The sequence below is a fragment of the Saccharothrix sp. NPDC042600 genome (assembly GCF_040647305.1).
In the GTDB taxonomy this organism is placed as follows: Bacteria; Actinomycetota; Actinomycetes; order Mycobacteriales; family Pseudonocardiaceae; genus Actinosynnema; species Actinosynnema mutabilis.
Window position 1 is genome coordinate 1 of the sequence record NZ_JBEZBW010000006.1, and the last position, 56,700, is coordinate 56,700.

55 protein-coding genes (1 of these 55 only partly in view) are annotated in these 56,700 nt (G+C 72.6%); 25 read left to right on the plus strand and 30 right to left on the minus strand.

Annotation, left to right across the window (positions count from 1 at the left end; translation table 11 throughout):
• Positions 1-289 precede the first annotated feature (289 nt).
• From AB0A74_RS06575 to AB0A74_RS06585, 3 genes are read left to right on the plus strand one after another with little or no spacing between them, the layout of a single operon-like run.
• On the plus strand, positions 290-1,216 hold the full coding sequence (locus AB0A74_RS06575) for an ABC transporter ATP-binding protein (RefSeq protein ID WP_358247867.1): 927 nt from the start codon (positions 290-292) through the stop codon (positions 1,214-1,216).
• 53 nt (positions 1,217-1,269) lie between these two features.
• Positions 1,270-1,989, plus strand: a complete 720-nt coding sequence (locus tag AB0A74_RS06580; RefSeq protein ID WP_358248029.1) for an ABC transporter permease — start codon at positions 1,270-1,272, stop codon at positions 1,987-1,989.
• A gap of 44 nt (positions 1,990-2,033) precedes the next feature.
• Positions 2,034-2,990: a COX15/CtaA family protein gene (locus AB0A74_RS06585; RefSeq protein ID WP_358247868.1), complete on the plus strand. Its 957-nt coding sequence runs from the start codon at positions 2,034-2,036 to the stop codon at positions 2,988-2,990.
• Here AB0A74_RS06585 and AB0A74_RS06590 read toward each other — a convergent pair.
• From AB0A74_RS06590 to AB0A74_RS06605, 4 genes are read right to left on the minus strand one after another with little or no spacing between them, the layout of a single operon-like run.
• The gene (locus AB0A74_RS06590) at positions 2,927-3,391 is read right to left on the minus strand and encodes an ArsR family transcriptional regulator (protein WP_343935215.1); all 465 of its coding nucleotides are present in this window, start codon (positions 3,389-3,391) and stop codon (positions 2,927-2,929) included. The genes AB0A74_RS06585 and AB0A74_RS06590 overlap by 64 nt on opposite strands.
• Positions 3,392-3,437: 46 nt before the next feature.
• The gene (locus AB0A74_RS06595) at positions 3,438-3,956 is read right to left on the minus strand and encodes a DUF742 domain-containing protein (RefSeq protein WP_358247869.1); all 519 of its coding nucleotides are present in this window, start codon (positions 3,954-3,956) and stop codon (positions 3,438-3,440) included.
• Positions 3,957-3,963: 7 nt separating this feature from the next.
• The gene (locus AB0A74_RS06600; RefSeq protein WP_309116704.1) at positions 3,964-4,407 is read right to left on the minus strand and encodes a roadblock/LC7 domain-containing protein; all 444 of its coding nucleotides are present in this window, start codon (positions 4,405-4,407) and stop codon (positions 3,964-3,966) included.
• Entirely contained in the window at positions 4,404-6,899 is a 2,496-nt protein-coding gene (locus AB0A74_RS06605; protein ID WP_358247870.1) for a nitrate- and nitrite sensing domain-containing protein, read from the minus strand. Before AB0A74_RS06605 ends, AB0A74_RS06600 begins: the two co-directional genes overlap by 4 nt.
• A 348-nt stretch (positions 6,900-7,247) precedes the next feature.
• Here AB0A74_RS06605 and AB0A74_RS06610 point away from each other — a divergent pair, with 348 nt between their 5' ends.
• The 3 genes from AB0A74_RS06610 to AB0A74_RS06620 all read left to right on the plus strand — a co-directional run bounded on the left by AB0A74_RS06610 (position 7,248) and on the right by AB0A74_RS06620 (position 9,982).
• A complete protein-coding gene (locus tag AB0A74_RS06610) occupies positions 7,248-7,658 on the plus strand; it encodes a DUF485 domain-containing protein (protein WP_358247871.1) in 411 nt (136 codons plus the stop codon).
• A complete protein-coding gene (locus AB0A74_RS06615; protein ID WP_358247872.1) occupies positions 7,655-9,232 on the plus strand; it encodes a cation acetate symporter in 1,578 nt (525 codons plus the stop codon). The genes AB0A74_RS06610 and AB0A74_RS06615 overlap by 4 nt, the downstream gene beginning before the upstream one ends.
• Before the next feature lie 165 nt (positions 9,233-9,397).
• Positions 9,398-9,982 carry a hypothetical protein gene (locus AB0A74_RS06620; protein ID WP_358247873.1) on the plus strand — a complete coding sequence of 195 codons (585 nt, stop codon included), beginning with the start codon at positions 9,398-9,400 and terminating at the stop codon, positions 9,980-9,982.
• A gap of 26 nt (positions 9,983-10,008) precedes the next feature.
• Here the strand turns inward: AB0A74_RS06620 and AB0A74_RS06625 are convergent, their stop codons facing one another.
• The gene (locus tag AB0A74_RS06625; protein ID WP_358248030.1) at positions 10,009-10,866 is read right to left on the minus strand and encodes a hypothetical protein; all 858 of its coding nucleotides are present in this window, start codon (positions 10,864-10,866) and stop codon (positions 10,009-10,011) included.
• Between the two features lie 59 nt (positions 10,867-10,925).
• A complete protein-coding gene (locus AB0A74_RS06630; protein ID WP_358247874.1) occupies positions 10,926-11,222 on the minus strand; it encodes a hypothetical protein in 297 nt (98 codons plus the stop codon).
• 37 nt (positions 11,223-11,259) lie between these two features.
• Between AB0A74_RS06630 and AB0A74_RS06635 the strand changes: the two genes are divergently transcribed.
• Together AB0A74_RS06635 and AB0A74_RS06640 are read left to right on the plus strand one after the other, a co-directional pair.
• Complete coding sequence (locus tag AB0A74_RS06635) at positions 11,260-12,882, plus strand: DUF885 domain-containing protein (RefSeq protein WP_358247875.1); 1,623 nt, start codon at positions 11,260-11,262, stop codon at positions 12,880-12,882.
• 69 nt (positions 12,883-12,951) lie between these two features.
• Positions 12,952-13,923, plus strand: coding sequence for a quinone oxidoreductase (locus AB0A74_RS06640; RefSeq protein ID WP_358247876.1), 972 nt, complete (start codon positions 12,952-12,954; stop codon positions 13,921-13,923).
• Positions 13,924-14,014: 91 nt separating this feature from the next.
• Here AB0A74_RS06640 and AB0A74_RS06645 read toward each other — a convergent pair whose 3' ends face one another.
• Positions 14,015-14,596 carry an FKBP-type peptidyl-prolyl cis-trans isomerase gene (locus tag AB0A74_RS06645; protein WP_358247877.1) on the minus strand — a complete coding sequence of 194 codons (582 nt, stop codon included), beginning with the start codon at positions 14,594-14,596 and terminating at the stop codon, positions 14,015-14,017.
• A 225-nt stretch (positions 14,597-14,821) separates the two neighbouring features.
• Here AB0A74_RS06645 and AB0A74_RS06650 point away from each other — a divergent pair, with 225 nt between their 5' ends.
• From AB0A74_RS06650 to AB0A74_RS06665, 4 genes are all read left to right on the plus strand, one after another.
• Complete coding sequence (locus tag AB0A74_RS06650) at positions 14,822-15,829, plus strand: hypothetical protein (protein WP_358247878.1); 1,008 nt, start codon at positions 14,822-14,824, stop codon at positions 15,827-15,829.
• A gap of 64 nt (positions 15,830-15,893) precedes the next feature.
• Positions 15,894-16,529, plus strand: coding sequence for a hypothetical protein (locus AB0A74_RS06655; protein WP_358248031.1), 636 nt, complete (start codon positions 15,894-15,896; stop codon positions 16,527-16,529).
• 49 nt (positions 16,530-16,578) lie between these two features.
• Entirely contained in the window at positions 16,579-17,217 is a 639-nt protein-coding gene (locus AB0A74_RS06660; protein WP_358247879.1) for an HD family phosphohydrolase, read from the plus strand.
• A 171-nt stretch (positions 17,218-17,388) separates the two neighbouring features.
• Positions 17,389-17,931 (plus strand): sigma-70 family RNA polymerase sigma factor, encoded by a 543-nt coding sequence (locus AB0A74_RS06665; protein WP_358248032.1) that lies wholly within the window; start codon positions 17,389-17,391, stop codon positions 17,929-17,931.
• Between the two features lie 243 nt (positions 17,932-18,174).
• Here the strand turns inward: AB0A74_RS06665 and AB0A74_RS06670 are convergent, their stop codons facing one another.
• Complete coding sequence (locus AB0A74_RS06670; protein ID WP_309116692.1) at positions 18,175-19,098, minus strand: heme o synthase; 924 nt, start codon at positions 19,096-19,098, stop codon at positions 18,175-18,177.
• 263 nt (positions 19,099-19,361) lie between these two features.
• Between AB0A74_RS06670 and tkt the strand changes: the two genes are divergently transcribed.
• The 7 genes from tkt (at position 19,362) to AB0A74_RS06705 (ending at position 29,166) form a co-directional block, all read left to right on the plus strand.
• Positions 19,362-21,455, plus strand: coding sequence for a transketolase (gene tkt / locus AB0A74_RS06675; RefSeq protein WP_358247880.1), 2,094 nt, complete (start codon positions 19,362-19,364; stop codon positions 21,453-21,455).
• A gap of 21 nt (positions 21,456-21,476) precedes the next feature.
• Entirely contained in the window at positions 21,477-22,589 is a 1,113-nt protein-coding gene (gene tal, locus AB0A74_RS06680; protein ID WP_358247881.1) for a transaldolase, read from the plus strand.
• A 1-nt stretch (position 22,590) separates the two neighbouring features.
• A complete protein-coding gene (locus AB0A74_RS06685) occupies positions 22,591-24,207 on the plus strand; it encodes a glucose-6-phosphate isomerase (protein ID WP_358247882.1) in 1,617 nt (538 codons plus the stop codon).
• Entirely contained in the window at positions 24,204-25,745 is a 1,542-nt protein-coding gene (zwf, locus tag AB0A74_RS06690; RefSeq protein WP_358247883.1) for a glucose-6-phosphate dehydrogenase, read from the plus strand. Before AB0A74_RS06685 ends, zwf begins: the two co-directional genes overlap by 4 nt.
• Positions 25,742-26,938 (plus strand): glucose-6-phosphate dehydrogenase assembly protein OpcA, encoded by a 1,197-nt coding sequence (gene opcA, locus AB0A74_RS06695; protein WP_358247884.1) that lies wholly within the window; start codon positions 25,742-25,744, stop codon positions 26,936-26,938. Before zwf ends, opcA begins: the two co-directional genes overlap by 4 nt.
• On the plus strand, positions 26,935-27,714 hold the full coding sequence (gene pgl, locus AB0A74_RS06700; protein WP_358247885.1) for a 6-phosphogluconolactonase: 780 nt from the start codon (positions 26,935-26,937) through the stop codon (positions 27,712-27,714). The genes opcA and pgl overlap by 4 nt, the downstream gene beginning before the upstream one ends.
• Positions 27,715-27,897: 183 nt before the next feature.
• On the plus strand, positions 27,898-29,166 hold the full coding sequence (locus tag AB0A74_RS06705; protein WP_358247886.1) for a histidine kinase: 1,269 nt from the start codon (positions 27,898-27,900) through the stop codon (positions 29,164-29,166).
• An 84-nt stretch (positions 29,167-29,250) separates the two neighbouring features.
• On the opposite strand, the gene AB0A74_RS06710 is transcribed toward AB0A74_RS06705, so the two are convergent.
• Both AB0A74_RS06710 and AB0A74_RS06715 read right to left on the minus strand, forming a co-directional pair.
• The gene (locus tag AB0A74_RS06710; RefSeq protein ID WP_358247887.1) at positions 29,251-30,864 is read right to left on the minus strand and encodes a serine/threonine-protein kinase; all 1,614 of its coding nucleotides are present in this window, start codon (positions 30,862-30,864) and stop codon (positions 29,251-29,253) included.
• A complete protein-coding gene (locus AB0A74_RS06715; RefSeq protein ID WP_358247888.1) occupies positions 30,861-31,649 on the minus strand; it encodes a hypothetical protein in 789 nt (262 codons plus the stop codon). The genes AB0A74_RS06710 and AB0A74_RS06715 overlap by 4 nt, the downstream gene beginning before the upstream one ends.
• A gap of 95 nt (positions 31,650-31,744) precedes the next feature.
• On the opposite strand from AB0A74_RS06715, the gene AB0A74_RS06720 reads away from it, so the two are divergent.
• Positions 31,745-32,623, plus strand: coding sequence for a hypothetical protein (locus tag AB0A74_RS06720; protein WP_358247889.1), 879 nt, complete (start codon positions 31,745-31,747; stop codon positions 32,621-32,623).
• Positions 32,624-32,893: 270 nt separating this feature from the next.
• On the opposite strand, the gene AB0A74_RS06725 is transcribed toward AB0A74_RS06720, so the two are convergent.
• The 12 genes from AB0A74_RS06725 to AB0A74_RS06780 form a co-directional block, all read right to left on the minus strand.
• A complete protein-coding gene (locus AB0A74_RS06725) occupies positions 32,894-33,238 on the minus strand; it encodes an RNA polymerase-binding protein RbpA (RefSeq protein ID WP_121227993.1) in 345 nt (114 codons plus the stop codon).
• 38 nt (positions 33,239-33,276) lie between these two features.
• Entirely contained in the window at positions 33,277-33,510 is a 234-nt protein-coding gene (gene secG / locus AB0A74_RS06730) for a preprotein translocase subunit SecG (RefSeq protein WP_358247890.1), read from the minus strand.
• A gap of 90 nt (positions 33,511-33,600) precedes the next feature.
• On the minus strand, positions 33,601-34,389 hold the full coding sequence (tpiA, locus tag AB0A74_RS06735; RefSeq protein ID WP_358247891.1) for a triose-phosphate isomerase: 789 nt from the start codon (positions 34,387-34,389) through the stop codon (positions 33,601-33,603).
• Positions 34,389-35,552, minus strand: coding sequence for a phosphoglycerate kinase (locus AB0A74_RS06740; RefSeq protein WP_358247892.1), 1,164 nt, complete (start codon positions 35,550-35,552; stop codon positions 34,389-34,391). Before AB0A74_RS06740 ends, tpiA begins: the two co-directional genes overlap by 1 nt.
• 16 nt (positions 35,553-35,568) lie before the next feature.
• Complete coding sequence (gene gap / locus AB0A74_RS06745; RefSeq protein ID WP_309118027.1) at positions 35,569-36,573, minus strand: type I glyceraldehyde-3-phosphate dehydrogenase; 1,005 nt, start codon at positions 36,571-36,573, stop codon at positions 35,569-35,571.
• Between the two features lie 580 nt (positions 36,574-37,153).
• Positions 37,154-38,140: a DNA-binding protein WhiA gene (whiA, locus tag AB0A74_RS06750; RefSeq protein WP_121227983.1), complete on the minus strand. Its 987-nt coding sequence runs from the start codon at positions 38,138-38,140 to the stop codon at positions 37,154-37,156.
• Entirely contained in the window at positions 38,131-39,156 is a 1,026-nt protein-coding gene (yvcK, locus tag AB0A74_RS06755; protein ID WP_358247893.1) for a uridine diphosphate-N-acetylglucosamine-binding protein YvcK, read from the minus strand. The genes whiA and yvcK overlap by 10 nt, the downstream gene beginning before the upstream one ends.
• 2 nt (positions 39,157-39,158) lie before the next feature.
• Positions 39,159-40,046 carry an RNase adapter RapZ gene (rapZ, locus tag AB0A74_RS06760; protein WP_343935184.1) on the minus strand — a complete coding sequence of 296 codons (888 nt, stop codon included), beginning with the start codon at positions 40,044-40,046 and terminating at the stop codon, positions 39,159-39,161.
• Entirely contained in the window at positions 40,043-41,980 is a 1,938-nt protein-coding gene (gene uvrC, locus AB0A74_RS06765) for an excinuclease ABC subunit UvrC (protein WP_358247894.1), read from the minus strand. Before uvrC ends, rapZ begins: the two co-directional genes overlap by 4 nt.
• 272 nt (positions 41,981-42,252) lie before the next feature.
• Positions 42,253-42,750: a Rieske (2Fe-2S) protein gene (locus AB0A74_RS06770; RefSeq protein WP_358247895.1), complete on the minus strand. Its 498-nt coding sequence runs from the start codon at positions 42,748-42,750 to the stop codon at positions 42,253-42,255.
• Between the two features lie 102 nt (positions 42,751-42,852).
• Positions 42,853-43,245 carry a Rieske (2Fe-2S) protein gene (locus tag AB0A74_RS06775; RefSeq protein WP_358247896.1) on the minus strand — a complete coding sequence of 131 codons (393 nt, stop codon included), beginning with the start codon at positions 43,243-43,245 and terminating at the stop codon, positions 42,853-42,855.
• 24 nt (positions 43,246-43,269) lie between these two features.
• Positions 43,270-43,758: a hypothetical protein gene (locus AB0A74_RS06780; RefSeq protein ID WP_358247897.1), complete on the minus strand. Its 489-nt coding sequence runs from the start codon at positions 43,756-43,758 to the stop codon at positions 43,270-43,272.
• 340 nt (positions 43,759-44,098) lie between these two features.
• Here AB0A74_RS06780 and AB0A74_RS06785 point away from each other — a divergent pair, with 340 nt between their 5' ends.
• The 4 genes from AB0A74_RS06785 (at position 44,099) to AB0A74_RS06800 (ending at position 47,878) form a co-directional block, all read left to right on the plus strand.
• Positions 44,099-45,598 (plus strand): helix-turn-helix transcriptional regulator, encoded by a 1,500-nt coding sequence (locus AB0A74_RS06785; RefSeq protein ID WP_343935177.1) that lies wholly within the window; start codon positions 44,099-44,101, stop codon positions 45,596-45,598.
• On the plus strand, positions 45,598-46,083 hold the full coding sequence (locus tag AB0A74_RS06790; protein WP_358247898.1) for a hypothetical protein: 486 nt from the start codon (positions 45,598-45,600) through the stop codon (positions 46,081-46,083). Before AB0A74_RS06785 ends, AB0A74_RS06790 begins: the two co-directional genes overlap by 1 nt.
• Positions 46,084-46,121: 38 nt before the next feature.
• On the plus strand, positions 46,122-47,114 hold the full coding sequence (locus AB0A74_RS06795) for a YafY family protein (RefSeq protein WP_358247899.1): 993 nt from the start codon (positions 46,122-46,124) through the stop codon (positions 47,112-47,114).
• Positions 47,115-47,335: 221 nt separating this feature from the next.
• Complete coding sequence (locus tag AB0A74_RS06800) at positions 47,336-47,878, plus strand: hypothetical protein (RefSeq protein WP_358247900.1); 543 nt, start codon at positions 47,336-47,338, stop codon at positions 47,876-47,878.
• A 60-nt stretch (positions 47,879-47,938) separates the two neighbouring features.
• Here AB0A74_RS06800 and AB0A74_RS06805 read toward each other — a convergent pair whose 3' ends face one another.
• The 7 genes from AB0A74_RS06805 to rpe all read right to left on the minus strand — a co-directional run bounded on the left by AB0A74_RS06805 (position 47,939) and on the right by rpe (position 54,191).
• On the minus strand, positions 47,939-49,273 hold the full coding sequence (locus tag AB0A74_RS06805; RefSeq protein ID WP_358247901.1) for a M28 family peptidase: 1,335 nt from the start codon (positions 49,271-49,273) through the stop codon (positions 47,939-47,941).
• A gap of 450 nt (positions 49,274-49,723) precedes the next feature.
• A complete protein-coding gene (locus AB0A74_RS06810; RefSeq protein ID WP_358247902.1) occupies positions 49,724-50,155 on the minus strand; it encodes a PH domain-containing protein in 432 nt (143 codons plus the stop codon).
• A 5-nt stretch (positions 50,156-50,160) separates the two neighbouring features.
• Complete coding sequence (gene ribH / locus AB0A74_RS06815) at positions 50,161-50,640, minus strand: 6,7-dimethyl-8-ribityllumazine synthase (RefSeq protein ID WP_358247903.1); 480 nt, start codon at positions 50,638-50,640, stop codon at positions 50,161-50,163.
• On the minus strand, positions 50,637-51,911 hold the full coding sequence (locus tag AB0A74_RS06820; protein ID WP_358247904.1) for a bifunctional 3,4-dihydroxy-2-butanone-4-phosphate synthase/GTP cyclohydrolase II: 1,275 nt from the start codon (positions 51,909-51,911) through the stop codon (positions 50,637-50,639). Before AB0A74_RS06820 ends, ribH begins: the two co-directional genes overlap by 4 nt.
• Positions 51,908-52,528 carry a riboflavin synthase gene (locus tag AB0A74_RS06825; RefSeq protein WP_358247905.1) on the minus strand — a complete coding sequence of 207 codons (621 nt, stop codon included), beginning with the start codon at positions 52,526-52,528 and terminating at the stop codon, positions 51,908-51,910. The genes AB0A74_RS06820 and AB0A74_RS06825 overlap by 4 nt, the downstream gene beginning before the upstream one ends.
• Positions 52,529-52,539: 11 nt before the next feature.
• The gene (gene ribD, locus AB0A74_RS06830) at positions 52,540-53,517 is read right to left on the minus strand and encodes a bifunctional diaminohydroxyphosphoribosylaminopyrimidine deaminase/5-amino-6-(5-phosphoribosylamino)uracil reductase RibD (protein ID WP_358248033.1); all 978 of its coding nucleotides are present in this window, start codon (positions 53,515-53,517) and stop codon (positions 52,540-52,542) included.
• Positions 53,518-53,540: 23 nt separating this feature from the next.
• Positions 53,541-54,191, minus strand: a complete 651-nt coding sequence (gene rpe, locus AB0A74_RS06835) for a ribulose-phosphate 3-epimerase (protein ID WP_358248034.1) — start codon at positions 54,189-54,191, stop codon at positions 53,541-53,543.
• Between the two features lie 195 nt (positions 54,192-54,386).
• Here rpe and AB0A74_RS06840 point away from each other — a divergent pair, with 195 nt between their 5' ends.
• Entirely contained in the window at positions 54,387-55,022 is a 636-nt protein-coding gene (locus AB0A74_RS06840; RefSeq protein ID WP_358247906.1) for an SDR family NAD(P)-dependent oxidoreductase, read from the plus strand.
• A gap of 15 nt (positions 55,023-55,037) precedes the next feature.
• Here the strand turns inward: AB0A74_RS06840 and AB0A74_RS06845 are convergent, their stop codons facing one another.
• A protein-coding gene (locus tag AB0A74_RS06845; RefSeq protein ID WP_358247907.1) for a LuxR C-terminal-related transcriptional regulator crosses the window boundary here: on the minus strand, positions 55,038-56,700 show its 3' portion. It continues 713 nt past the right edge of the window; only the last 1,663 of its 2,376 coding nucleotides appear in the window; its start codon lies beyond the right edge, outside the window; its stop codon occupies positions 55,038-55,040.

The following is a 56,700-nucleotide window of genomic DNA, read 5'->3' on the forward strand; positions in this document are numbered from 1 at the left end:
GCCGGCCCGGGGTCGGGGGTTGCGGGCAGCCGGCGGTTGGCGGCTGGGGGATGCGGCGACGGGGGCTGTCGGCGGCAGGCTGGCGGCGGGCGGCGGGCGGTGGCGGGCGGCGGCGGGCGGGCGCAGGCGGCGGGTGGTGGCAGGCAGGGGGCGGCGCTCGGGTGGCGGCGGCGGGCGGGAGCGGGCGGCGGGTTTGTGGCGGCCACCCGCGAGTCGTCATCGCTTGGTGGGCGTGGGCGTGGAGACCTGCCTGCTGGTGGGGGTGAGGCAAGCCTTAGGCTTTGCCGTCGTGAGCCCGCACCCCCAGCACCCTGCCGTGGAAGTGTCGGGGCTGGTCAAGCGATACGGCTCCACCGTCGCGGTGAACGGACTCGACCTCACCCTCCCCCGTGGCGAGGTCCTCGCCCTGCTCGGGCCCAACGGCGCGGGCAAGACCAGCACCGTCGAGGTGTGCGAGGGGTTCCGCCGGGCCGACGGCGGCACGGTGCGCGTCCTCGGCCTCGACCCGCGCTCCCCCGCCCTCCGGCCGCGCATCGGCGTCATGCCGCAGGGCGGCGGCGGGTACCCCGGCGTCCGGGCCGACGAGATGCTGCGGCTGGTCGCCGCCTGCGCCGCGGACCCGCTCGACCCCGCCTGGCTGCTCGACGTCCTCGGCCTCACCAGCGCCAAGAGCACCCCGTACAAGCGCCTCTCCGGCGGCCAGCAACAACGCCTCTCCCTCGCCTGCGCCCTCGTCGGCCGACCCGAACTGGTCTTCCTCGACGAACCCACCGCCGGCATGGACCCGCAGGCCCGCCGCCTGGTGTGGGAACTGGTCGCCGCCCTCAAGAACGACGGCGTCAGCGTCCTGCTCACCACCCACCTCATGGACGAGGCCGAGGCGCTCGCCGACCACGTCGTCATCGTCGACCGGGGCCAGGTCGTCGCCGCCGGCACGCCGCGGGAGCTGACCGCGCTGGAAGACCAGCAACTCCGCTTCCGCGCCCGCCCCGGCCTCGACCTCTCGCTGCTCGTCGGCGCGCTGCCCGAGGGCATGAAGGTGCGCGAGGCCAGTCCCGGCGGCTACCTCGTGCAAGGGCGCATCGACCCGCAGGTCGTCTCCACCGTGACCTCGTGGTGCGCGCAACAGGGCGTGCTGGCCGAAGAGCTCACCGTCGCCAAGCGCAGCCTGGAGGACGTCTTCCTCGACCTGACCGGACGGGAGCTGCGGTCGTGAGGTTCGCACCGGGCACGTTCACCCCCAACCCCGGCCGGGGGTCCCTGGGCCGCATGCTGCTCACCCAGGCCCGCACCGAAGCCGTCCTGACCCTGCGCAACGGCGAACAGGTGCTCCTCACCGTGCTCATCCCGGTGGCCCTGCTGATCGCCATGAGCGTGATGTCGGTCATCCCGGTCCCGGAACCCCGCGTCGGCTCGTCCGTCGCCCGCGTCCTCGCGCTCGCGGTCATCTCCTCGGCGTTCACCGGCCAGGCCATCGCCCTGGGCTTCGACCGCCGCTACGGCGTCCTCAAACGACTCGCCGCCACCGCCCTGCCCCGCTGGCTGCTCGTGGGTGGCCGCCTCGCGGCCGGTCTCGCCGTCGTCGTCGTCCAGGTCCTCATCCTCGGCGTCATCGGCGCACTGCTCGGCTGGGACCTGCCCTCCCCCGCCGGCTGGCTGTGGACCGCGGTGCTGCTCCTGCTCGGCACGCTCGCGTTCGGCGCGCTGGGCGTCCTGCTCGGCGGCGCGCTGCGCGCGGAGATCGTCCTGGCCCTGGCCAACATCGTCTGGTTCCTGCTGCTGCTGGTCGGCGGCGTCGCGCTGGGCGTGAGCACCCTCCCGACCTGGCTCGCGACCATCGTGGAACTGCTGCCCTCCGCCGCCCTGGCCGAAGGCCTGCACACCGCCGTCGTGGACAACCAGGCACCCGCCCCGAAGCACGTGCTCGTCCTGGTCGCCTGGGGTGTGGCCGCCGCCGCACTGGCCGCGAGGACGACGAAGCTCACCTGACCCGGCCGCGACTTCTCAGCAAGTGGTACCTACCATCGGTAACCGTGCCTGACTGGGTCGTCGCCTTCCTGCTGAAGTTCCAACGCGCGTTCGCCGTCGCCGTGGTGATGGCGCAGGCAGGCATCGCCGTCACCGGCTCGATCGTGCGCGTCACCGGCTCCGGCCTGGGCTGCCCCACCTGGCCCGAGTGCGTCGCCGGCAGCCTCACCCCGGTCGAGCACCCCGAGGTCGCGCCGCTGCACCAGTGGGTCGAGTTCGGCAACCGCACCCTCACCGGCCTGGTCGGCGTCATCGCCGCCCTGTGCGTCCTGGCCGCCTGGTACTCCAAGCCCCGCCGCCGGCGCGTGGTCGTGCTCGCGGTGGTCCAGCTCGTCGGCGTGGGCGTGCAGGCCGTCGTCGGCGGCATCACCGTGCTGACCGGCCTGCTGTGGTGGACCGTCAGCGTCCACTTCCTGATCTCGATGGTCCTGACCTGGCTGGCCGTCCTGCTGCTGGCCTCGCTCCGGGAGGGCGACGCGCCCGCCCGCCCGCTGATCTCCGCCAACGTCCAGCGGCTCCAGGTCGTCCAGGCCGGTGTGCTCGGCCTGCTGCTGCTCGCGGGCACGTTCGTCACCGCCGCCGGCCCGCACGCCGGCGACGCGTCCACCCCGCGCCTGGACGTCCCGGTCGAGACGCTATCCCAGCTGCACGCCGACCTGCTGTTCCTGTTCCTCGGCATGCTGATCGCCCTGGGCTTCGTCCTGCACGGGCACGCCCGCCGCCCCTACGCGACCCTGGTCGCCACGGTCGTCGCGCAGGGCGCGCTGGGCATGGTCCAGTACTGGACCGGCGTGCCCGAGGTGCTGGTCTCCCTCCACGTCCTGGGCGCCGGCGCGGTCGTCATCGCCACCGCCAACCTGTGGACGGCCACCCGCGAGCGGGCCGGCGTCCCGCCGGTTCAGCGCGAGGACGAGGGCCTGCGCTCCCAGACCGCCGGGAGCTCGGTCGCCAGCCAGGTGTAGAGGTCGTCCACCGCGCGCAGCCGCACCGCCCGCTCCGGGTCGCCGCTCATCAGCCGCATCCCGGCCTCGGTCAACTCGCGCACGCTGGTCAGCGCGTCCAGCTTGCGCGCCACCAGGTCGCCCCACCGCTTCTCGTTGATCCGGTACTGCGCGGCCTGCCGCCCGCGGCGGGTCCGCTTGGTCACCAGGCCCTCGCCGACCAGGAACTTCAGGTTCGTGGAGATCGACCCGCTGGAGGCCTCCAGCTCCTGCGACAGCTCCGCGGCGGTCCGCTCGGTCGGCTGGCACACCAGCAGGTACCCGAGGATGCGCCCGCCGATCAGCGGGATGCCCTCGCGCTCGAAGTGCGCCGCGAACCGCTCGATCCACGCCGACAGCCGAGTCTCACGCCCGACACTCACCAGCCCAACCCCCTGTTTCGGCCGACACTGAAGCCATAGTAGGCAGTCAGAGCCGCCGGAGGCCGGCCAACACGCGCTCCATCAGCCCCAGGTCGGGCTGTTCGCCGTCGGAGGACACCGTGCGGTGCACGTCGATCAGGCCGCGCTCGGCCATGTCGCCCAGCAGCACCTTCGCCACGCCCAGCGGCAGCCGCAGCAGCGCCGCGACCTCCGCCACCGACCGCGGCCGGGCCACCAGCGAGATGACCTCCTGGTACTCGGCCTTCATCGCGCCCGGGTAGTCCCACTCGACCGTCGAGACCAGCGTCTCGATCTCCAGCTGGACCGACGACGTGGTGCGCCCGCCGGTCCACGAGTAGGCGCGGACGATCGACGCCGCCTCCTCGTCGCGCGGGTAGTCGAAGTCCACGTCGTCCTGGAACACCGGGTGCGGGCGCGTGGGCACCTCCGCCTGGTCCGGTTCGGGCCGCGGCGCGGGCTTGCGCCGCCGACCCGCGTCCAGGCTGAAGCCGTTGAGCAGGTCGGCGAACGTCTGCTCGGCGGACGGTTCGGGCTCCTGGCTCATGACCACCTCACGCCGACGGGCGGGCCATCATCCGTTTCACGCCCTGGATCTCGGCGCGCAGTTCCGGGGTGAGCAGCTGCCCGACCTGGTCCACGACGACGGTCATCTCGTAGGCCACCTGGCCGACGTCGGCGTCCGGCGCGGCCAGCACCGCCAGGCACGAGCCGTCCCGGATCGACATCAGCAGCATGATCCCGTACTGCATCTCGATCACCGAGCGCAGCACCGGGCCGCCGTCGAAGCACCGCGCGGCCGACTCGGTCAGGCTCGCCACGCCCGCCGCGATCGCCGAGAGCTGCTCGGCGCGGTCGTCGGGCAGGCCGCTGGACGCGGTGAGCAGCAGGCCGTCCACGGAGATGACCACGGCGTGGGCGACACCGGGCACGCGTTCGGCGAAGTTGCTCACGATCCAGCCGAACTGGTCGATCTGCCGTGACCTCTGCCCGCTCATGTGCTCTCCCGCCCCGTTCGGTTCTCACCGGACTCCCGTACACCTTGCCGGATACCGGTCTGGTAGCTGGCCAAAAATCCCCGTGTCGCGTTCGGATCACGCCGAACGGGTGCACCGGGTTCCGGCGCTTCGGGGCGGTCGGCCACCAGGTTCGTGCGCGGCCTGCGCTTGGGCAGGGCCGTCGAGTTCTCCGCCGCGGGCACCTCGGCCTGCACCGGAACGTCGTTCGTGCGCTGCCGCGCCGGTTCCGCGGGGCCCGGGGGGACGGGCTTGCCGGTGAACCAGGTGGACGGGTTGCGGGCCCCGCCCGGCGCGGCGCCCGTCGGCGGCGGCGTGCTGTTGGCGGCCGGCACGGGCCCCGGTGTCCTGGTGGGCAGCGGAGTCCCGTTCGGCGGAGTGGGAGTGCGGGTGGGCAGCTTCGTGCCGTTGGGCGGAGTGGGAGTGCGCGTGGGCAGCTTCGTCCCGTTGGGCGGCGTCGAGGTCCGCGTCACCGGGCGGGCCGAGGTCACCGCCACGTGGCCGGCGAAGGTCTGCTCCGACGCCGTCACCCGGCGGGGCTCGGGGGCGCTGGCCGCGCGGACCAGCTCGGGCGGCAGCGCGACCACCGCGCGCACGCCCTCGCCCTGCTCGCGCAGCATCACCTGCATGCCGTGCCGGCCGGCCAGCCGCCCGATCACGTACAGCCCGAGCTGGCGCGACACCGGCAGCTCGCCCGCCTCGTCCGCCGCGGCCTGCGCGATCTTGCGGTTGGCCTGCTCCAGGTCCTCCTCGGACATGCCGACGCCCACGTCGAGCACGTCCACGAACACGCCGCCGCCGGCCCGCGCCCGGCCACCGGCGATCACCTGGGTGCGCGGCGGGGAGAAGTTGGTCGCGTTGTCCAGCAGCTCGGCCACCAGCCGCACCAGGTCGCCGGCCGCGTACCCGACGACCTCGACCTGCGGCGTGGCCTGCACGACGACCCGCTGGTACTGCTCGATCTCCGACGCGGCGGCGCGCAGCACGTCGGCCAGCGGCACCGGGCGGGTGAACCGGCGGGCCATGTCGCTGCCGGAGAGCACCATCAGGTTCTCGTTGTTGCGGCGCATCCGGGTGGCGAGGTTGTCCAGCTTGAACAGGTTCGCCAGCTGCTCGGGGTTCTCCTCCTGCCGCTCCAGCTCCTCCATGAGCTTGAGCTGCCGCTCCACCAGGCCCTGGCTGCGCCGCGAGAGGTTGACGAACGCGCTGCGCATCGCGGTGCGCAGGTCGGCCTGCTCGGCGGCGGAGGCGACGGCCTGGCGGTGCACGGCGTCGAACGCGCGCGCCACCTGGCCCAGCTCCTCCCGCGTGTGCACGGGGACGGGCTCGACGGAGGTGTCCGGCGCGGCGTCCTCCTTGAGCTGCGCCACCAGGGTCGGCAGCCGGTGCTCGGCGACGTCCAGCGCCGCCACCCGCAGGGCGCGCAGCGAGCGCAGGAGGTAGTTGCCGACGACGAAGCCGACCGCGGCGGCGGCGAACAGCGAGGCGAGCAGGATCACCGAGGCGAAGCCCGCCCGGTCGCTGGTCTCGTCCTGCAACCGCTCGGCGGCGTCGGCGAGCTGCTTCTCCAGGCCGCGCAGGACGATGCCGATCTGGCGTTGCGCGCCGACCGACCCGTCGTTCCAGGCGTCCACGGCGACCCGGTCCGTGATCGACCGGGGGTCGCTGCGGACCTGTTGCAACAGGCTGTTGCGGGCGTCCACGTCCTGGCCCGCGACGGTGGCGCGGTAGTCGGCCTGCTGCTGCGGCGTGGCGACGGCGTTGAAGTCGGCGAGCTTGTCCTGCTGGCGGGTCCAGGACTGCTCCAGCGCGGTCTTCTCGTTGTCCAGCAACGATCCCCGGCTGATGCCGGCCAGCACGGTGGCGTGCTGCCAGGACATCTGCTCGGCCGCCATCGCGAGGTTGTGCAGCGCGGTGGCCGTGCCGGACAGGGTGGACTCGCCGAAGTCGCCGACCATCGCCTGGTCGAAGTCGAGCAGGGCGCGCAGGACGATGCTGTAGCCGCCGATGCCGCCCGCGAGGTCCACGCCGCCGGTGATCACGCGGTCGCGCAACTGGGGCAGGCCGTCGAGCTGGACGGTGACGTCCCGGAACCGCGCGCCCGCGACCTCGCCGAGCCGGGCGCGTTCCACCAGGTTCTTCACGCCCGCGGCGGCGGTGTCGGTGGCGCGCACGATGTCGCGGAAGCGCGACATGTCCACGCCCTCGCCCTCCGCGCGCTCGGCGGAGAAGGCGCGTTCGGCCTGGACGCTGGTGATCAGCGGGTCGAGGCCGGCGCGCAGCGTGACCAGCCGCTGCATGCCCGCGTACTGGTCGGCCGCCTTGATGTAGCCGCGGATCTGCACCAGCCCCGCGCCGACGGCGACCAGCACCGGCACCGCGAGGACGGCGGCCAGCTTGACCGGCAGCCGCCAATTCCGCCAGTCGGCGACGGCGGACCACCACTGCCGACGCGTGCCGTTTTCGCCTGTCACCACACAAGTCCCGGGGTAAATGAGTAACCGATCGACTACGCAAATCGTCACCGGCACGAGCGGCAGGCGGCGGATGCTGTTGCGGGATAGTAGGTGGTCGATCAGGCCAGGACAACGACCTCGGCGCAGGTCATCCGCCGTTCGGCGCACGGGTCGCGGCGGACGCGACGCGCGACCCGGACGACATCCGGGCCCCGCCGAGGTCGTGAGCTGCGCTAACAGTCCCGTCACCGGCCGTGGCGGCGGGAAGGGCGTTGACTGCGCGCGTCGCGGAGTTACGCTTCTCGCTCGCCGAACCCCGCACCCACGGCGTCCGCGGTGGATCGAGGCGAAATCCCTGGAGGTTTGATGACGAAGGCGATCCTGCCTCCGAGCGAATCGAGACGCGCGCGCGGTTTCGCGACGTTCGACGAAGATCCAGGGGTCCCGCTGCTGGTCGACGAATCGGGCAAGCCGGACTTCGTGGCGTTGCGCGACAGCGAGGATTTCCGCGAGTTGCGACGGCGCGTGACGCGGTTCGTACTCCCCGCGACCCTGGGTTTCCTGGCGTGGTACCTCGGTTACGTCGCGCTTTCGGCTTACGCGCCGGACTTCATGGCGACCGAGGTGTACGGCGTGATCAACATCGGGATCGTGTTCGGCGTGTTGCAGTTCGTCAGCACGATCGCCCTGACCCTGGCCTACGCGCGCTACGCGCGGCGCAAGCTCGACCCGCAGGTGGCCACCGTCCGGGCGCTGACCGGGGAGGGACGGGCGTGACCGGCGGCAACACGGCGATCAACGTCGGCGTCTTCGCCGTCTTCGTGCTGATCACGCTCTGGGTCGTGTACCGGGCGGGCAGCCGCAACACCACCGCGTCGGACTACTACGCGGCGGGGAGCAGCTTCACCGGGCCGCAGAACGGGATCGCGCTGTCGGGCGACTTCCTGTCGGCCGCGTCGTTCCTGGGCATCTCGGGCAGCATCGCGGTCAACGGCTACGACGGGTTCCTGTACTCCATCGGCTGGGTCGTGTCCTGGCTGATGGGCCTGATGATCATCGCGGAGCGGTTGCGCAACACGGGCCGGTTCACCCTCGGGGACGTGCTGGCGTTCCGGATGCGGCAGCGGCCGGTGCGCGCGGCGGCGGCGAACGTGACGCTGGTGATCTCGCTGTTCTACATGATCGCGCAGATGGCGGGCGCGGGCGCGTTGATGGCGCTGCTGCTGGACGTGCACACCAAGGCGGGGCAGGCGGTCGTGATCGCGGTCGTCGGCATCGTCATGGTGCTGTACGTGCTGGTCGGCGGCATGAAGGGCACCACGTGGGTGCAGATCATCAAGGCCGTCCTGCTGATCCTGTGCGTCACGCTGATGACGGTGTTCCTGCTGGGCAAGTTCGGGTTCAGCCTGTCGTCGATCATGGAGACGGCGTCGCGCAACAGCCCGCTCGGCCCGCAGGTGCTCGAACCCGGCGCGCGGTACGGCGGGACCCCGTTGGCGCGCCTGGACTTCATCTCGCTGGCGCTGGCCCTGGTGCTGGGCACCGCGTCCCTGCCGCACGTGCTGATGCGCTTCTACACCGTGCCCAACGCGCGGGAGGCGCGGCGGTCGGTGGTGTGGGCGACGTGGATGATGGCGATCTTCTACCTGTGCACGCTGGTGATCGGCTTCGGCTCGCTGGCGCTGGTCGGCGCGGACACGATCAAGAAGGCCCCGGGCGGCGAGAACTCGGCCGCGCCGCTGCTGGCGTTCGAGATCGGCGGCGCGGTGCTGCTGGGCATCGTGGCGGCGGTGGCGTTCGCGACGATCCTGGCGGTGGTCGCGGGCCTGACGCTGACGGCGTCGGCGTCGTTCGCGCACGACGTGTACGCGAACGTGATCAAGCGCGGGCACGCCGAACCGCGGCAGGAGGTCCGGGTCGCCCGGTTGACGGCGGTCGTGGTCGGGTTGCTGGCGATCGCCGGCGGCATCGCGGCCAACGGGCAGAACGTGGCGTTCCTGGTGGCGCTGGCGTTCGCGCTGGCGGCGTCGGCGAACCTGTCCACGATCATCTACTCGATGTTCTGGAAGCGGTTCAACACCAACGGGACGCTGTGGGCGATCTACGGCGGCCTGGTGTCGTGCGTCGTGCTGATCGCGTTCTCACCGGCGGTGTCGGGCACGAAGACGTCGATCTTCCCGGACGTGGACTTCGCGTTCTTCCCGCTGGGCAACCCGGGTCTGGTGTCGATCCCGTTCTCGTTCCTGTGCGGGTTCCTGGGCACGGTGCTGAGCCGGGAGGAGGCGGACCCGGCGAAGCAGGCGGAGATGGAGGTCCGGGCGTTGACGGGCATCGGCTCGGGACTGCGGTAGCGCCCCCGCGCCCGCTCGTCCGCGGAACCGGTCCGGGACCGCGGTGGTGGCACGCGCTCGGAACCGGTTCGGGCGCCGCGGTGGTGGCACGCGCTGGAACCGGTTCGGGCGTCGCGGTAACGATCGGGCGCCCGGTGCGGATCTTCCCCGTGGGGAGGTCTGCCGATGCCGTTGTTCGGCCGCCGGGGTGTGGAGCCGCCGAAGCCCGTCGACGAGCACGCCGGTCCGCTCGCGGAGTACACCGCGTTGCGGGCCGAGGTGTTGTTCGCGACCGAGATGATGTGGAAGGTCACCGTGTTCCAGGTGACCAGCGCGGGCGCGGTGTTCGGGTTCGCGTTGTCGTCGGCCGGTCGGCTGCCGTTGCTGCTGATCGTGCCGTTCAGCTCCTACATCCTGTGCACGCGCGGCATCTTCTACCGCCGGCTGATCCACCACGCGAAGGTCTACATCCACAAGGAGCTGGACGGGCGCGTGCCCGGCGGGCTGCGGTTCGAGGAGTGGCGGCACCGGCGGTACCGGAGGCGGCAGTTGCTGAGACCGGTGTACGAGAACCCGTTGGTGCTGATGTTCCCGGGCATTTCGGCGCTGTCGCTGGGGACGGTGGCGGTGTGGTTCCTCGCGACCGGGAAGAAGTGGGGCAACACCGCTGTCTGGAGCGGCGCGGTGGCGTGGTCGATCGGGGTGGCGCTGACCCTGCTGTCCGTGGTGCTGCTGTGGTCGGCGCACCGCCAGATCGTCGCCGAGCGCTGACCCGTGCGCCTGCTGATCAGCCGCGTCTAGGACCGCGCGCGAAGGGCGGCGCGGACCGCGGAGGCGAACCGCAGCGGGGCCGTGGCGTCGGTTTGGCGGAAGCCCAGGGACGGCTCGACCAGCTCCAGCTCCAGCAACAAGGGCGCGCCGGACGCGTCGGCCACCAGGTCCACCCGCGCGTACAGGAAGTCGGTCCGGCGCAAGCCCAGGTGCTCCGCCGCCGCGTCCAGGGCGTCCTCGGCGACCCGCTGCTGCGGCCCGGTCGGGTGCGCACCCGACAAGCGCTCCACGATGTAGAGGCCCGACTCGTCGTACTCGGCGTCCTTGGTCAGCATCGCGCCCTTGGTGAAGGCGTGGGAGTACTGGCCGCCGAAGTACACCAGGGCCGTCTCGCCGACCGCGTCCACCGCCGACTGGTAGGGCTGCACCAGCGCCGGACCGCCCAGGCCCTCCAGGTGGGCCGCGGCCGTCTCGACGTCGCCGGCCGCCACGCGCAGCGCGCCCCGCGACCCGGCGCCGACCGTGGGCTTGATCACGAACTCGCCGGCCGGCCAGTCGGAGAAGCCCGGGGAGGCCAGGACCGTCGGCACCACCGGCACGCCCGACCGCTCCAGGTCGAGCATGTAGGACTTGTCGGTGTTCCACGGCACCACCGCCGCCGGGTTCGCCAGCACCGGCACCGAGGCGCACCACGCCAGGAACTCGTCGCGCCGGTCGGTGTAGTCCCACGTCGAGCGCAGGACCACCAGGTCGGCGGTCTCGCCGGAGCCCCAGACCGACCACGCCGCGTCCACGCCGACGTCGGCCAGCGCGCCGACCAGGGCGTCGTCGTCGCCGTCACCGGTGGGCAGGGACGCGCAGCTCGCCAGGAGGACCTTCACCAGCGCAGCCTAAACAGGCGCGTTTCGCTTGCCAAGGCCTCCCGGCAGCGAAGAAACAGCGGTCAGATCGCCCAGGGGGACGCCATCTTGCGGCGGTGCGCCGGGCCGATCTTCGTCGCCGCGGTGGTCTCGCGGTCCCATTCGTGCTGGTCCAGGTCGGCCACGGCCTCGACCAGGGCCTCCGCCGACGCCACGTCGGGCAGCACGACGTCGCCCATCGCGCCGTCGTCGCCGACCAGCACCACGCGGGCGCCGGCCCGGCCGATGTTCTGCACCACCGCGCGGGCGGGCTTGCCGTGCTCCGCCACGAACCGCGTCGCCGTCTTCACCGCCGCGCCGACCTTCTTGTCCTCAGCCACCCGACAAGACTAGAACCTGCGGGTAACTTCCGTGCACGTGACCGAAACCACGACACCACACAGCCTGGTCGGCGAGTTCCTCACCTGGCACTTCGACCGCAACCCCGCGACCGCCGCGATGCTGGGCTCGCTGGAGCACGACCACACGCTCGGCGACTTCAGCGCCACCGCCCTGGCCGAGCAGGAGCGCGAGGCCGGCGGCTGGCTCGACCGGTTCGCCGCCGTGCGCACCGACGACCTGGAGGAGTCGGTCGACCTCGACCTGGTCGTGTCCGTGCTCAGGGGCGTCCGGGCGAAGGCGGAATGGCCTGCGTGGCGACGCGACCCGTCGACCTACACCGCGGCCGTGCTGTACCCGCTGTTCACCGCGTTCCTGCACCGGCTGCGCCCGGAACCGGAGCTGGTGGACAGCGTCGTCGCCCGGCTGGCCGAGGTGCCCGCGCTGCTCGCGCACGCCGAGCGCAACCTCGACCCCGAGCTGGCCGCGCCCAAGATCGTGGAGCGGGCCGCCGCGCAGGCCAAGACCGGCCGCGCGTTCCTCACCGGCACGCTGCCCGCCGAGGTCGGCGACCCCGGCCTGCGGGCGAAGCTGGCCGACGCCGCCGAACCGGCCGCCGCCGCGTTCGACCGGTTCGCCGCGTTCCTGGACGAGTTCGCGACCCGGGCCCGCGGCGACTGGCGGATGGGCGAGGCGCTGTACTCGCGGCTGCTGCTGGAGCACGAGGTCCTGGGCTACGGCGCGGGCGAGCTGCACGAGCGCGGCAAGGCCGCCTACGCCGACCTGGAAGCCGAGATGAAGCGGCTCGCGGGCACCGACGACTGGCACTCGGTGATGGCCGCGCTGCAGGACGACCACCCGCCCACGCCCGAGGCGATGCGCGCCGAGTACGAGGCGGAGACCCTGCGGGCGCGGGCCTTCCTGGTCGAGCGGGGCCTGGTGACGCTGGCCGACGGCGAGGAGTGCCGGGTGGTGCCGTCGCCGACGTTCCAGCGGCCGGTGCTGTCGGTCGCGTCCTACATGTCCCCCGCGCCGCTGACCAACGGCCGCGTCGGGCACTTCTTCGTGCCGTGGCCGCCGGAGGGCTTCACCGCCGAGCAGACCGAGCAGCGGCTGCGCACCAACTCCCGCGCCCAGCTCGCCACGATCGCCGTGCACGAGGCCTACCCCGGCCACCACTGGCACCTGTCGTGGCTGGCCGCGCAGGACCGGCCGGTGCGCAAGGTGTTCCGCACGCCGTACTTCTCCGAGGGCTGGGCGCTGTACGCGGAGAAGCTGCTGCGCGAGCACGGCTACTTCACCGCCGAGCAGGTCGGCGACGAGCGCAAGGCCCGCGCGCAGGAACTGGCGCACGTCGAGGCGCGGCTGTTCCGCGCGGCGCGCATGATCGTGGACACCGCGCTGCACTGCGGGGACATGACCGTCGAGCAGGCGGAGCGGTTCATGACGACCAAGGCGTCGCTCACGCCGGGCACGGCGCAGGGCGAGGTGACGCGGTACTGCGCGTGGCCCACGCAGGCCCCGTCGTACCTGACCGGCGCGTTGGAGATCGAGAAGATCCGCGAGGAGTTCCCCGGCACGCAGCGGGAGTTCCACGACAAGCTCGCCGGGTCCGGCGCGCTGCCGCTGGGCCTCGCGCGGCGCGTCGCTCTCGGCAGGTGAGACGCGGAACAGTCCCGGGCCCGCGCGGGTTGGGTCGGAACAGGCAACGGACAACGGAGGACGGCTGAGATGCCCAAGGCAGTGGTGGTGCGCGCGACCGGCGGACCGGAGGTGCTGGAGTTCGGCGAGGTCGAGGCGCGCACACCGGGTTCCGGGGAGCTGCTGGTGGACGTGGCCGCCGCCGGCGTCAACTACATCGACACCTACCACCGGGAGGGCCGCTACCCGCTGCCCGTGCCGTTCGGCATCGGTCTGGAGGGCGCGGGGCGGGTCGCCGCCGTCGGCCCGGACGTGACCGGTGTCGCGGTGGGCGACCGGGTGGCGTGGGCGCACGCGCAGGGCAGCTACGCCGAACAGGCCGTCGTGCCCGCCGCGGCGGCCGTGCCGGTGCCCGACGGTGTGGCCGACGAGACGGCCGCCGCGCTGATGCTCCAGGGCATGACCGCGCACTACCTGGTCGCGTCCACCTACCCCGTCCAGGAGGGCGACACCGTCCTGGTGCACGCCGCCGCCGGCGGGGTGGGCCTGCTGCTGGTGCAGCTGGCCAAGGCGCGCGGGGCCCGGGTGATCGCCACGGTGTCCACGGAGGCCAAGGAGGCGCTGGCGCGGGAGGCGGGCGCGGACGAGGTCGTCCGGTACGACCGGGTCGAGTTCGCGCCCGCGGTGCGGGAGTTGACCGGCGGCGCGGGCGTGGCGGCGGTGTACGACGGCGTCGGCGCCTCGACGTTCGACGGCAGCCTGGCGAGCCTGAAGCCGCGCGGCTACCTGGTGCTGTTCGGCGCGTCCAGCGGCCCGGTGCCGCCGGTCGACCCGCAGCGGCTCAACCAGGCCGGGTCGGTGTACCTGACCCGGCCGAGCCTGGGCGCGTACACGGCCACCCGGGAGGAGCTGGAGTGGCGGGCGCGGGAGCTGTTCGCGGCCGTGGAGAGCGGCGCCCTGGCGGTCCGGATCGGCGCCCGCTACCCGTTGGCCGACGCGCGGCGGGCGCACGAGGACCTGGAGGGTCGCCGCACCACCGGCAAGCTGCTGCTCCTGCCCTGACCCCGCGGACGGCGCCGGCAGCGCCGGCGGCCCCGACAGCGGAACGCTCCGCGCGCCCGGGTGGCGCGCGGAGCGTCGGCGGGGCCGGGGGTCAGGACTGGACCTTCACCGCGTCCACGACGAAGATCAGGGTCTCGCCGGGGGCGATGGAGCCCTTGCCGTCCGGGTAGCCCTTGTCCGGCGGGACCACCAGGAGGCGACGGCCGCCCTCCTTGAGGCCGATCAGGCCCTCGTTCCAGCCCTGGATGACCCGGGCCTGGCCGATGTTCTCCAGCTCCAGCGGCTTGCCCGCGTCCCAGGACGCCTCGCGGGTCTTGCGGTCGCGGAAGGTCGCCAGGACGTAGTGCACCTCGGCGGCGCCGCCCTGCTTGATCTCGGCGCCGGTGCCCTCGGTGAGGTCCTTGACCAGGAGGCCGTCCTGCGGCTTGCAGCCGGTGGGCACGGTGATCGCGGGCTTCGCGCCCGCCGCGCCGGTCACCTGGTACTGGGCCGGCTCGCACGGCGGGCCGCTGGGCGTGGGCAGCGCCTGCGCCTCGCTGGCGGCGGCGGTCGGGGTGGCCGACGGGGTGTTGGTCTTGGTGGACGGCCGGTCGCTCGCGGTGCACGCGGTCAGCGCCAGTCCGGCGGACAACAGGGGCACGAGAGCCAGGGCCGTACGGCCGACGGTACGCATGGTTGCAGACCTTATGGCGTGGGCTCGTCCGCCGTGCCGCCAGGCCCACCAGCAGGCCCAACGCCGGTCACCGTGCGCTGTTTTCGATCTCCACGCGAAACCGCAATTGTGCACTAATTACCGCTATCGCAGTTCGACACCCCAGCGTACAGTAACTCCGCGCACTTGATCGGATACTGACGGCATTCGGCCTTTCGGGTGCAAGGCCGAAGGAGGTGACCCACCGTGTCCGCGAAGCCGGCCGGCGATCGCGGCAACCTGTTGCAGGAATTGTTCTGGACCAGGACAGGCCTGCTCCTGTTGATCCTCGTGGTGACTTCGGGGACCTGCCTGGCCATTTCCAGCACGATGGACCCGGGCGCGCTCCGCAACTTCGTCCTGTCCGTCGGCACCGGCACGATGATCTCCGCCGTCGTCGGTTTCACGCAGACCCTGGTCACCAGTTCGGCGGCGCAACGCGCGCTGGTCACGCCGGTGGTCGAGGAGAGCCGCAAGGCGCTGCGCGAGCTGACCTTCGAGTACCGGGCGTTGGACCGCGAGTTCTTCCCCACCCACGTGTTCGAGCCCACCGCTCGGCCGGACCCGGTGTTCAACCAGGTGATGATGCAGGACCTGGAGCGCACCCGGCTCTACGGGTTCCGCGGCTTCGCGGGCCGGTACGCGGCCTGCCGGCTGCTGTTGTCCCAGGCGGAGTGCGAGCTCCGCGCCGTCCTGGCCGACCCGCGGGACGACGACGCGATCAGCGGCCGGGCCCGCTACCTGCTGCGCCACGAGGGCGCGGACGGCGACTACGACACCATCGTGGACCGGTTGCGCGAGCAGATCTCGATCGGCCTGGTCGGCCTGTTCTGCGCGCGCAGCCGGTGCTCGCGGATCGACCTGACGATCGTGTCGGACCCGCCGCTGGACCGGCTCGAACTGTTCGACGACAGTGCGTGGCTCACCCTCTACAGCAACACCAGCGCGGGGATAGTCCGGCTCTACCCGCGCACCCTGCGTTTTTCCGAGGGGTCGTTCCTCTACGGCATGGAACGCGCGGAGTTCCTGCGCATCAGCAATTCCAAGGCGGGGCTCCACGTCGTCATCACGCCGGGCACCACGCGCGAGGACTTCCTCGTCCTCTTCGAGAAGATCACCGGCGCCCCGCTGACGGCGGAGGGGTTCCGCGCGCTCGAAGAGAAGTTCCACGCATTCCGCCGGGAATTCTCCACCTCCGCTCAGTTGGGGAGCTGATCAAGTCGTGTTCACCGAGTCTGCCGGGTGCTCCGCCCTCGCGGAGCTGGCCACGATCGTCGCCGTGGCCGACCGTCCCGTCACCGACTCCCCCGTCCTCGGTCCCCGCGTCGTCGGCTCCCCTGTCGCCGACCACTGGGCACGCGTCGAGGTCCGGTTCCGGGAGTGGGCGGGACGGCCGGGCCTGCGGGACAGACTTCGTGCGTATTTGAGTTCGTTGACCCCGCGCGAGGAGATGCGCGTGATCGCCAGGTCGCGCGAGACGACCACGCACTTCGCGTGGTGCCTGCGCGACGAGCCGGCCGAGCCGTTCACGTTCTGGCTGCACGAGTACAAGCCGCAGCAGGACTGGCGCCACGGCTACGCCGATTCCATCCACAACCACCGCTACCACTTCTGCACGGTCCTGCTCGCCGGGTCCTACCTGCACGAACGCTTCGACGCCCGGCTCGCGCCGGACGGCGGGTCGATCGTGGACACCACGTTGCTGCGCAGCACGGAGGCCGTCGAGGGTGACGCCGGGACGATGTTGGCGCACGAGTTCCACCGCATCCCCAAGGCGGCGGACGACACGCTGACGTTCCTGGTCAAGAGCCGCGCGGTCACGCCGTGGAGCCTGTCGTTCGACCCGGACACCCGGACCAGCCACCGGCACGTGCCCGTGGAGTCCAGGTTGGAGGAACTGACGAACACGCTCTAAGGATCACCGGCCCGCCTTACCATCGGCCCACCCGGCACGGGAGGGTCCGATGAGTACGGTCACCGCACGGTCGATCTTCGAGGTCGAGCGCGAGGTGTGGCGCCTGTGCCACGACCTCGCGGCGAAGCTCCAGTTCCACGGTTGGCACCACGTGAGCTTCGTGCGCGACAAAGCGGTCCACTTCGCCCGGCGCAACGGCGCGGACGCGGCGCTGGTCGAGGTGGCCGCTTTGGTGCACGACGTGAACTACATGGTGCGCAAGAATTCGCTGCCGGTGGACGGTCGGGACCTGCGACTGTCCATCCTGGCCCGCGCGGGCGTGTGCCCGGAGGTCGCCGCCCGGGTCGATCTGGTCGTCGAGGAAGCCGAGATGCGGACCCGGCACCGGGACATCTCGCTTGAGGCGCAGGCGCTGTCGGACGCGGACACGCTGTTCAAGGCGCTGCCGGTGACGCCGGTGGTGCTCGCGCCCAAGTACCTGGAGGAGAACGGCATCACGCTGCGCGAGCTGGCGCACAAGATCGTCGGCGAGCAGCAGGCCAAGGCGGACGAGGGGTACTACTTCTACGACCCGGAGGCGGCGGCCACGTACTCCCGCTGGGCGACGGCCAACCTCGAACTCTGGCAGTGCATCGTAGAATCGTTGAACGATCCAACGGTAGACCGACTACTGGCCGCTGTCTCTTAGACGGTCCCCGGCCCGAGTTGCTCCGTTTGCGCACGAAAGTTGGTCTGAATACCCACGTAAGGCCACGGACAGTGGCGCGTCCCACACCCGCGAAGCCGCGGCGCGCGACCGCGGTGGGGGTGGAGGTGCGAGGTGTTCGCCGACGACAGGACGGTCCCGTTACCCGAGACGGTGACCCCCCAGACCGTGGAGGCGGCCCTCGCGGGCGACCGCCGGTCGGTGGAACAACTGCTCAGGGTGGTGCGGCCGGCCGTGCTGCGTTACTGCCGTGCGCGGCTGGGGACGTCGGCGGCGGACGACGTGGCGCAGGAGGTGTGCCTGGCGGTCCTGCAAGCGCTCCCCCGCTACCGCGACCAGGGGCGGCCGTTCCTGGCGTTCGTGTACGGCATCGCGGCCCACAAGGTCGCCGACGCCCACCGCTACAACGCCCGCAACCGCGTGGACCCGGTGGCCGACGTGCCCGACGGTCCGATGCCGGAGGCCGGGCCGGAGGCGTTGGCGCTGCGCGGGGAGCTGTCGGAGGAGATGTCGCGGCTGCTGGCCCTGCTGCCGGCGAAGCAGCGGGAGATCCTGGTGCTGCGCGTGGTGGTGGGGCTGTCGGCGGAGGAGACGGCGGAGGCGGTCGAGTCGACGCCGGGCGCGGTGCGCGTCGCGCAGCACCGGGCGCTGACGCGGTTGCGCAAGGCCGTGGTCGAGCGGATGGCGTGCCTGTGAGCGCGGCGGGCTGACGAAGGTCCGGGTGACGTCCGACCGGTCCCGAGGGGGGACGGCGCGGCACCCGGCCCGGTGCGATGACGCGTCCGGCCGCCGGAGAGCGCCGGCGAGTGGCACGCCGGGCCGCCGGAAAGAGCCGGCGAGTGGCACGCCGGGCCGCTGGAAAGAGCCGGCGAGGTGTTGGGCCGCCGCGGTCCGGCTGCCCCGCTCAACGGCGGGCGGCAGCCGACCGCTCGAACGGGACTAGAACGGCCAGCCCAGGACCGGCAGGCCGATGACCGCGTCCACCGCCAGCCCGCAGAACACGAACATCAGGTACAGGTTCGACATGTGGAAGAACTTCATCGTGTTCGTCGACCCGCCGCGCCGGACCACCCCGTGCAGCCGGTGCGCGAAGACCGCGAACCACACGCCCGACACGGCCGCCACGGCCACGTAGATCCACGACGTCACCGGCGCCAGCAACAGCGTGCACACCACGGTGATCCACGAGTAGATCACGATCTGCCGCGTCACCTGCTGCGCCGTCGCCACCACCGGCAGCATCGGCACGCCCGCCCGCGCGTAGTCCTCCTTGAACTTCATCGCCAGCGCCCACGTGTGCGGCGGGGTCCAGAAGAAGATCACGCCGAACATCACCAGCGCCGGCCACGCGACCGTCCCGGTCACCGACGACCAGCCGATGATCACCGGCATGCAGCCCGCCATGCCGCCCCAGATGATGTTCTGCGACGTCCGCCGCTTGAGCACCAGCGTGTAGACGAAGATGTAGAACAGGATCGTCGCGACGGCGAACACCGCGGAGATCAGGTTCGTCGTCAACCACAGGAAGCCGAACGACACCACGCCCAGCACCACGCCGAAGATCAGCGCGTTGCGCGGCGGGATGGCGTTCTGGGCCAGCGGCCGGGCGCCGGTGCGCTTCATGACCGAGTCGATGTCGGCGTCGACGTAGCAGTTCAGGGCGTTCGCCGAGCCCGCGGCCAGGGTGCCGCCGGCCAGGGTGCACGCGATCAGCCACAGCGGCGGCAGGCCGCGGGCGGCCAGGAGCATCGCCGGGATGGTCGTGATCAGCAGCAGCTCGATGACGCGGGGCTTGGTGAGGGCCACGTACGCCCCGACCACCTGTCGGGGCGACCGCGCCGGAAGCTCGCTGACGGCACTCATCGCACTCCTCGGTCGGGTCGGGGGGATGAGCAGATCGTAACCGCGCGTTGAAAACACAGCCCGTTCGGGTACGTCTGAACGCTGGAGGAGACCCGCTCGTATGCCCTGTGCGTACACCCACATTGCGCAAGTCGCACGGACGCCGCTACCGCCCACTAGGCTGACCGGCGGACGAGGGAAAACCGCGGATAGGGCCTGACGGGATCGATTGAGACCGACCGTCGAAGACACCGCCGCCTACGTGAGACTGGAGCTGGAAGTCCGTGTCCGTCACCGATGACATCACCCGGCTGACCGAGGCCCATCTGCCCGACGACTGGACGGAGCTCGACAAGCGCGCCGTCGACACTGCGCGTGTCCTCGCCGCGGACGCCGTGCAGAAGGTCGGCAACGGCCACCCCGGCACCGCCATGAGCCTCGCGCCGCTGGCCTACACGCTGTTCCAGCGCGTGATGCGGCACGACCCCGCCGACCCGGACTGGGTGGGCCGCGACCGGTTCGTGCTCAGCGCGGGCCACTCCAGCCTCACCCTCTACGTCCAGCTCTTCCTGTCCGGCTACGGGCTGGAGCTGGACGACCTCAAGGCGCTGCGCACGTGGGGCTCGGCGACCCCGGGCCACCCCGAGCACCGCCACACCCCCGGCGTGGAGATCACCACCGGCCCGCTGGGCCAGGGCCTGGCCTCCGCCGTGGGCATGGCGATGGGCGCCCGCCGCGAGCGCGGCCTGTGGGACCCGGAGACCCCGCTGGGCGAGAGCCCGTTCGACCACCACATCTTCGTGATCGCCTCCGACGGCGACATCGAGGAGGGCGTGACCTCCGAGGCGTCCTCGATCGCGGGCACCCAGAAGCTGGGCAACCTCACGGTGATCTACGACGACAACAAGATCTCCATCGAGGACGACACCACCATCGCGCTGTCCGAGGACACCGCGAAGCGCTACGAGGCCTACGGCTGGCACGTCCAGGTCGTCGAGGGCGGCGAGAACGTCTCCGGCATCCTGGAGGCGCTGGAGAAGGCCAAGGCCGAGACCGAGCGGCCCTCCTTCATCCTGCTGCGCACCATCATCGGCTACCCCGCGCCGAACAAGCAGAACACCGGCGCCGCCCACGGCGCGGCCCTGGGCGCCGACGAGGTCAAGGCCGTCAAGGAGATCCTCGGCTTCGACCCCGAGCAGACCTTCGAGGTCGCCGACGAGGTCCTCGCCCACGCCCGCGAGGTCGTCAAGCGCGGCGAGGCCGCCAAGGCCGAGTGGCAGCGGTCGTTCGACGCGTGGGCCGCGGCCAACCCGGAGCGCAAGGCGCTGTTCGACCGCCTGGTCGCCCGCCGGCTGCCCGAGGGCTGGGCCGACGCGCTGCCGTCGTGGGAGCCCGACGCCAAGGGCGTGCCGACCCGCAAGGCCTCCGGTGAGACGCTGACCGCGCTGGCCGGCGTGCTGCCGGAGCTGTGGGGCGGCTCGGCCGACCTCGCCGAGTCCAACCTGACCACGATGAAGGGCTCCGACTCGTTCGGCCCGGAGTCGATCTCCACGGGCATGTGGAAGGCCCACCCGTACGGCCGCACGCTGCACTTCGGCGTCCGCGAGCACGCCATGGGCTCGATCCTCAACGGCATCGCGCTGCACGGCCCGACCCGCCCGTACGGCGGCACGTTCCTGGTGTTCTCCGACTACATGCGCCCGGCGGTCCGCCTGGCCGCGCTGATGAAGTCGCCGGTCACCTACGTGTGGACGCACGACTCCATCGGCCTGGGCGAGGACGGCCCGACCCACCAGCCGATCGAGCACCTGGCCGCCCTGCGCGCCATCCCCGGCCTGACCGTCGTGCGCCCCGGCGACGCGAACGAGACGGCCGCGGCGTGGAAGGCGACCATCGAGCAGACCGAGGGCCCGGTCGGCCTCGCGCTGTCCCGCCAGAACCTGCCGGTGCTGGAGGGCACCAGGGAGAAGGCGCTGGAGGGCGTCAAGCGCGGCGGCTACGTGCTGGCCGGCGACGGCGAGCCGGAGCTGGTGCTCATCGCCACGGGCTCGGAGCTGCAGATCGCGGCCGAGGCGCGGAAGGTGCTGGAGGCCGAGGGCGTTGCCACCCGTGTGGTGTCCATGCCGTCCGTCGAGTGGTTCGACGCGCAGGACGAGGCCTACCGCGAGTCGGTCATCCCGTCGTCGGTGAAGGCGCGCGTGGTCGTCGAGGCCGGCATCGCGCAGCCGTGGTACCGGTTCGCCGGTGACGCGGGCGAGATCGTCTCGATCGAGCACTTCGGCGCCTCCGCCGACTACCAGACGCTGTTCCGGGAGTTCGGCTTCACCACCGAGAACGTCGTCGCGGCGGCCCGCCGGTCGCTGGCCAAGGTCCGCTGAACTTCCGTAAGGGGCGATGAAATGACTGCCAACCCGCTGGCCCGGCTCAGCGAAGCCGGTGTGTCCATCTGGCTGGACGACCTGTCCCGCGAGCGCCTGAACACCGGCAACCTCGCCGACCTGGTCGCCAACCAGCACGTGGTGGGCGTGACCACCAACCCGACGATCTTCGCCGCCGCCCTGTCCAAGGGCACGGCCTACGACGAGCAGGTGCGCGAGCTGGCCGCGCGCGGCGCCGACACCGACGCCGCCGTCCGCGAGATCACCACCACGGACGTGCGCAACGCGTGCGACCTGTTCCGCGACATCTACGAGTCCACCGACGGCGTGGACGGCCGCGTGTCCATCGAGGTGGACCCGCGCCTGGCGCACGACACCGAGGCCACCATCGCCGAGGCGCTGGACCTGGCCAAGGCCGTGGACCGGCCGAACCTGCTGGTCAAGATCCCGGCGACGATCGCGGGCCTGCCCGCGATCACCAAGGTGCTCGCCGAGGGCGTCAGCGTGAACGTGACGCTGATCTTCTCCGTGGAGCGCTACCGCGACGTCATGGAGGCGTTCGTCGCGGGCCTGGAGCAGGCCAAGGCCAACGGCCACGACCTGCGCGGCATCCACTCCGTGGCCTCGTTCTTCGTGTCCCGGGTGGACACCGAGATCGACAAGCGGCTGGACGCGCTGGACACCCCGGCCGCCAAGGAGCTGCGCGGCAAGGCCGCCATCGCCAACGCGGTGCTGGCCTACGCGGCGTTCGAGGAGACCTTCAAGGGCGAGCGCTGGGCGGCGCTGGCCGCCGAGGGCGCCCGCGCCCAGCGTCCACTGTGGGCGTCCACCGGCGTGAAGGACCCGAACTACTCCGACACGCGGTACGTGGACGAGCTGGTCGTGGCCGACACGGTCAACACGATGCCGGAGAAGACCCTGCACGCCGTCGCCGACCACGGCAGGATCACCGGTGACACCGTGACCGGGCGGGCCGCGCGGGCGCAGGAGGTCTTCGACGGGCTGGTCGAGGCCGGCATCGACCTCGACGACGTGTTCGTCGCGCTGGAGACCGAGGGCGTCGACAAGTTCGAGAAGTCCTGGGCGGAGCTGCTGGAGACGGTGACCGGACAACTGAACCAGGCGAAGGGCTGAAATGACCGAGGTGATCTCTGTGGAGATCGTCCGCTCGCCGAACGAAGACCAGGTCGCCACCGTGGTGGGCGACCTGGTCCGCGACCAGGCCGCGAGCAAGCTCACCGCCGGCGACGCCACGCTGTGGGGTCCCGAGGCGGAGTCCGAGGCGTCCATCCGCCTCGCGTGGACCACCCTGCACGAGACGTCGCGGCCGCTGGTCGCCGAGGTCGAGGCGCTGCGCGACGAGCTGCGCGCCGAGGGCGTGGACCGCGTGGTGCTCGCGGGCATGGGCGGCTCGTCGCTCGCGCCCGAGGTCATCACCGGCACCGCCGGCGTGCCGCTGGTCGTGCTGGACACGACCGACCCCGGCCAGGTCGCCGACGCCCTGGAGGGCGACCTGGCCCGCACGGTGCTCGTGGTGTCGTCCAAGTCCGGCGGCACCGTCGAGACCGACAGCCACCGCCGGATCTTCGAGAAGGCCTTCGCCGACGAGGGCATCGACGCCGCGTCGCGGATCGTCGTGGTCACCGACCCGGGCTCGCCGCTGGAGGCCGCCTCCCGCGAGGCCGGGTACCGCCGGGTGTTCCTGGCCGACCCGCACGTGGGCGGCCGGTACTCGGCGCTGACCGCGTTCGGCCTGGTGCCCGCCGGGCTCGCGGGCGCGGACATCGGCGCGCTGCTGGACGAGGCCGCCGCGGCGGCCCCGCTGGTGTCGGCCGACGACGCCGACAACCCGGCGATCGTGCTCGCGGCGACCTTCGCGGTGGCGCACGCGCACGGCGCGGAGAAGATCGTGTTCGCCGACACCGGGTCGGGCATCAAGGGCTTCGGCGACTGGGCCGAGCAGCTTATCGCCGAGTCGACCGGCAAGAACGGCACCGGCCTGCTGCCGGTCGTGGTCGAGGGTCCGGGCGCGCCCGGGTTCGTGGACGCCCGCTCGGACGCCACGACCGTCGCGATCGGACCGGCCACCGGCTCGTCCTCGATCGCGGTCGAGGGCACGCTGGGCGCGCAGTTCCTGGTGTGGGAGTACGCCACCGCGCTGGTGGGGCGGGTGCTGGAGATCAACCCGTTCGACCAGCCCGACGTGGAGGCGGCGAAGAAGGCGGCGCGGTCCCTGTTGGACGCACCGGCCGCTTCGCCGGTCCAGCCGGCCTTCGTGGACGGTCCGGTCGAGGTGTACCCGAGCGAGGGCTGGCTGTCCCCGGACGTGAAGACCGTCGCCGACGCGATCAAGGCGCTGGTCGCCGCCGCGCCGGACCACGGCTACCTGTCCGTGCAGGCCTACCTGGACCGGCTGGACGACGCGTCCTTCGCGCTGACCCGCGCGGAGCTGGCGCAGCGGTCGCACCTGCAGACCACGTTCGGCTGGGGCCCGCGGTTCCTGCACTCGACCGGCCAGTACCACAAGGGCGGTCACCAGAACGGCGTGTTCCTCCAGCTCACGGGCGCCTCGGAGTACCAGCTCGACGTGCCGGGCAGGCCTTACGACCTGAGCACGCTTCAGCTCGCGCAGGCGCTGGGCGACGGCCAGGTGCTGGCCGAGCGCGGTCGTCCCGTGCTGCGGCTGCACCTGACCGACCGGGTCGCCGGGCTGGCCCAGCTCGTCGAGGCCATCCAGGAGGACGGGTCGTGACCGCACCGACCAAGCGCAACCCGTTGCGGGACCCGCGGGACAAGCGGCTGCCGCGCATCGCGGGCCCCAGCGGCCTGGTGATCTTCGGCGTGACCGGTGACCTGTCGCGCAAGAAGCTCATGCCCGCGATCTACGACCTGGCCAACCGCGGCCTGCTGCCGCCGGGCTTCGCGCTCGTCGGTTTCGCCCGCCGCGACTGGGCCGACCAGGACTTCATGCAGGTGGTGCACGAGGCGGTCAAGCAGCACGCCCGCACGCCGTTCCGGCAGGAGGTCTGGGACCAGCTCGCCGAGGGCATCCGGTTCGTCCAGGGCACCTTCGACGACGACACCGCCTTCGACACGCTGGCCACCACGCTGGCCGACCTGGACCGCGAGCGCGGCACGGGCGGCAACCACGCGTTCTACCTGTCGGTGCCGCCCAGCGCGTTCACCACCGTGGTCAACCAGCTCAAGCGCGCCGGCCTCGCCACCCCGCCCGCGGACAACCCCGGGCAGTGGCGGCGCGTGGTCATCGAGAAGCCGTTCGGCCACGACCTGCACAGCGCCAAGCAGCTCAACAAGATCGTCAACGACGTCTTCCCCGAGGAGTCGGTGTTCCGCATCGACCACTACCTCGGCAAGGAGACGGTGCAGAACATCCTGGCGCTGCGGTTCGCCAACCAGCTCTACGAACCCATCTGGAACGCGAACTACGTCGACCACGTGCAGATCACCATGGCCGAGGACATCGGCCTGGGCGGTCGCGCGGGCTACTACGACGGCATCGGTGCGGCCCGCGACGTGATCCAGAACCACCTGCTGCAACTCCTCGCCCTCACGGCGATGGAGGAGCCGGTGTCGTTCCGGCCCAGCGACCTGCGGGCGGAGAAGGTCAAGGTGCTGTCGGCGACCCGGCCGGTCGGCCCGTTCGACGAGACCACCGCGCGCGGCCAGTACACCGGTGGCTGGCAGGGCGGGCAGAAGGTGCCCGGCCTGCTGGAGGAGGGCGGCTTCGCCAAGGACTCCACCACCGAGACCTACGCGGCGATCACCTGCGAGATCAACACCCGCCGGTGGGCCGGGGTGCCGTTCTACCTGCGCACCGGCAAGCGGCTGGGCCGCCGGGTCACCGAGGTGGCCGTGGTGTTCAAGCGCGCGCCGCACCTGCCCTTCGACGACACCGCCACCGAGGAGCTGGGGCAGAACGCCCTGGTCGTGCGGGTGCAGCCGGACGAGGGCGTGACCATGCGGTTCGGCTCGAAGGTGCCGGGCAACACCATGGAGGTCCGGGACGTCACGATGGACTTCGGGTACGGCCACGCCTTCACCGAGTCCTCGCCCGAGGCCTACGAGCGGCTGCTGCTGGACGTGCTGCTCGGCGAGCCGTCGCTGTTCCCGAAGAACGACGAGGTCGAGCTGTCCTGGGAGATCCTGGACCCGGTCCTCAAGCACTGGGCCGCCACCGGCGCGCCGGAGAAGTACAAGGCAGGCACCTGGGGACCGGCGTCGGCGGACGAGATGCTGGCCCGCACCGGCAGGCACTGGAGGCGTCCGTGATCATCGACCTGCCCTCGACCACCACGTCGCAGGTCAACAGCAAGCTCGTGCAGCTGCGCGAGGAGGGCGGCGCGGTCACCCTCGGCCGGGTCCTGACCCTGGTCATCGTGACCGACGACGGCGCGAAGACCGAGGACGCGGTGGACGCGGCCAACGACGCGAGCCGCGAGCACCCGTGCCGCGTGATCGTCGTCGCGCGCGGCGCCCGCCGGGCCGCACCCCGGCTGGACGCCCAGATCCGGGTCGGCGGCGACGCCGGCGCGTCCGAGGTGATCGTGCTGCGCCTGTACGGCGAGCTGGCCAACGAGGGCGCGTCGTGCGTGGTGCCGCTGCTGCTGCCGGACACCCCGGTGGTGGCGTGGTGGCCGCACGAGGCGCCGGCCGTGCCCGCGCAGGACCCGATCGGCCGGCTCGCGCAGCGGCGGATCACCGACGCGGCGGCGGAGAAGAACCCGATCAAGGCGCTGGACCAGCGCCGGGCCGGGTACACGCCGGGCGACACCGACCTCGCGTGGACGCGGCTGACGCTGTGGCGGGCCATGCTCGCCTCGGCGTTCGACCTGCCCCCGTACGAGCGGGTGACCGAGGCCGAGGTCGGCGGCGAGGCGGACTCCCCGTCCACCGACCTGCTCGCGGCGTGGCTCGCCGGGTCGCTCAAGGCGCCGGTGAAGCGGAACAAGGCCGTGCGCGGCGAGGGCATCGTGGACGTGCGGCTGGAGCGCAAGTCCGGGGTGGTGGAGCTGGTCCGGCCGGACGGCAAGGTCGGCACGCTGACCCAGCCCGGCCAGCCGCAGCGGCGGGTGGCGCTGCAGCGCCGCGAGATCCGCGACTGCCTGGCCGAGGAGCTGCGCCGCCTGGACCCGGACGAGGTGTACGAGCTGGCCCTGCGGTCGCTGGGCAAGGTCGTGCGCGGCCGGACGCCGGCGAAGACCGCGTCGGCGGCGGCCCGCAAGCCGGTGACCCGCAAGCCCGCGGCCTCGGCCAACGGCGCCGCGCCGGCCCCGGTGACCACCAAGCCCGACGGCGACGCGCCCGCGGACCAGCCCACCGACGCGGCCGGGGCGGCGAAGGCGAGCACCCCGGCCAAGGCGGCGAAGGCCGCCAAGGCCAAGCCCGCCAAGCCCGCCAAGACGGCGGCCCGGGGCCCGGTGAAGGTCGCGGGCAAGGGCGCGGCGGCGAAGGCCAAGGGATGAGCCGGCCCGAGGTGGTGGTGCACCGCGACGGTGACCTGCTGGCCGCCGCCGCGGCGGCCCGCCTGGTCACCCGGCTGGTGGACGCGCAGACCGCACGCGGCTCGGCGTCGCTGGTGCTGACCGGCGGCCGGACCGGCATCGCGGTGCTGGAGCAGCTGCGGGCCACCCCGGCGCGCGACGCCGTGGACTGGTCCCGCGTGGACCTGTACTGGGGCGACGAGCGGTTCCTGCCCGCCGGGCACCCGGACCGCAACGAGACCCAGGCGCGGGCGGCGCTGCTCGACCACGTCCCGGTGGACCCGGCGCGGGTGCACGTCATGGAGCCCTCCGACGGCCGGTTCGGCGACGACCCGGACGCGGCGGCCGACGCCTACGCCGAGCTGCTGGCCGCGAACGCCCGCCCGGAGGACCACGGCCCGGTGCCGTCGTTCGACGTGTGCCTGCTCGGCGTGGGCGAGGAGGGGCACACGCTGTCGGTGTTCCCGTCCTCCCCGGCGGTGTACGAGAAGGAGCGCACGGTCGTGGCGGTCCGCAACTGCCCGAAGCCGCCGCCGACCCGGGTCAGCCTGACCCTGTCGGCCGCGAGCCGGGCCCGCGAGGTGTGGCTGATGACCACCGGCGCGGGCAAGGCGGCGGCCGTGGCGATGGCCCTGACCGGCGCCGGCGAGGTCCAGCTCCCGGCGGCCGGCGCGCACGGGCAGCGCCGCACGCTGTGGCTGCTCGACTCGGCGGCGGCGGCGAAGGTGCCCGACCTGTTCACACCGCCGCTGGCCTGACCGGTTCGACCACGATCACGCCGTCCACCTCCGGGTGGGCGGCGTGATCTCGTTCACGCGTCCGCTGAGCGGACGTTCGCGCTCGCAACTTTGTGGACGGCTCCGCGTCCCGTACGAGTAATCGGCACGTCTCGTTGGGTGAGGGTGGACGGTGCGAGGACGGCGGGGGCTAAGGAGCGGGTCATGCCAAGCGTGATGACAGCCCAGTACGGTGACAAGCGGCGGATGGCTGAGACGGGAGGACGGGTCCTGGCCGGCAACGCTGTCGAGAGGCTGCCGAGCGGCGGGGTCAACGGCGTCCCCACCGAACGGGTGGCCGACGCTGCCCGCGGCCTCCGGGCGTGGCTCGCCCGGCACCGGCAGCTCCTGCTGGACGTGGCGGCCGTGGCGATCGCGGCGTTCGACGTGTGGTTCTGGTTCGCGCCGGACGCGAAGGTCTACAACTACGCCCTGTCCATCGTGGCGGTCGCGGCGCTGGTGTTCCGCCGCCGGTTCCCGTTCCTGGTGGTCCTGCTGACCGTCCCGGGCTTCCTGGCCGGCATGGCGCAGTTGGCGGCGATGATCGCCCTGGGCACGCTGGCGCGGCGCAAGCTGCTGTCCACCCAGACCTACGTCGCGGCGGGCCTGGTGTGGTTCAGCCGGTTCTTCCTGTGGCCGCCGGAGGAGTTCCTGGCGCTGGACTGGAAGACCCACGTCCACGACGCCATCTACGGCTGCATCGTGGCGGGCATGCCCATCGCGATCGGCCTGCTGGCGCACGCGCGGGAGCAGCTCTCCGCCCGCATCGCCGAGCTGGCCGAGAGCCGGGAGCGCGAGCGGATGCTGCACGCGCACGCCGTGCGGGCCGACGAACGCGCCCGCCTGGCGCGGGAGATGCACGACGTGGTGTCGCACCAGGTGAGCCTGATCGCCATGCAGGCGGGCGCCCTGCGGATGGCCGCGGCCGACCCGGACGCCCAACAGGTGGCGGGCACGATCCGGATGCTGAGCACGCGGACGTTGGACGAGCTGCGCCAGTTGGTCAGCGTCCTGCGCACGACCTCGGGCGACGACTCGCCGCAGCCCAGGATCGAGGACCTGCCGCAACTGCTGGCGTCCTCGGGCCTGCCCGCGGCGCTGACCGTGCTGGGCGACGTGGCCGACCTGCCGGCCCCGATCTCCGGCGCGGTCTACCGAACCGTCCAGGAGGCGCTGACCAACGTCCGCAAGCACGCGGGCGGCGCGGCGACGGCGGTCCGCATCGACGCGGACGCCGACGAACTCCACGTGGAGATCCGCAACGACCCGCCGCTCGCGCCCCACGAGTGCGCGACCCTGCCCAGCGGCGGCCACGGCCTGGTGGGCCTGCGCGAACGGGCGGCCCTCCTGGACGGCACGTTCGAGGCGGGACCGTGCGACGACGGCGGCTTCCGCGTGGCGGTCACCTTCCCGCTGACCCGCAAGATCGACTGACCCGCGAGAACGACCGGCCCGCGAGAACGACCGGTCCCACGACTTCGGCGCGCACTCCCCCCTGCCGTGCACGCCGAACCAACTTCAGTGCCGTTGTGCCGCCCGTCTGGTGGCGATGGCGGTGAAGACCGCCGTGCACGCGCCCAGCACGCCGCCCACGACGGCGGGCCACAGCGCGGGTTCGTGCCGGAGCAGGACCGTCGGGAGGAGCCAGACCGCGACACCCAGCCCGAAGCCCAGCGGGGCCGCCGCGACCACCGCCGCCGTGCCGGACTGCCGCCGGCGCAGCGACCTCAGCAGCGACTCCAGGTAGGCCAGCGTGAACAGCAGCAGCACGGCGCTGCCGGCGCCCATGATGCTGATCATCGGCGTGGTCGTCGGCTGGAGGGAGAACTCGCGTTCCCCCTCGGCCGTCTCCGCCGTCGCCGAGGCCGCCCCGCCGATGATCCACCGGCTCGCCCCGGGCAGGTCGAACGACCCCAGGCCCGCCACGTCGGCCAGCGTGATGCCCACGGCCTCGACCGTGAGCCGGGTCGCGCCCTCCACCGCCACCGGCTTGGTCATGTCCTGCCGCACGACCGGCAGGTCGCGGCCGGGCACGGCGAACGGCAGGGCCACCAGCAGCAGCGCGGACAACGCCGCCGCGACCGCGAACCACACCGCGGGCTTGGGCGGTGCGATCAGGTCCTTCGCGGGGACCAGGGGTTGCTGTCCGGACCACACCGGCGGCTGGTCCACCATCGTGGCCCGCACGGGGATGTCCAACGTCTCCCGCGGCACCGACGGGTGGGTGGCCGGACGGGTGCTCGCCGCCGCGACCCGCGGCGCCAGGTGCACCGGCAGGCCCACCCGCATGAGCCAGTCCCGGCCGAAGACCTCCGCCGCGGCGCCCGCCAGGTCGATCGCGAACGTCTCGGCGTTGCGGTACCGGGACTGCGGGTCGCGCCGGATGCCGCGCATGACGACCTGGGCCAGCGGCGGCGGGACGTCGGTCAGCGGACGCGGGTCCTGGTGGACGTGGCGCTGGATCATGGCCAGCGCGCCGCCGCCGCTGTCGAACGGGAGGCGTCCGCTGAGCAGTTCGTAGAGCACGGTGGCCGCGCCGTAGACGTCCGCCGCCGGGCTCAGCGGGTTGCCCAGCGCCTGTTCCGGGGCCAGGTAGGCGGGGGTGCCCAGGACCTGGCCGCCGTGGGTCACCAGGGTCGCGCCCTCGCTGACCACCTGGGAGATGCCGAAGTCGGCGACCTTCAACGCGCCCTGCGCGGTGAACAGCAGGTTCTTGGGCTTCACGTCCAGGTGCAGCACGCCCGCGCCGTGGGCGGCGTGCAGGCCGGACAGGGCGGCCAGCAGGAGCGCGCAGGACTGGGCGGGGGTGAAGCCGTGCTCGCTGAACTTCGACCACACCGTGCCGCCGTCGAGCTTCTCCATCACCAGCAGGTGCTCGCCGTGGTGCTGGACGTAGTCGTACACCGGCACGATGTGCGGGTGGTCCAGGCGGGCCAGCAGCCGGGCCTCGTGCTCGAACCGGGCGCTCATGCGGTCGTCCTCGGCGAGGACCCGCGGGAGGCGCTTGATCGCCACCGGGCGGCCCAGCGGCCGGTGCACGCCCGCGTACACCACGCCCATGCCGCCGCGACCGATCTGGCCGCCGATGTCGTACTGCGGCAGGGCCGCGACGACGCTGGGGCTCACCGTCACGCCGCACCGCCCGGCAGCGGGCGGGTGATGCGCTGGGTGGCCTCCGGGTCGGCGGGCGGGTCGTCGGGCGCCGGGTGCGGGGTCAGGTAGCCCAGCAGCAGGGCCGCCGCCGCCGCGCCGAGGAGGAACGGGATCTCGGCGGCCGGCGACGGCGCCACCACGCGCAGCACGGACAGCGAGATCACCGCGACCAGGCCGGTGCCGACGCCGGCGGGCAGGAACTGCATGGCGCGCCGCCACCGGTTCGCGGGCAGCTTGCGCCGCGCGAGGCCCCACAGCGCGCCCGCCCACGCGAGCAGGGTCAGGACGAACACGGCGATGCCGAACACCCCGTAGACCGACCACAGCGAACCGCGGACGTCACCGGTCGCGCCGACGGTCGCGAGGACCTCGCGGTTGACGTCGAGCACCTCGATGTCGGTGGGCAGCAGGCCGGTCGCCTGGGTGCCGAGCTGGCCGAGGTCGAGCACGAACGCCTTGGTGACGCTCTGCTTCGCGGGCACGTCGAACGGCACGGTCGTGTCGTAGGAGAAGAACGTCAGCGCCAGCGCGGTGCCGGTCAGGCGGACGGTCTTGACGTGGCGGACGGTGTCCGTTCCGTTGTGGACGGTCACTTCGACGCGCGTCGAGGTGGCCGGGTCGAGCACGAGTTCGTCGTCCGCGGTGACCCGCTTGCCGTCCACAATGGCGCTCACGGTGACCGCGTCGGGGGTGACGGCGTGCGCGGTGGAGGTGCCGCCGCCCAGGAAGATCCCGAGGAAGAGCAGTAAACCGACCCTGCTCATAATGCGTCTCACAGGGGCACCTCGAAAGTTCATGGGCACGGACGAGTCCGGGAGTCGGTATGCGAACGGCTGGAACACTAGCTCTACTCGGTGCCGTGGCCTATGGCGTTACGACCCTTGTTGCCACACCGGCATCGGCCCAGCCCTCGGCCGCCGCGGTCGCCACTCCCGACACCGGTCCGGCGGGCGCCACGTTCACGCTGTCGTGGACCGGCGTGTACCTGGACCCGGACTGCTCCGACTACACGGTGCGCATCATGTGGGACGGCAGACAGGTGGTCGGTTCCGGCCGCCACACCGGCCGGGGCGCGGGTTCCGGCACGGCCACCGTCCCCGCCGGCGCGTCCGTCGGGGGCCACCGGGTGACGGCGGTGCCGGTGTGCGCGGCGTCGGCGTACCCGACCGACAGCTTCACCGTGACGACCACCCCGACCACCACGACCCGTCCCCCGGTCACCACGACCACCACCGTCCCACCGGTCACGACGACCACCGCGCCGACCACCACCACCCGCCCGCCGACGACCACCACGTCCTCGCCGACCACTACGACGACCACGACCACCGACTCCGGCAGCACGTCGGTTCCGGCCACGACCACCAAGCCGTTCGACGGCGACGGCGCGCTGACCCTGGACAAGGACAACATCCAGCCCGGCGACCCGCTGACCGCGACCGGGACGGGGTGCCGGCCGGGGTCGGAGGTGAAGCTGTCGTCGCTGGGCGAGGACGTGGGCAAGGCGCGGGCGGACGGGTCGGGGACGTTCAGCACGCGGGTGGAGTTCGCGACGATCCAGCCGGGGCGGCACGTGATCCGGGCGGACTGCGGCATCGTGCTGGTGGGCAGCGTGGACGTGGCGCTGACCAGCTCGACCGGCGGCACCACCTCGACCCTGGTGGTCCTGGTCTTCTTCATCCTGGTGGGCGCGCTGCTCCTGCGCCGCCAGTTCAGCGCCCTGCGCCGCCGCAGCTGACCGGGTCGCCGGGGGAACGCCGACCGGGCACGCGCGCGCCGGGCCAACGGGGTGTGGAGCCAAGCCGAGCCGAGCTGCGCCCGGGCCGAGCCGCGCCGGGCCGCGCCGGGCCGGGCCGAGCTGCGCCGGGCCGAGCCGAAGCGCACCTGGCCACGCCACCCTCCGCCGGCTGCTCGGCCTCGGCCTGCCCGCCGACCCACCCCGCTCCGGGCACGACGACGGCCCCCGGTGGACTCGGGAGTCCGCCGGGGGCCGTCGTGCCGGCACCTGCTAGGGCTCTTCCCGCTGCTTGCGCAGCTTGGTGAGCGCCTCTTCGAGGATCGCCTCGCCGTCCGCGTCGGAGCGGCGCTCCTTCACGTACGCCAAGTGCGTCTTGTACGGCTCGTTGCGCGGAGGAGCAGGCGGGGCCTGCTCGTCCCGGCCCGCCGGCAGACCGCACCGCGGGCAGTCCCAGTTCTCCGGGATCTCCGCCTCGACCGCGAACGACGGACGCGACTCGTGCCCGTTGGCGCACCAGTACGACACCCGGCGCCGGGGCGCGGACTCGCCGCGCTCCGATTCGCCCATCGGGCCTGCGCCGACGCGGGTACCGCGAATCGCGTTACCACCAGCCATCGACCCTCACACCCCCACCACTGTGGTTATCCCTGTCGTCAGTTGACCTTGAGCAGCAGTCCGATGCCGATGATGGCGATCACCCAGATCGCGCCGACGAACAGCGTCAGGCGGTCCAGGTTCTTCTCCACCACGCTCGACCCGGACAGGCTCGACTGCATACCGCCGCCGAACAACGAGGACAGACCGCCGCCGCGACCGCGGTGCAGCAGCACCAGGAGGATGAGCAGCAAGCTGGAGACGATCAGCAGGATCTGAAGGAACAGGATCATTTCTTCCTCGCTGTCAGGCAGGTGACGCCACAGAGTACCCGGTCAACTGCCGACCGTGGACCACCGCGGTGGTTTGGGGATGTTCGAGACTCAGGGTAGAGGGCCGCCGGCCGCCAGGGCACAGAGCTTGGTGAACTCGTCCGCGTCCAGGCTCGCACCGCCCACGAGGGCGCCGTCGATGTCCTTCTGCGCGACCAGCTCGCCGATGTTGCCCGACTTGACCGAACCGCCGTAAAGCACCCGAACGGCCGAAGCCACGTCCTCGCCGTGCAGCTCGGCGAGCTTGGCCCGCAGGGCCGCGCACACCTCCTGCGCGTCGGCGGACGAGGCGACCTTGCCGGTGCCGATGGCCCACACCGGCTCGTACGCGACGACGACGTCCTTCACCTGCTCGGCGGACAGGCCCTTCAGGCCCGCCACGAGCTGGTCGGTGCAGTGCTGGACGTGGTTGCCCGCCTCCCGCACGTCGAGCTGCTCGCCCAGGCAGAAGATCGGCGTGACGCCGTGCTTGAGGGCGGCCTTGACCTTGCGGTTGACCAGGTCGTCGTCCTCGTGGTGGTACTCGCGGCGCTCGGAGTGGCCCACGGTGACGTAGGAGCAGCCCAGCTTGGCCAGCATCGGGCCGGACACGTCGCCGGTGTAGGCGCCCGAGTCGTGCGGGGACAGGTCCTGCGCGCCGTACTTGAGCAGCAGCTTGTCGCCGTCGACGAGGGTCTGGATGGACCGGATGTCGACGAACGGCGGCAGCACCGCCACCTCGACCTTCGCGAAGTACTTCTCCGGCAGCGCGAAGGCGATCTTCTGCACCAGGGCGATCGCTTCGAGGTGGTTGAGGTTCATCTTCCAGTTGCCGGCGATGAGCGGCTGACGCGAAGCCATCAGTCCTCCAAGACCGACACGCCGGGGAGTTCCTTGCCTTCGAGGAACTCCAGAGACGCCCCACCACCGGTGGAGATGTGCGAGAACCCGTCCTCGGGCAGGCCCAGCGCGCGCACGGCCGCGGCCGAGTCGCCGCCGCCGACCACGGTGAACGCCTCGCTCTTCACCAGCGCCTCGGCCACGGCACGGGTGCCGCCGGCGAACGCGTCGAACTCGAACACGCCCATCGGTCCGTTCCAGAACACGGTCTTGGCGTCGGCCAGCTTGGCGGCGAACAGCTCGCGGGTCTCCGGGCCGATGTCCAGGCCCTGCCGGTCGGCCGGGATGGCGTCGGCCTTGACGACCTCGAACTCCGCGTCGGCGGCGAAGTGGGTCGCGGCGAGCACGTCCACCGGGAGCACCAGCTCGACGCCGCGCTTCTCCGCCTCGGCGAGGAAGCCGGAGACCTGCTCCAGCTGGTCTTCCTGCAGCAGCGAGCCGCCGACCTCGTGGCCCTGGGCCTTGAGGAAGGTGTAGGCCATGCCGCCGCCGATGAGCAGCCGATCGACCTTGGTGAGCAGGTTCGCGATGACGCCGAGCTTGTCGGACACCTTCGCGCCGCCGAGCACCACGACGTACGGGCGCTGGAGGTCCTCGGTGAGCTTGTGCAGCACCTCGACCTCGGCCAGCACCAGGCCGCCCGCGTAGTGCGGGAGCTTCTTGGCCACGTCGTAGACCGACGCCTGCTTGCGGTGCACGACGCCGAAGCCGTCGGAGACGAACGCGTCCGCCTTGGCCGCCAGCTCCTCGGCGAACGCCTCGCGCTCCGCGTCGACCTTGCTGGTCTCGCGCGGGTCGAAGCGGATGTTCTCCAGCAGCGTGACGGTGCCGTCCGCGCCCGCCTCGGCACCCAGCTCGACGGTCTGGCCGAGCAGCTCGCCGAGCCGCACCGCGACCGGGGCGAGGGAGAACTTCGGGTCGGGCTCGCCCTTGGGGCGGCCCAGGTGCGCGGCGACGAGGACGCGCGCGCCCCCGTCCACCAGTGCCTTGAGGGTGGGCACCGACGCGCGGACGCGGCCGTCGTCGGTGATCTTGTCGCCGTCGAGGGGGACGTTCAGGTCGGCGCGCACCAGGACGCGCCGACCCGACACACCCTCGGCGATCAGGTCGCTGAGAGTCTTCACCGGTGTCGCCTTCGGGTCAGAGCTTCGAGGCGACCAGGTTGACCAGGTCGGCGAGGCGGTTGGAGTAGCCCCACTCGTTGTCGTACCAGCCGACGACCTTGATCTGGTTGCCGATGACCTTGGTCAGCGGCGCGTCGTAGATGCAGGACGCCGGGTCGGTGACGATGTCGGTCGACACGATCGGGTCCTCGTTGTAGCGCAGGTAGCCCTTGAGCGCGCCCTCGGCGGCGGCCTTGTAGGCGGCGTTGACCTCGTCCACGGTGGTCTCGCGGCCGACGGTGACGGTGAGGTCGGTGGCCGAGCCGGTGGGGGTCGGCACGCGCAGCGCGTAGCCGTCCAGCTTGCCGTTGAGCTCCGGCAGGACCAGGCCGATCGCCTTCGCGGCACCGGTGCTGGTGGGCACGATGTTCAGCGCGGCGGCCCGGGCGCGGCGCAGGTCCTTGTGCGGCGCGTCCTGGAGGTTCTGGTCCTGGGTGTAGGCGTGGATCGTGGTCATCAGACCGCGCTCGATGGTGAACGCGTCGTGCAGCACCTTGGCCAGCGGGGCGAGGCAGTTGGTGGTGCAGGAGGCGTTCGAGATGACCGTCTGCGAGCCGTCGTACTGGCTGTCGTTGGCGCCCAGGACGACGGTCAGGTCCTCGTTCTTGGCGGGGGCGGAGATGATGACCTTCTTCGCGCCGCCCTCGTCGACGTGCTTGCGCGCGACGGTGGCGTCGGTGAAGAAGCCGGTCGACTCGACCACGACGTCCACGCCGAGGTCCTTCCAGGGCAGCTTGCCCGGGTCGCGCTCGGCCAGCGCCTTGATGGTCTTGCCGTCGACCTCGATGCCCTCGTCGGTGACCTTCACGTCGTACGGGAGACGACCGAGGATGCTGTCGTACTTCAGCAGGTGCGCCATCGTGTTGACGTCACCGAGGTCGTTGAAGGCGACGATCTCGATGTCGTGCCCGCCGGCCTGAACGGCGCGCCAGAAGTTGCGACCGATGCGGCCGAAACCGTTGACACCTACGCGAACCGTCACGGTGAGTCTCCTCGATACTCGACTGGCGATGTGCCAGTGGGCGTGCGGAATGACTGTTTCGAGCAGCCGCGAGCCAGCCTAGTCCCCGCACTGCGCCCCTGGTCACGTGGACCACCAGGATCTCTTTATCGAGCAAGAAAATCCAGTGCTACGGTTCAGTAACCGCGACCGTGCGTGACCTTTCCCGCAATCGCCTTGCGCAATCCCGGCACCGTCCGTTCACCGACCCGGCCCCGCGCCGTGACGATCGCGTGAACACCGACCCGACAGCCCTCACCCGACGGTCGCAATCCCCCGGCCGCACCGCAACTCGATCCCGTTGCGCGCACCCGCCGAACGCAGCGCACGCCCAGCACTCCTACCCTGGCTCCACTCGGGGGACACCGACCGCGCCCAGTGCTCGGGCGGGCCACCGGCACGAGGAGATCAGCGAGGAGACCGCGCGGGCCGAACTCGCGATGTTGGAGGGTCTGTCCGACCACCGGTACCCGCGCGCCGGCGCCGTCTCCCCCGACACACCTGGGAATTGCGTGACACGGTCCGGTCGAGTTGGTCGCCTGACCGCCGCGGGGGTCGGCGGTCAGACTTCGGCTTCCAGCATCTCCGCCGTGACCGCCGACTCCGTGTCCGGCATGCCCAGCTCCCGCGCCCGCTTGTCCGCCATCGCCAGCAGCCGCCGGATGCGCCCCGCCACCGCGTCCTTGGTCATCTGCGGGTCGGAGAGCTGGCCCAGCTCCTCCAGGGACGCCTGCCGGTGGGCCAACCGCAGAGCCCCGGCCGCCGCCAGGTGGTCCGGAGCCTCAGGCCCCAGGATCTCCAGGGCGCGCTGCACCCGAGCCGCCGCCGCGACCGCCGCGCGGGCCGAACGCCGCAGGTTGGCGTCGTCGAAGTTGGCCAGGCGGTTGGCCGTCGCGCGGACCTCGCGGCGCATCCGCCGCTCCTCCCAGGCCAGCACGCTGTCGTGCGCGCCCAGGCGGGTCAGCATCGCGCCGATCGCGTCGCCGTCCCTTATCACCACCCGCTCAGCCCCGCGGACCTCGCGGGACTTCGAGCCGATGCCCATCCGCCGTGCCGCGCCGACCAGGGCCAGAGCGGCCTCCGGGCCGGGGCAGGTCACCTCCATCGACGAGGACCGGCCGGGCTCGGTCAGCGAACCGTGCGCCAGGAACGCCCCGCGCCACGCCGCCTCCGCGTCGCACACCCCGCCCGACACCACCGGCGCGGGCAGGCCCCGGACGGGACGGCCGCGCGGGTCCAGCAGCCCGGTCTGGCGGGCCAGGCCCTCGCCGTCCTTGACCACCCGCACCACGAACCGGGTGCCCTTGCGCAGGCCGCTGGAGGTGATGGTGAAGACGTCGGACTGGTGGCCGAACAGGTCGTGGATCTCCCGGCGCAGCCTGCGCGCGGTCGAGCCGAGGTCCAGCTCGGCCTCCACCACGACCCGCCCGCCGACGATGTGCAGGCCGCCCGCGAACCGCAGCAGCGACGCGACCTCGGCCCGCCGGCAGCACGTCTTGGAGACGGCCAGCCTGCTCAGCTCGTCCTTGACCGCGGACGTCATCGCCACGGCGCATCGCCTCCCCTGGTCTCGCGTTGTTCCACCAGCGTTGTACTCGACGCCTCGCCGGGCCCCGCAGGCAGGCCGTCCAACGCCCGACGAATGCTCAACGCGAGAGCGGCCGGGTCGTGACGGTCGGGTGAACCGGCCTGGGCGATCGGCGACAGGTGCGCCGCGGCCCCCAGAGCTGCGGCGGCGCGCCGCAGGCGGTCCGGCACGGGCACCGCGTCGGCGTCCGCGATGACGGCGTCGACGCGCAGATCCGGGGCGTGCGCGCACAGCACGTCCAGGTGCAGCTCCGGGGAGAACCCGGCGGTTTCCCCCGGTTGGGGGACGAGGTTGAGCACGACGACCTTCTTCGCCGACGTCCGGGTCAGCGCCTCGTGCAGGGACGGCACCAGCAGGTGCGGCAGCACGCTGGTGAACCACGACCCCGGCCCGAGCAGCACGACGTCCGCGTCCAGCACGGCCCGCACGGCCTCCGGGCACCCCCGCGGGGGCTCACCGGGGCCGCCCGGCCCGTGCAGGCGGATGCGCTGCACCCGGCCGGGGGTGGTGGCGATCGCTACCTGGCCGCGGATGCGCCGCACCACGTCGAGGTCCTCGTCCAGCCCGGTGACGTCCGCCTCGATCTCCAGCGGCTCGGTGCACATCGGCAGCACGCGCCCGCGCACGCCCAGCAGCTTGCCCGCCTCGGCCAGCACGGCCACGGGGTCGCCCAGCTGCTCCAGCAGGCCCGCCAGGACCAGGTTGCCGATCGCGTGCCCGGCCAGCGCGCCCGTGCCGCCGAAGCGGTGCTGGAACAGCTCCGCCCACAGCGCGCCGCTGCCCTCGGTGTCGGCCAGCGCGACCATCGCCTTGCGCAGGTCGCCCGGCGGGAGCAGGCCCAGTTCCCGGCGCAGCCGACCGGACGACCCGCCGTCGTCGGCGACCGTCACCACCGCGGTCACGTCGTCGGTGATCCGCCGCAGGGCGGTGAGCGTGACGTGCAAGCCACGCCCACCGCCGAGTGCCACTGCCTTCAAGCTCACTCGCGTCCCAGGTCCCGGTGCACGACCTTCACGGCCATGCCGTCCTCGGCGGCCAGCCGCGACGCCAGCTCCTCGGAGATGGCGACGCTGCGGTGCTTGCCGCCCGTGCAGCCCACGGCCAGCGTGAGGTACCGCTTGCCCTCGCGCCGGTAGCCGGCGCCGATGAGGCGCAGCAGCTCGTGGTAGCGGTCCAGGAACTCCTCCGCGCCCTCCTGGGTGAGCACGTAGTTGCGCACGTCCCCGTCCAGGCCGGTCTGCTCGCGCAGCTCCGGGATCCAGAACGGGTTGGGCAGGAACCGGACGTCCATGACCAGGTCGGCGTCCATCGGCAGGCCGTACTTGTAGCCGAAGGACAGCACGGTGACGCGGGTCCGGGTGGCCGACTCGCTGCCGAACGTGTCCTCGATCTTGGCGCGGAGCTGGTGCACGGACAGCGCGGAGGTGTCCAGGACCAGGTCGGCCTCCTCGCGCAGCGGCGTGAGCAGGACGCGCTCGGCCTCGATGCCGTCCTGCAGCCGCCCGTCGGCCTGGAGCGGGTGGCCGCGGCGCACCGACTCGAACCGGCGGATCAGCACGTCGTCGGTGGCCTCCAGGAACAGCACCTTCGGCTTGTAGCCGCGGGCGTCCAGGTCCTTGATGACCGCCGCCAGGTCGTCGGTGAACGCGCGGCTGCGCACGTCCATGACGACCGCGACCCTGGTGATGGCCCCCCGCGCCTGCGCGCCCAGCTCCACCATCGTCGCGATCAGCTCGGGCGGCAGGTTGTCCACCACGAACCAGCCCAGGTCCTCCAGGCACTTCGCGGCGGTGGACCGGCCCGCTCCCGACAGGCCCGTCACCACCGCGACCTCGATGCCGGACTTCTCGCCGGCCTGTGCGCTCACGATTGCTCCCCTTCGGTACCGGCCGCGCTCAACGTCGCGTGCACGGCCTCGGCGGTGCGCCTGCCCACACCAGGCACCCCGCTGATCTCCTCGATGCTCGCCTCACGGAGTTTCTTCAGTGAGCCGAAGTGCTTGAGCAGCGCCGCTTTCCGCGTCTGCCCGAGACCCGGCACGTCGTCCAGTGCCGAGGTCGTCATGCGCTTGGACCGCTTCTGGCGGTGGTAGGCCACGGCGAACCGGTGCGCCTCGTCGCGGACCCGTTGCAGCAGGTAGAGGGCCTCGCTGGTGCGCGGCAGGATCACCGGGTCGGGCTCGCCGGGCACCCACACCTCCTCCAGCCGCTTGGCCAGGCCGACCACGGCCACGTCCGTGATGCCCAGCTCGGCCAGCACGTCGCTCGCGGCCTGGGCCTGCGGCGCGCCGCCGTCGACCACGAGCAGGTTGGGCGCGTAGGCGAACTTGCGCGGCTTGCCGGTCTCCGGGTCGATGCCGGGCAGCGGGCCGTCCTTGTTCTCCCTCAGGTACGCCTGGAACCGGCGGCGCACCACCTCGGCGATGGACGCCACGTCGCCCTGGTCGGCCCCCTCGCGGACGGCGAAGCGCCGGTACTCGGACTTGCGCGCCAGGCCGTCCTCGAAGACGACCAGCGAGGCCACCACGTCCGTGCCCTGGACGTGGCTGATGTCGGTGCACTCGATGCGCAGCGGGGCGGTGTCCAGCCCGAGGGCCTCCTGGAGCTCCTGGAGGGCCGCGGACCGGGCCGTGAGGTCGCCCGCGCGCTTGAGCTTGTGCTGCTGGAAGGCCTCCTTGGCGTTGCGCTCGACGGTCTCCATCAGCGCCCGCTTGTCCCCGCGCTGCGGCACCCGCAGCACGACCTTCCCGCCGCGCAGGTCGCCCAGCCAGCGCTCCACGGCGGCGACGTCGTCGGGCAGCTCGGGCACCAGCACCTCGCGCGGCACCGGGGCCGACTCGATGCCGCTGGCCTGCGCGGACTCGACCTGCTCGCCGTAGAACTGGGTGACGAACTGGTCCACCAGGTCGGCGACGCCGGCCTCCTCGACCTTGTCCACGACCCACCCGCGCTGCCCGCGCACCCGCCCGCCCCGGACGTGGAAGACCTGGACGGAGACCTCCAGGTCGTCCTGGGCGAAGGCGACGACGTCGGCGTCGGTGCCGTCCCCGAGCACGACGGCCTGCTTTTCGAGGGCGCGCTTGAGGGCGGAGAGGTCGTCGCGCAGGCGGGCGGCCTTCTCGAACTCCAGCTCCTCGGCGGCGGCGGTCATCTCGCGGTCGAGCTTGCGGACCATCGCGTCGGTGCGGCCGGCCAGGAAGTCGCAGAAGTCCAGGACGATGTCGCGGTGCTCTTCTCGCGTGACCTTGCCGACGCAGGGCGCGGAGCACTTGTCGATGTAGCCGAGCAGGCAGGGCCGGCCGATCTGGTTGTGCCGCTTGAACACGCCCGCGGAGCAGGTGCGGGCGGGGAACACGCGCAGGAGCAGGTCGAGGGTCTCGCGGATGGCCCAGGCGTGGGCGTAGGGGCCGAAGTAGCGGACGCCCTTGCGCCGGGGGCCGCGGTAGACGTGCAGGCGCGGGTAGTCCTCGTTCAGGGTGACGGCGAGGACGGGGTAGGACTTGTCGTCCCGGTAGCGGACGTTGAACCGGGGGTCGAACTCCTTGATCCAGTTGTACTCCAGCTGGAGCGCCTCGACCTCGGTGGTGACGACCGTCCACTCGACACCGGCGGCGGTGGTGACCATCTGCCGGGTGCGCGGGTGCAACCCGGCGACGTCGGCGAAGTACGAGTTCAACCGCGACCGCAGGCTCTTGGCCTTGCCGACGTAGATGACGCGCCGGTTGGCGTCGCGGAACTTGTACACGCCAGGGGCGTCGGGGATGGAGCCTGTCGCGGGGCGATAGGTCGACGGATCGGCCACCCGACAAGCCTACGTGCGCCCCCCGACAGTCAGACGCGCGCCCGACCCCAGTCCAGGAGGTGCGCGGAGCGATCCACATCACGCCGGGCACGTCCACGCGGCGCTGGTCCCGGGAGCCGCTCCGGGCACGCCCGGCCCAGCGGCCGGGGTGGCTTCGAGTACGCAGGACCTCGGCGACGGTGGCCAACGTCAGAGCTCGACGGGAGAGGCCATGCCGACACGCCGGCGGCGGTCGATCCGGGCTCACCCCGCACGACCTCCCCCACGAGCCGTCAGGCCGGCACGACCTGGCCGCCCTGCACCTTCACGGCCACCGCCTTGAGTCCAGTGGTCGCCGGGCCCTTCTTCACCGCGCCGTCGGTGGCGGCGAACTGGCTGCCGTGGTTCGGGCAGGTGATCGTGCCGCCCGAAGGGGCCCCGACCGTGGTGCCCGCGTGCGGGCAGGCCGCGTCGAAAGCCTTCACGGTTGAACCCGATCGGGTGACGACCAGGCTCTTCCCGCCCGCCTCCACGACGACGCCGCCGCCGTCGGGGACCTCGGACAGGGACACGATGCCCTCAGCCGCCGAACCGCCCGTGGTCGTGGGCGCGGAGCCGCCGGTGGTCGTGGGCGCGGAGCCGCCCGTGGTGCCGGGGGCCGTGCCGCCGGTGGTGGCGGTCGGGGTGCTCGCCGTGCCGCACGCGGCCAGGCCGCCGGGCACCGCCAGCGCCACCAGGACTCCGCACAGCATCGAACGGCGGGACAGGCCGGGGTTGTCGGTGGTGGTCAAAACCGGTCCTCCGTGTGGTGGGTCGTCGTCGTTCGGTCTCTACCGCAATACGACACCACGGGACGCCGGGTTCAACGCTGTCGGGAACCTGTCGAGACGCTGTCAAGCCAGCACGACGTCCTGCCCGGTCACCCGGACGGGCACTTCCGCCAACCCCTTCTCCGCCGGACCCGACAGCACCGCGCCCGACGACGGGTCGAACGTCGACCGGTGGGTCGGGCAGGTGATCACGCCGGCGGTCGGCGGGTTGACGACCGCGCCCTGGTGCGGGCAGGCCGGGTTGAACGCCCGGACGGTCGAACCCGAGCGGACCAGCAGCAACTGGCCGTCCGCGCCCACCGGGACCAGCGCTCCCGACCCGTCGGGCACGTCCGCGAGCCCGGCGACCCGCTCCCCCGCACGGGCGGAGCCGACGCCGGGCCTGCGGGCCGGACCGGCCGACGAGCAGCCGGTCAGGGCGAGCAGACCGCACACCAGCAGTGTTCTGCGTTCCACTCGCCCATCTTCACAAACCGGCCGCTACCGGTCCCCGGCGGTGGCCGTGCGGGCCAGCGCCAGGACCGCGGTGAACGGCGGGAACCAGTGCCGCGAGTGCGACGGCGGGTTCGCCCACCGCAGGGAGCCGTAGCGCGTCATCGTGGGCGGCAGGGCGATGCGCTGCGGCGAGCGGACGAACTGGACCTCGGGCGGCGCCTTGAGGTGCGTGGGCAGCAAGGCGACGAGTTCGGCGAGGAACACCCAGTGCTCCCGCGGTCCGGGTATGACGGTGACGGGCCCGGCCAGCATCCGGGCCTTCAGGTCGGCCAGCACGCGCGAGCCGATCCGCGCCGGCATCGCCAGCGCGGTGGTGGCGGGGCCCAGCGGCAGGAACACGCCCTGTTCGGTGACGGACACCTTCCAGCCCAGCAGCCGGTAACCCGCGATGGCCTCGCCGAGCGCCTGCTGGTGCGCACGGTCACGGGGCGGCCCGAGACGCGGTGTGGTGTCAGCATTGGTTGACGCGGTCATGCTCATCGTGGAGGTCCCTCCCCGGTCGGGTGGAGCGGGCGGTGACCCGGGGCCGGGGGTCGTCCCGGTCCCGGGCCACCACCGCAGGGTGGGCGCATATACCGCCGGCCACCACACCCCTTCCGGGTCGGGGCCATGCACCGGACGCATCAAGTGGATGCACCTCACGGCCGCACGTGGGCCCGGCACGACGCCCCACCCCGTCTTATGCATGAAATGAATGGACTCCCGATCACATGCCGATAGACTCTCGGGCACGCTCAGTGACGGGAGCGAGCCGATGGAACCGAAAGCTCGAAGAGCATCCAGTACCAGGCGCGCTTGCCCGTTGTGCGGAGCGGTGATCGCCGCCGACAACACAGACCGGCTCTGCCACCGGTGTCGGCGCAATTCGCGTACCGAGCTGTACGGCCCACCCGAGGTCCCGGCCGACTTCTGGGACCACGAGGTGATGGTCGCCGCCTTCACCGACCGGGACATGGGAGCGGTCCTCGCCGCTTACCGCCGCCACCCGCACCACGTCAGCCGCGTCACCCAGGACCGCATGGCGTCGTGGCTGGGGATCAGCCAGGCGCAGTTGTCGCGGTACGAGACCGGGGACAACCCGATCGACCGGATCGAGAAGCTGCGCCAGTTCGCGCGGGCGCTGCGCATCCCCGGTGACCGGCTGTGGTTCGACCGCGTCGGTGTCCCAAGCCAGGCGGGTCCCGCCGACCACGGCGCCCCGCCCGATGTGCTCGCCGCGGCGTGGGACGCGTCGAGCATTGCCAGATCGGTCGAGGAGACGGCGAGGAGCGACTTGGCGATCAGCAGACGAGCGGCGCTCACCGGAGCAGCCGCGGTGGCGATGGGTCCCGCCCTGGTCGAACCGCTGCAGCGGTGGCTCCACCCCCTCCAGCCCCTGTCCCGGTGGTCGTCCAGCGCGGCGATCAGCGAGGAGGAGCTGTACGCGTTGCAGCACGTCGCGGACGGGCTGCGCGGGTGGGGTGGACGAGGCGGGTACGGGCTGGCGCGCAAGGCGGTGCTCGGGCAGTTGGAGGAACTGGCCGAGCGGCTGTCGCGGGCGCCCGCGGGCCCCACCACGGAACGCGCGTTCTTCATCGGAGCGGAGCTGTCCAAGGTGGCGGCGAGCATGTCGTGGGACGCCGGTATGCACGACGCCGCGCAGCGGTACTACGTGCTCGGCATCCGGATGGCGAAGGCGGGCCGCAACGACCCGTTCGCCGCGCTGTGCCTGGCGGCCATGGCGCGGCAGATGTTCGACCTCGGGCGGCCCGAGGACGGGCTGGAACTGGTGCAGTTGGGCCAGTACGGGACGCGGCGCAGCGCGACGCCGACTTTAGAAGCGCTGCTGCGGACCCGGGAGGCGTGGGCGTACGCGCAGATGGGACAGGTTCGCGAGTTCCACCGCGCGGTGGGCCAGGCGCAGGACAGCTTCGCGCAGCGCAGGCCGGGCGCGGAGCCGTGGTGGCTGGACAGCTTCGACGAGGCGGAGCTGGAGGGCGTGATCGGGGCCAGGATGCGCGACCTGGCCGGTCACGACCCGCGCCAGGCGCCGCAGGCGGAGCAGCACATCCGCCGGGCGTTGTCCCTGCGCGACCCGTCGAGGGTCCGCAACCGGGCGTTCGACGTCATCGGGCTGGCCCGCACGCGCATGGTCGCGGACGAGCCCGAGGAGGCGTGCGCCCTGATCAACGAGGTGCTGCCGACGGCGGCGGGGCTGGCGTCCGGACGGGTCGTGCGCAAGCTGCACGACTTCGCGAAGGAAGCCGAGCGCCACCGCGACCTCCCGGCGGTGCGGGAGACGCGTGACGCCATTCGCGGGGTGCGGACGGCCTGATGCGCGTGGGTATCACCGGGCACAGCAACCTGGTGCCCGAATGCGTCGACGACGTGCGGACGGCGATCCGGACGGCGTTGGAGGCCGAGGCGGCGGGCGGGTCGTCCCTGGTGGGGGTGACCTGCCTGGCGCCGGGCGCGGACCAGTTGTTCGCGCGCGCGGTCCTGGACCTGGGCGGCCGGGTCGAGGTCGTGCTGCCCGCGATGGACTACCGGGACAAGCTCAAACCGGAGCGGCGGGCGGAGTACGACGAGCTGCTGGCCCGGGCGCACGTGGTGAGCGTGCTGCCCAACGAGCTGTCGGGCCGGCACGCGTACGTCATGGCCAACGAGCGGATGCTGGCGTCGGTGGAGCTGCTGATCGCGGTGTGGGACGGCAACCCGCCCGACGGTCGGGGCGGGACGGCCGACGTGGTCGAGACCGCGCGGGCCTCCGGGGTGCCGGTGGTCGTCGTGTGGCCGGAGGGCGCGCGCCGGAAGGGTTGAGGACCGGAGCTGTCCTCGATCGGTGGGAGACTCGGCCCATGTTGGAGACCTCGGCCCGACTGCTCAAGCTGTTGTCCCTGCTCCAGGTCCGGCGCGACTGGACCGGGGCGGACCTGGCCGGGCGGCTGGGGGTGGACGTGCGGACGGTGCGGCGCGACGTCGACAAGCTGCGCAGCCTCGGGTACCCGGTCAACTCGGTGCCCGGGGTGTCCGGCGGCTACCAGCTCGGAGCGGGGGCCGAGCTGCCGCCGCTGCTGCTGGACGACGACGAGGCGGTCGCGGTGGCGGTGGGGTTGCGGACGGCCGCGAACGGGACGGTGGCCGGGATCGAGGAGACGTCGGTCCGGGCGTTGGCGAAGCTGGAGCAGGTGCTGCCGTCCCGGCTGCGGCGGCGGGTCAACGCGTTGCAGGAGCACACCGTGTCGCTCACGCCGTCCGTGGCGACCGTCGATTCGCGGACGTTGACGGCCATCGCGGGGGCGTGCCGGGACCACCAGCGGCTGCGGTTCCCCTACGCCGGGCGGGACGGGGAGGCGAGCAAGCGGCACGTCGAGCCGCTGGGGCTGGCCCACACGGGGCGGCGGTGGTACCTGGTGGCGTGGGACGTGGACCGGGCGGACTGGCGGACGTTCCGGGTGGACCGCATCGCCGAGGAGCCGACGCTGGGCGCCCGGTTCGTGCCGAGGGACCCGCCCGACCCGGACCTGGCGTCGTACGTCTCGCGCCAGCTGACGGTCGCGCCGTACACGTACCGGGCGGAGCTGGTCATGCACGCGCCGATCGAGGAGGTCGAGCGGCGGACGTCCAAGACGTCGGTGCACCTGGAGCCGCTGGACGACGGTCGGACGCTGCTGACCGCGGGGTCGCCGTCGCTGGAGGAGCTGGGGTTGTGGATCGGGCTGATCGGCGTGGACTTCGACGTGGTGTCGCCGCCCGAGCTCGCCGAGCACCTGCGGGTGCTCGGCGAGCGGTTCCTCAACGCGGCCGGCGGCGCCCCGGCGACCACCGCCGCCGAGGACCGGACGCGCTGACCCGCCTGCCGGGTGGTGGACGCCGCTGGAAGACCCGGCACGTCCGGGTGGCCGCCGAGGCGAGTGGGCGGTCACGGTTCGCCACGTCGGTCCCCGGCCGGTTACGGCTGTTCCCCCACAGGTGGCCAGTGGCGGCATCCCGGGCATGGCGCCCGATGCCCGGGGCAGCCCCGGGCGGACGCACGAGGACTTCGGGCGTCACCGAGCGCGGGGAGAAGAAGATGCGCGGGGAGAAGAAGATGAAGGACATCAGGCCGATCGTCGCCGTTGTCGCGACCGTTTTCCTGCTGACCGCACCCGGTGTGCCGGCATGGGCGTCGGACCGGGGCGCCAACGTCTACCTGGTGAACAAGAAGACCGGCGACTGCATCACGCTCTCCGGTGACGGCGGTCCGGCGACGCTCTTCCCGGCCGCGTGCGGCGAGGAGCACAACCGGCGGCAAGGCTGGAACCTGGTGGAGCAGGGCACCGGTTCCGGCGTCAAGAAGATCAAGGTGCAGAGCACGTACCGGCAGCACCTGTGCATCGGCTACCAGGGACAGCGCGTGCAGCTGACGAGCTGCTTGGGCGGTGAGGACGTGCTGTGGTGGCCGTCCTGGTGCTACGACTCGAAAGCCAAGCTGTACTGCGTGGTTCCCGCCACGAGCCTTCCGGTCGAGGGGAAGGAGCACGGGAACCTGGTCGAGAGGGATGGCCGGTACCAGGCCGTGACCGATCCCGCCGACGGCACGGGCGAGCGGGTGTTCCACTACCTGAAGCGCTGACGGCGTCCCGGGCCCACGCCGATCACCCGCCCGCTGCCGGGCGGGTGACCCTCAGCCGTGCTAGCTCCGTTGGCAGGCCAGGCGGTACGCCGCCGCCCCGATGAGTTCCAGGGACACCTGGAGGCGTTCGGGGCTGACGTTGAGCTCGATGGTGTCCTCGGGCGTGTGGTAGAGCGGTTCGAGCTGGTGGGGGCCGCCCTCGCCGCGCCAGGAGAAGTTGGCGGCGGCGATCTTGCGCTCGTGGAAGGGCACGTGGTCGCTGCTGCCGCGGGCGACCGGGCCGTGCACCTGGGAGCCGTAGCCCAGGCGGGCGGCGGCCGCGGCGACCTCGCGGGTGGTGGCGTTGTCGCCGCCGTCCACGGACAGGAGCCAGTACGCGGTGGCCGGGCCGTGGCTGGTGGCGACCATGTCGTTCTGGAAGACGCCGGCGATGCGGGCGGCGTCGGGGTCGGTGAGCTGGTTGACGTAGTGGCGCGACCCGAGCAGGCCCTGTTCCTCCGAGCCCCACAGGGCGAAGCGGAGCGCCTTGTGGGTGGGCAGGTGGCGCAGGACGCGGGCCAGTTCGAGGGCGAGCACGGTGCCGCTGCCGTCGTCGTTCGCGCCGGGCGAGCCGGGGACGCTGTCGTAGTGCGCGGTCACCATGACGACGTCGTCGCCGCCGAACGTGCCGGGGCGCTCGGCGAGCACGTTGTACGAGGTCAGGTTCGGGTGGTGGGTCGTGGCCACGGTGATGGTCGCGGGCTTGGCGGCGCGCAGGCGTTCGACGTGGACCTGGGCGACGCCGAGCACGGGGACGGCGACGTTCGCGGTGAGCGCCGGGGAGAAGGCGCTGGTCTTGCCGGCGGGTGGGGTGGAGACGCGGCCGATGAGGACGGCCTTCGCGCCCTTGGCGACGGCGTCGAGGACGGCGGTGGAGCCGGCGGGGACGTTGACCAGGAGGACGACCTGGCCGGTGAGGTCGGCGGGCAGGGCGGCGCCGTTGTCCAGGTCGAGCAGCGGGCCGGTGGCGGAGGTGTTCAGGGCTCCGAAGCGGGACGCCGCGGCGTTCCAGGTGGCGCCGTCGGGCAGGGTCAGGGTGGACAGGTACTTGTCGGGCACGGAGAACGGCTGCAGCTCCACCTGGTAGCGGAGCTTGCGCAGGACGTCCGCGATGTAGTCGCGGGCGCGGTGCTCGGACTCGGTGCCGCCGATGCGCTGGCCGATGCCGTCGCTGAGCACCTTGAGGTGCTCCAGCGCGCGCCGGGCGCGCACGCGGGCCACGACGGGGAAGTCGCCCAGGTCCAACTCCGGCGCCGCGGACGCGCCGGGCCGCTGGGCGTTGGCGGTGGGGTTGAGCCCCAGGGTGACGGCGCCCGCCGCCGCCACGGCACCCGCCAGCACAGACCGTCTACGCATTTCAGGCCCCCTCGGTTCAGGTCGGTCACCTGAACCTAGGCAGGGCGGGGGTAGGCGGGAAGAGTGCCGATGGCCGACAGCTCGCCGCCATCGGCACCACGACGATCAGCGGGTTGCGCGGCCTCCGGCCCCCGGTTCCATGATCCCACGGGGGTACGACAATCCGGTTCGGAGCGCCCCGGGGCTCATTGTCCCAGCGAGGTACGACAACCCCGACGACCACGATCCGACCGCGGCGAAAGCGCCCAACCACGACCGCGCCGGCCCGGCGGACAGCCACCGCCTCGCCGCCACGCCGCCGGCCGGGCCGAACCCGCCCAGCCGCGCCGGACCGCCCAGCCCTGCCCTGCCGCGCCCAGCCGCGCTCAGCCCAGCCGCGCCCAGCCGCGCCGACTCCCAGCCGCGCCAAACCCAGCCGGCACCCCAGCGCCGGCCGTCACCCGGCGAGCGTCAGCCGGTCGCGGCCTTGTGCAGGTCGCGCAGGGCGCGGACCGCCGCCACCGCGTGCTCCCGGTCCACCGCCTGCACCGCCATGATCGACACGTACTCGTCGTCCGGCAGCTCCAGCCGCGCCCACGACGCCCCGTCCGGGAACGACACGTGCAGCACCTCGGACCACTCGAACCGCCGCGCCGTCACCACGTTGCGGACCTCCAAGCCGGACTCGTCGGCGCGCACGCGCGGCCGGGCCAGCAGGAGGACCCCGCACGCCAGCAGCACGCCCAGGATGATCATCGCCACCTGGTCGGAGGTCCGGAAGATGACGCCCGTGGGCGTGTCGCCCAGCAGCAGCCCCACGATGGTGAACACCACCACCAGGAACACCGCGCTGACGACGGCGACCGTGCGGATCCTGCGGGGGCGGAACTCGACGCTCGACATCGTGATCACTGGCCCGCCCGCAGGTCGCGCAGCACCAGGGCCGTGTCCAGCGCGGCCACCACCGCCTCGAAACCCTTGTCCTCCACCGAGTCCTCGAACCCGGCGCGCGCCAGGGCCTGCTCCTCGGTGTCGCACGTCAGCACGCCGTTGCCGACCGGGGTGGAGGTGTCCAGGGCGATCCGGGTCAGGCCCGCCGTCACCGAGTCGCACACGTACTCGAAGTGCGGCGTGCCGCCCCGGATGACCACGCCCAGCGCCACCACCGCGTCGTGCGTGCGGGCCAGTTCCTGCACCACCACGGGCAGCTCGATGGCGCCCGCGACCCGCGCCACGGTGGGGGACGACACGCCCGCCTCCCCCGCCGCCGCCAACGCCCGGGCCACGAGCCGCGAGGTGATCTTCTCGTGCCACCTGGTGGCCACCACCGCCAGCGTCAAGCCCGTCGCGTCCGGGACCGCCGCCTCCGGCCTGCCCTCGCCGCTCATTCGACACCCTCCGTCGTGCTCACGATCGCGCCACCCTGGCTCAACGCCTCGTACTGCTCCAACTGGTGCAGCTCGTGCCCCATCCGGTCCCGCTTGGTGCGCAGGTAGTGCAGGTTCTCCGGGTTCGGCGAGATGGGCAGCGGCACGCGGTCGATCACGCGCAGGCCGTAGCCCTCCAGGCCGACCCGCTTGGCCGGGTTGTTGGTCAGCAGGCGCATGGACTTGATGCCCAGCTCGCACAGGATCTGCGCGCCGGTGCCGTAGTCGCGGGCGTCGGCGGGCACGCCCAGCGCCAGGTTCGCGTCCACCGTGTCCGCGCCCCGGTCCTGCAGCTGGTAGGCCTGCAACTTGTGCATCAGGCCGATGCCGCGACCCTCGTGCCCGCGCATGTAGAGCACGACACCGCGGCCCTGCGCGGCCACCGCCTCCAGCGCCGCGTCCAACTGCGGCCCGCAGTCGCAGCGCAGCGAGCCGAACACGTCACCGGTCAGGCACTCGGAGTGGACGCGGACCAGCACGTCCTCGCCGTCGCCGATCTCGCCGAACACCATCGCGACGTGCTCGATGCCGTCCAGCTTGGAGTCGTAGCCCACGGCGGTGAACACGCCGTGCGCGGTGGGCAGCCGGGCCTCGGCGACCCGCACGACCTGGGTCTCCACGCGGCGGCGGTAGGCGATGAGGTCGGCGATGGTGATCAGGGCGAGGTCGTGGTCGGCGGCGAAGACCTCCAGCTCGTCGCGCCGCGCCATGTCGCCTTCGTCCTTCTGCGACACGATCTCGCACAGCACGCCGGCCGGGGCCAGGCCCGCCAGCCGGGACAGGTCCACGGCGGCCTCGGTGTGGCCGGGGCGGCGCAGCACGCCGCCGTCGCGGGCGCGCAGCGGCACCACGTGGCCGGGCCGGTTGAAGTCCTTGGCCTCCGCCGACGGGTCGGCCAGCAGCCGGATCGTGCGGGCCCGGTCGGCGGCGGAGATGCCGGTGGACACGCCCTCGCGGGCGTCCACGGTGACCGTGTACGCGGTGCCGCGCTGGTCCTGGTTGGTGTGGTACATCGGCGGCAGGTCCAGCCGGGCGCAGTCGGCCTCGGTCAGCGCCACGCACACGTACCCGGAGGTGTAGCGGACCATGAAGGCGAGCAGCTCCGGCGTCGCCTTCTCGGCGGCGAAGATCAGGTCGCCCTCGTTCTCGCGGTCCTCGTCGTCCACGACGATGACCGGCCGGCCGGCGGCGATGTCCCTGACGGCCCGCTCGATGTCGGAGAAGTCCTTCACCGCGTCCCCTCCGCTCCGGTGTCGCGCAGATGCGGCGTCGCGAGCCGCTCGACGTACTTGGCCAGCACGTCGACCTCCAGGTTGACCAGGTCGCCGGGCGCGCGCCGGCCGAGCGTGGTCAGCTCCAGGGTGGTCGGGATGAGGCTGACGCTGAACTCCGTCTCGCTCACCGACACGACGGTCAGCGACACGCCGTCCACGGTGATCGAGCCCTTCTCCACGACGTACCGGGCGAGGCCGGGCGGCAGTCCGATGTGGACGACCTCCCAGTGCTCGGCCTTCTCCCGCGCCAGGACGGTGCCCGTCCCGTCGACGTGTCCCTGCACGATGTGCCCGCCGATGCGCTGCCCGAGGGCGGCGGCGCGCTCCAGGTTGACCCGGTCGCCCTCGGCGACCTTGGCCAGGCTGCTGCGCCGCAGCGTCTCGCGCATGACGTCGGCGGTGAACGCGCCGTCGGCGACGTCGACCACGGTGAGGCACACGCCGTTCACCGCGATCGAATCGCCGTGCTTGGCGTCGCTGGTCACCACCGGACCCTTGATGGTGACGCGCGCCGCGTCGGGCAGGTCCGCGACGGCGACGACCTCACCCAGTTCCTCGACGATCCCGGTGAACACCGTGTCCTCCTCTAGTGCGCCGGCGACGGAACTGCGGAGATCCGCACGTCCGGCCCGCACATACTGACCTGCTCCACGACCAATCCCACAGCGTCGGTGACGGTGGACACCCCCGCGTCCCGCAGGGCGGCCGGCCCGTCGCCGAGCAGCTTGGGCGCGACGTAGGCGAGCACCCGGTCGATCCGGCCCGCCCGCGCGAACGCACCCGCCAGCGTAGGGCCGCCCTCCAGGAGGACGTCCACCACGTTCCGCTTCGCCAGCTCACCCAGTACCACGTCCGGGTCATGGGTGCGCAAGTGCAGGGTCTCGGCCTGTTCGTCGAGGACGCGCGCGTGCGGCGGCAGGTCGCTGGTTCCCACGACCACCCGCAACGGCTGCCGGGTCACGCCTGTTCCCCGGGCGGTAAGCCGCGGGTCATCGGCGCGCACGGTGCCGGTGCCGACCATGATCGCGTCGATGGTCGTGCGCAGGGCGTGCACCTCGGCGCGGGACTGCTCGGAGGAGATCCACTGGCTGGTGCCGTCGGCGGCGGCGGTGCGGCCGTCGAGGGTGGCGGCGTACTTCCACGTGACGTGCGGGCGGCCGGTGCGGGCGTAGTGCAGCCAGGCGCGCAACGGCTCGACGTGCGTGGGCAGGTGCTCGACGGTCACGCCGGCGGCGCGCAGCACCTCCGCTCCCCCGGCGGCTTTCGGGTTCGGGTCGGCGTTGGCGTAGACGACCTTGCCGACACCGGCTTGGAGCAACGCGTCCGTGCACGGCGGGGTGCGGCCGTGGTGGGCGCACGGTTCGAGGGTGACCACGGCGGTGCCGCCGCGCGCCCGGTCCCCCGCCTCGGCCAGCGCGACGACCTCGGCGTGCGGACCGCCCGGCGGCCGCGTCGCGCCGACGCCCGCGAGCCGCCCGGAGGCGTCCAGCACGACCGCGCCGACCGGCGGGTTGGGGCTGGTGGCGCCGTGGACCCGGGCGCTCGCCGCGACGGCCAGCGCCATCGCCTCGGCCGGGGACGGGGTGGTCACCGCGAGCGGGCCGCCAGCGCCCGCAGCTTCGCCAGGGCCGCGCCGGGGTCGCTCGCGTCGTAGATCGCCGAGCCCGCGACGAAGCAGTCCACGCCGGCCTCGGCGGCCTGCGCGATGGTGTCCTCGTTGATGCCGCCGTCGATCTCCACGACCAGGTTCAGGTGCCCGGAGTCGACCAACCGGCGCGCGGTGCGGACCTTGTCCAGCACCTCGGCCATGAAACTCTGCCCACCGAATCCGGGCTCGACCGACATCACCAACAGCGTGTCGTAATGCTTGAGGACGTCGGTGCAGGACTCGATCGGCGTGCCCGGCTTGATGGACAGCCCGGCTTTCGCGCCGGCCGCGCGCAGGTTCTTGGCGAGCTGGACCGGGTCGGCGGCGGCTTCGAGGTGCACGGTGACGTTGTAGGCGCCGGCTTCGGCGTAACCGATGGCCCAGCGGTCGGGGTCCTCGATCATCAGGTGGCAGTCCAGCGGGATGTCCGTCGCCTTGAGCAGCGACTTCACCACGGGCAGGCCGAGCGTCAGGTTGGGGACGAAGTGCGCGTCCATGACGTCGACGTGCAGCCAGTCCGCGCCGTGGACGGCGGCGGCCTCCTCGGCGAGGCGGGCGAAGTCGGCGGACAGGATGCTCGGGGCGATCATCGGCTGGTGGACCACGGGGCCTGAGTCTAGGTTCTGCGCAATGTCCGGACCTACCGGGGAGTCGCATTTCACTCCGGCCCGCGGGCTTTCCCGCCGCCGATCCGGAAATCACCGACTACTCACCCGGGTAGTTCCCCCGTCACCGTCCGCGGGATTACGTTCGGGGGTGGGGAGCGCGACTGGGGAGCACTGGGGATGAAAGCCGAATTCAGCCACAAGATCGCACTGGTGACGGGCGCCTGCACGCCGTTGGGGACCGGGGTCGTGGAGTCGTTGGCCCGGCAGGGGGCCTTGGTGGCGGCGGTGGACGGCGACGGGCCGCGGCTGGCGGAGTTGGTGGAGCGGTTGCAGCGGGCGGGGGTGCGCGTCGCGGGGCGGCAGATCGACGTGCGGTCGAGCGCGGCCGTGGACGCGCTGGTGGACCAGGTGGAACGCGAGTTCGGCCCGATCGACGCGGTGGTGTCGGTGGCGGCGACGCTGCGCCCGGGTCCGGCGCTGTCGATCAGCGACGAGGACTGGGCGCACAGCTTCGGCGTGAACGCGGACGGCGTCTTCCACGTGTCGAGGGCGGTGGCGACCAGGATGGTGGCCAGGCGCCGCGGGACGATCGTGGTGGTGGCCGCCCACACGGCCACCGTGCCCCGGACCAGCGTGGCCGCCTACGCCGCCTCGCGGGCCGCGGCGATCGCGTACACCGAGTGCCTGGCCGCCGAGGTCGCTCCGCGCGGTGTCCACTGCGCGGTCGTGGCCCCGGACGACGCGCGCCGCGTGGTGGACGAGGTCAGCTTCCTGCTGGCCGACACCGTCCGGCACCCGGCCCAGTCGGCCTGACGCGAACGCCGGGCACTACAGCTCGGCGTGCTCCTGCTCGCCCGCGAGCCGCGCCAGTTCCACCCGCGAGGAGATCCCGAGCTTCCGGAAGATCCCGCGCAGGTGGTAGTTCACCGTGTGCGGCGACAGGAAGAGCTGCCGCGCCACCTGCCGGTTGGTCAGGCCCGCGCCCACCAGCCGCGCGATGTCCCGCTCCGGCGACGACAGCCGCCCCCACTCGTCGCCGCCCTCGTCCTCCGGCGCGGCCACGCCCGCCCGCCGCCGCACCCGCGCCGCGTCACCGGAGGCGCCCATCCGCTCGAAGATCCGCACCGCCACCTCGGCGTGCTCCCGCGCCCGCTGCTCCTGCCCGGACTCCGCCGCCAGCACCGCCAGGTCCTCGTGCGCCGACGCCTGCGCCCACGGGTGCCGGTGCCTCCCGGCCGCCGCCAGCAGCAACCGCTCGTCCCGGTCCCGCAACGCCCGCGCGTGGTCCGCCCCGACCGACACCGCCGCGCACCCCGGGTTGCCGGCCGCCAACTCCTCCGCCGCCCCGACGACGACCCCGGCCAGCCGGCTGTCCCCGACCACCAGCGCCAACCGCACCAGCCACGCGCTCGCGCCGGGCTCCTCGATCAGCATCCGCCGCGCGCCGGCCAGGTCCGCCAACCGCTCCCCCGCCAGTTCCGCCGCCCGCTCCGGACCGCCCTGCGCCTCGGCGACCAGCAGCTCCACCCAGTCGTACTGCCCGGAGTGCAGCACCGCCTCCCCACCGGCGAGACCACCCCGGTACCGCCGCACGTGCTCGGCCGCCCCCGCCACGTCACCCCGGTGCAACGCCACCACCGCCAGCACCGCCGACGCCAGCGGCACCAACAGCCGCAGCCCCCGGTCGTGCGCCAGCGACAAGCCCGAGTGCGCCGCGACCTGCGCCTGCACCAGCTTGCCCGCCTGGGACAACACCCTCGCGCGGGCGATCATGCGGGCGGCGGGCGCGCCGGCGGTGACGGCCTCGTCGGTGTCCGGGCCGTCGCCGTGCACCAGCTTCTCGGCGGCGGCGAACTCGCCCAGCGACGACAGCTTCATCGCGAACGCCACCGACGCGTGCGACTGCCACCACGCCGTCGGCCGGTCCAGTTCCCAGCGGGTCGACTCGCGGCCCCAGTACATGCCCTCGGTGAGGTTGCCCGCGTTCCACTCCAGGCACGAGTGCACGCACGCGGCCATCACGACGTCGGCGTCGCTGGCCTCCCGGTCTCGCGCGGTCAGCACGGACAGCGCGTGCGCGCCCGCCCGGTCGCCGGTGGCGAAGTACAGCGACAGCAGGCGGCCGGCGGCGGCGAGGCGGCGCAGCGGTTCGGGCGCGGTGGTCACCGACAGCGCGTGCTCCATCTCGGCGACGGCGTCGGCGGGGCGGCCGTCGGCGAGCAGGATGCCCGCCAGGGTGGTGTGCAGCTCGGCGGCGGGGCCGGCGTGCAGGCGCTGGGCGAGGCTCTCGCGGGCCAGGGCGATGGCCGCGCCGAGCCGGCCGCCGGCGGCGAGCTGCCGGACGTCGTGCACCGCCGCCGCGCCACGCTGCTCGGCGGGGGTGGCGGGCGGCAGTTCGCACAGGTCCGCGCGCAGCAGGTCGGCGTCGTGGCGCAGGGCGTGCAGCACGGACGGCGGGATCGCCTGAACGACCGCCTGCCGGCCCAGTTCG

What these genes read in the sequence shown, in the direction of transcription:
- AB0A74_RS06580 (WP_358248029.1), top strand. Translation starts at nt 1,270, where the DNA reads ATGCTGCTCACCCAGGCCCGCACCGAAGCCGTCCTGACCCTGCGCAAC.
- AB0A74_RS06595 (WP_358247869.1), bottom strand. Translation starts at nt 3,956, where the DNA reads ATGAGCCAGGAGCCCGAACCGTCCGCCGAGCAGACGTTCGCCGACCTG.
- AB0A74_RS06600 (WP_309116704.1), bottom strand. Translation starts at nt 4,407, where the DNA reads ATGAGCGGGCAGAGGTCACGGCAGATCGACCAGTTCGGCTGGATCGTG.
- AB0A74_RS06610 (WP_358247871.1), top strand. Translation starts at nt 7,248, where the DNA reads ATGACGAAGGCGATCCTGCCTCCGAGCGAATCGAGACGCGCGCGCGGT.
- AB0A74_RS06620 (WP_358247873.1), top strand. Translation starts at nt 9,398, where the DNA reads ATGCCGTTGTTCGGCCGCCGGGGTGTGGAGCCGCCGAAGCCCGTCGAC.
- AB0A74_RS06640 (WP_358247876.1), top strand. Translation starts at nt 12,952, where the DNA reads ATGCCCAAGGCAGTGGTGGTGCGCGCGACCGGCGGACCGGAGGTGCTG.
- AB0A74_RS06645 (WP_358247877.1), bottom strand. Translation starts at nt 14,596, where the DNA reads ATGCGTACCGTCGGCCGTACGGCCCTGGCTCTCGTGCCCCTGTTGTCC.
- AB0A74_RS06660 (WP_358247879.1), top strand. Translation starts at nt 16,579, where the DNA reads ATGAGTACGGTCACCGCACGGTCGATCTTCGAGGTCGAGCGCGAGGTG.
- AB0A74_RS06670 (WP_309116692.1), bottom strand. Translation starts at nt 19,098, where the DNA reads ATGAGTGCCGTCAGCGAGCTTCCGGCGCGGTCGCCCCGACAGGTGGTC.
- tal (WP_358247881.1), top strand. Translation starts at nt 21,477, where the DNA reads ATGACTGCCAACCCGCTGGCCCGGCTCAGCGAAGCCGGTGTGTCCATC.
- AB0A74_RS06685 (WP_358247882.1), top strand. Translation starts at nt 22,591, where the DNA reads ATGACCGAGGTGATCTCTGTGGAGATCGTCCGCTCGCCGAACGAAGAC.
- pgl (WP_358247885.1), top strand. Translation starts at nt 26,935, where the DNA reads ATGAGCCGGCCCGAGGTGGTGGTGCACCGCGACGGTGACCTGCTGGCC.
- AB0A74_RS06705 (WP_358247886.1), top strand. Translation starts at nt 27,898, where the DNA reads ATGCCAAGCGTGATGACAGCCCAGTACGGTGACAAGCGGCGGATGGCT.
- AB0A74_RS06715 (WP_358247888.1), bottom strand. Translation starts at nt 31,649, where the DNA reads ATGAGCAGGGTCGGTTTACTGCTCTTCCTCGGGATCTTCCTGGGCGGC.
- AB0A74_RS06725 (WP_121227993.1), bottom strand. Translation starts at nt 33,238, where the DNA reads ATGGCTGGTGGTAACGCGATTCGCGGTACCCGCGTCGGCGCAGGCCCG.
- secG (WP_358247890.1), bottom strand. Translation starts at nt 33,510, where the DNA reads ATGATCCTGTTCCTTCAGATCCTGCTGATCGTCTCCAGCTTGCTGCTC.
- tpiA (WP_358247891.1), bottom strand. Translation starts at nt 34,389, where the DNA reads ATGGCTTCGCGTCAGCCGCTCATCGCCGGCAACTGGAAGATGAACCTC.
- AB0A74_RS06780 (WP_358247897.1), bottom strand. Translation starts at nt 43,758, where the DNA reads ATGACCGCGTCAACCAATGCTGACACCACACCGCGTCTCGGGCCGCCC.
- AB0A74_RS06790 (WP_358247898.1), top strand. Translation starts at nt 45,598, where the DNA reads ATGCGCGTGGGTATCACCGGGCACAGCAACCTGGTGCCCGAATGCGTC.
- AB0A74_RS06795 (WP_358247899.1), top strand. Translation starts at nt 46,122, where the DNA reads ATGTTGGAGACCTCGGCCCGACTGCTCAAGCTGTTGTCCCTGCTCCAG.
- AB0A74_RS06800 (WP_358247900.1), top strand. Translation starts at nt 47,336, where the DNA reads ATGCGCGGGGAGAAGAAGATGAAGGACATCAGGCCGATCGTCGCCGTT.
- AB0A74_RS06805 (WP_358247901.1), bottom strand. Translation starts at nt 49,273, where the DNA reads ATGCGTAGACGGTCTGTGCTGGCGGGTGCCGTGGCGGCGGCGGGCGCC.
- AB0A74_RS06810 (WP_358247902.1), bottom strand. Translation starts at nt 50,155, where the DNA reads ATGTCGAGCGTCGAGTTCCGCCCCCGCAGGATCCGCACGGTCGCCGTC.
- ribH (WP_358247903.1), bottom strand. Translation starts at nt 50,640, where the DNA reads ATGAGCGGCGAGGGCAGGCCGGAGGCGGCGGTCCCGGACGCGACGGGC.
- ribD (WP_358248033.1), bottom strand. Translation starts at nt 53,517, where the DNA reads ATGGCGCTGGCCGTCGCGGCGAGCGCCCGGGTCCACGGCGCCACCAGC.
- rpe (WP_358248034.1), bottom strand. Translation starts at nt 54,191, where the DNA reads ATGATCGCCCCGAGCATCCTGTCCGCCGACTTCGCCCGCCTCGCCGAG.
- AB0A74_RS06840 (WP_358247906.1), top strand. Translation starts at nt 54,387, where the DNA reads ATGAAAGCCGAATTCAGCCACAAGATCGCACTGGTGACGGGCGCCTGC.